The following is a 54008-nucleotide window of genomic DNA, read 5'->3' as shown; positions in this document are numbered from 1 at the left end:
GATGATGGGAAAACCGCTCTGGGCAATGGTGAGCGCGTTGCCAAATATTCCGGGCGTGTCGCGGCCTATGGCACTGTGGATGAGCTGAATTCCTTTGTCGGCGTGGCACGGACCGAAGCAGTCGGAGAAGTCGAAGCCGCCTTGTCCCGTATCCAGAATGACCTGTTTGATTTGGGTGCCGATTTCTGCCGCCCCGACATGGATAAGGATGCCGAGGCCGACTACCCGCCCCTGCGTATCGTTTCCGCTCAGATCGACCGGCTTGAAGCAGAGATCGACGCGATGAACGAAGCGCTCCAGCCCTTGCGCAGTTTCATCCTGCCCGGTGGCTCACGTTTGGCCGCGCATCTGCATGTGTGCAGAACAGTTTCGCGCAGGGCCGAGCGGTTGGCGGTTGAGCTGACAAACATGGAGCCGGTCAATGAGGTGGCTGTCAAATACCTCAACCGCCTGAGCGATTGGTTCTTTGTCGCCGCGCGCTGTGCCAACAACGGCGGGCACGATGATGTGCTCTGGATTCCCGGTGCAAACCGGTGATCGCGCCTGCCGTCGGGAAACTAAATTTCGTTTCTGGTCCAAAAAATGACAAAACGCGACGTCTCGAAACCATGAGTTGACGATTTTGCTCTGTCGCAGAACATCACGACCCGCTATCTAAGCCAGCGAGAGCATTGGTGGAGTCGCTGCGCGGCTTGCCGTTTTTGTAAGGAGCATACGCAAAAATGAAGGTACTCGTGCCTGTCAAGCGCGTGATTGACTACAACGTGAAAGTTCGTGTGAAAGCGGATGGCAGCGGCGTTGATCTCGCCAATGTAAAAATGTCGATGAACCCGTTCGACGAAATTGCCGTGGAAGAGGCGATCCGCCTGAAAGAGGCGGGCAAGGCCGATGAGGTTGTTGCCGTTTCGATCGGTGTGAAACAGTCGCAGGAAACCCTGCGGACCGCACTGGCCATGGGCGCCGACCGCGCCATTCTGGTTGTCGCGGCGGATGACGTGCATCAGGACATCGAACCGCTTGCCGTTGCCAAGATCCTCGCCAAAGTGGTCGAAGAAGAGCAGCCGGGCATCGTTCTGGCGGGCAAGCAGGCGATCGACAATGACATGAACGCCACCGGTCAGATGCTGTCGGCCCTGCTGGGCTGGAGCCAAGGCACTTTCGCATCCGAGCTGGACATCGAAGGCGACACTGCCAAGATCACCCGTGAGGTTGACGGCGGTCTGCAGACCATCTCCGTCAAAATGCCAACCATCGTGACCGTCGACCTGCGCCTGAACGAGCCGCGCTATGCGTCGCTGCCGAACATCATGAAGGCGAAGAAAAAGCCGCTGGATGAAAAAACCGCCGCCGATTATGGCGTCGACGTCACTCCGCGTCTGGAAATCGTCAAGACCGAAGAGCCGCCGGCACGCGCCGCAGGTATCATCGTGGGCTCGGTTGATGAGCTGGTCGAGAAACTCAAAGAAGCGGGGGCTGTGTAATGGCTGTTCTTCTTCTCGCAGAGGTTAACAATGGTGAGCTGTCGGTTGACGCCACCGCCAAGACCGTAGCGGCTGTCAAATCGCTGGGCGACATCACCGTTCTGGCCGCAGGTGGTTCTGCCGCTGCTGCTGGTGAGGCCGCTGCCAAGATCGATGGCGTATCCAAGGTTCTAGTGGCCGAAGACGCCTCGCTGGGTCATCGCCTGGCGGAATCGACCGCAGCCCTGATCGTGGGTCTGGCCGATGGGTACGAGCATATCGTTGCCCCTGCCACCACCGACGCCAAGAACGTGATGCCGCGCGTTGCAGCCCTGCTGGACGTGATGGTGATCTCGGACGCGTCCGGCGTGGTCGATGCCACCACTTTCGAGCGTCCGATCTATGCGGGTAACGCGATCCAGACCGTGAAATCGAACGACGCCAAGAAAGTCGTGACCATCCGGACCGCCAGCTTCGATGCGGCGGGCGAAGGTGGTTCGGCGGCGGTCGAGACCATCTCGGTCGGCGAAAACCCCGGCCTGTCGTCGTGGGTCGAGGACAAGGTTGCTGAAAGCGACCGTCCTGAACTGACTTCGGCTGGTGTTGTTGTTTCGGGTGGCCGTGGTGTTGGCTCGGAAGACGACTTCAAACTGATCGAAGGCCTGGCCGATAAGCTGGGAGCCGCCGTTGGTGCCTCACGCGCCGCAGTTGACTCGGGCTACGCCCCGAACGACTGGCAGGTGGGTCAGACCGGTAAAGTTGTTGCCCCTGACCTGTATGTTGCAGTCGGCATCTCGGGTGCGATCCAGCACCTGGCGGGCATGAAGGACTCCAAGGTCATCGTTGCGATCAACAAGGACGAAGAAGCGCCGATCTTCCAGGTCGCAGACTTCGGTCTGGTCGCAGACCTGTTCCAGGCCGTACCGGAACTCACCGAAAAACTCGGCTGATTTCAGACAAAGATTTTTCAACGAAAAATCTTAGAAGGTCCGCCACTGGCGGGCCTTTGCTGTTTATACGCCCAGGTCGTTGATCACTTGGGCAAGTGAGCCAGCGATATTGCGATGTGTGGCTGGGCCAATCATATGCTCGGCAATCGGTTGTTGCAGGGTGCCAAACAACATGTCTTCAAGCTCATTCGATACGCCGGATACCTGAACCTGCAAGGACAAAATATCCGTACAATGGGGTCCCAAAGGCTCAATCATCTCGGGGTTGATTGCAAAGCTGTCACCCGGTGTCGAATCCAAATCGCTTCTCTCCACTTGCAGATGCAAAAGCAGGACGGGCGGGCCTACTTTCGCAAGAAACTTGCCGAGCTTTTCGATCCAGACATTGCGCAACTCTTGTTCTACAAGTTCAATACGAGCATCCGAGCGTGCCGACAGGCGGGTCAGCAAGTGCTGTACAAAATGGACATCCGTAAAATCTTCTTCGGGATACAGCGCAACCAGATCGGCATTTGGCGCAACGAAACGGTCATTGCGTCGTGGGTGCACCCGGTAGAATCGGTTCGATAGCCCCAGCATGCCAGGTAACTGCAGGACGCATATGTCAGACCGGTTTGCGATCTCCAGTAGCCCTTTGTCCTGCGTCAACGCCTCGGCACCGCAGAACAGGCTGCCCAGATTGACACAGCGGCGATCCAGACGACGTTCCAACTCATTGGGAAAGGGGGTTTCTACGAAACGGCCAAAAGTCTCTTCGCCTCCCAAACATGCCACATAGGGGTTGTTCAACGCCCTTTGGGGGCCCCTGAAACGTAGTTTCGAACTTTCATATTCGCACGTCGTTTCCGCGGAATGGACCGCATTGATCGATTGATAGCTCATCACACTCACCCAAATATTCACCCAACCGCCATTTTGCCGCCGCAAGTCTTGAGAAAGTCCTAATGCGCGCATTTGAAGCGAAATTGACTGTCCCCGTCCCCTTGCCGCCCATAGGGAACTGCCGATAATGTCGCCATATTCTGCGAACAAGGGCATCGAACAAATGGACGTAAAATCAGTCGGAGTGATCGGCGCTGGACAGATGGGCAACGGGATTGCTCATGTTATGGCGTTGGCAGAGTATGATGTTCTACTGAACGATGTCAGCCAGGACGCGCTAAACAGCGCGATGGCAACCATTGAAACCAACCTGGCGCGTCAAGCGTCGCGCGGCAAAATCTCGGATGATGCAGTGAAATCCGCGTTGGGTCGGATCACGACGACGCTGAATCTGCCGGATTTGGGGCAGACCGATCTTGTAATCGAAGCCGCGACCGAGCGGGAAACGGTGAAACAGGCAATCTTTGAAGACCTGTTGCCGCACCTACAGCCACATACGATCCTGACATCGAACACTTCGTCGATCTCAATTACCCGGCTGGCCAGCCGCACCGACCGGCCCGAACGTTTCATGGGATTCCACTTCATGAACCCGGTCCCTGTGATGCAGCTCGTCGAGTTGATCCGGGGCATCGCCACCGATGAAGCAACCTTTAACTCCTGTAAAGCCGTAGTGGACCGGCTTGGCAAAACCTCAGCCAGCGCCGAAGATTTTCCGGCCTTTATCGTGAATCGCATTCTGATGCCCATGATCAATGAGGCGGTTTACACATTGTATGAAGGTGTCGGGAATGTGCAGTCCATTGACCAATCGATGAAACTGGGCGCAAACCACCCTATGGGCCCATTGGAACTGGCGGACTTCATCGGCTTGGATACCTGTCTGGCGATCATGAACGTGTTACATGACGGACTGGCAGACACCAAGTATCGTCCCTGCCCGCTGTTGACGAAATATGTCGAAGCCGGATGGCTGGGACGCAAAACCGAACGCGGGTTTTATGATTATCGAGGCGAGGTTCCGGTACCCACACGGTAGAATCTGAGAGGGCCAGCCCTCTCTTGAGCCTATGGCTCAATTCACTCCCGAGATATTTTTGGCCAGATGAAGGGGCGGATCAGGATTTGAGCGTCTTGCCCAGCGCCATGGTGTGATCACGGAGCCATGCCATGAAACCGCGGGGGTCGCGTTCCAGCAGGTCCATGTCTTTATCCGAAATCGGGTCACCGATCACCGGCGACTGGGGCCTGTTGCAGGATCGGACGATTTCGTGCAGCAGTAGGCCCTGGCGCAGGATGGGCGATATCCGGTTGGCAATTTGATACCAGCGCGAGTTGCTGCCAGGGAAGAAGATCGGCACGACCTTGGCACCCGACCTACGGATCATCTTCGCGGTGAAGACATTCCACTCCCGCTCGATGGCTGGTCCGAACCAATCATCCGAAGACATCACAACACCTGACGGGAATAATGCGACAACGCCCCCATCTGCCAGATGTTTCATCGTCTTGCTGCGCATCTCGAGCATCTTGGCCTGCGCTTCAGGATCATGCGGGAACGGCACCGGGATCATGAATGAGGTCGCAGCTTCATCCAACCCGGTCAGGACTGAGCGGGTCAGGATGCGATAGTCACTGCGGACCCGGCCGATGAGTTCAGCGAAGATCATGCCATCAACCATGCCGTGCGGATGGTTCGCGACGACCACTACGGGGCCTTCTTTTGGGATGCGGGCGATCTGTTCGGCTGGGGTTGTCAGCTCGATACCCATGGTCTTGAGCGCACCGCCCCAGAACTTCTGACCTCGATAGCGTTCGTTCTGCTTCTCGAACTTGTTGACCATGCGCAAGATGGTCAGCTTGCCTGTGCACCATTCGATGGCGCGAATGGCCGTAGACGTCCAGGCATCGTCAAACGAGTTGGCGTAGGTCAGGGTTCTGCGGTCGTAGATTTCACCCTGATCGGTGTCGTGATCCACTACAGGACCTGTCTTGGTATCGTGCGTGGTTTCCGCCAATTGCCTTGTCTTTCCGTCCTTGGTGTCGTGGCTGTCAGAACCCTTCGCCGAACTTATCGTTCACCAATGTTTCCAAAGCCTCTGCCAACGCCTCAGCATCCGGGCCGGACGTCTCGACGTCAATAGTGCTTCCGCGCGACGCTGCCAACATCAAAAGGCCCATGATACTGTCGCCCGAGGCAGAAAGCCCGTCTCGTGACACCTCGGCGCGCGCATCAAAGCCTTCGACCACCTCGACCAGCTTGGCAGAAGCGCGGGCGTGAAGGCCCTTTTCATTGATAATTTTCAAACTCTTGGTCGTCATATGAATCTATCCGGTGTCAATCCAATGTCACATTTTGCGCATTGATGTACTTTCGTCCAGCTTCCAAAGCCAAACGCACGGCCTCGGCCAGTGGCAAGTGGCGACTTTTGGCCAGTTTGATCAGCATGGGAAGGTTGGCCCCGTAAAGGATTCGCCGGTCTTGTGGCGCACATGCGCGCAGGCTCAGATTCGAGGGGCTGCCGCCAAACAGATCGGTCACCACAACGACGCCATCGCCCATATCGACCTCGTCCGCCGCGCGGCAGATTTCAACTTGTTTCGCTTCGCGATCATGGTCGGCTTCTATCGGGATGGCCACCAGTCCGGGTTGCTTTCCAACCACATGCTGCGTGGCCGAAAGATACTCCTGAGCCAACCCACCATGTGCAACAATAACGATCCCGATCACTCCGGCCTCACATTCAACGCGCGTCGTTCCATTTCGCGATGCCTAATTGCCACCTGCTGCCCCCCTTCTGCAAGGGCCTTTGCAACTGCTTCAGCCACCGCGACCGAGCGGTGCTGCCCTCCGGTGCACCCAAATGCAACTGAAAGGTGCGCTTTGCCTTCCTCACGGAAGGCCGGAAGCAGTTCGATCAGCAGGTCGACCACCCGGTCAAAGAAGACGCCATAGTTTGCATCTGATTGAACATAGGCCGCCACATCCGAGTTTCGACCATCCGCATCCCGCAGTTCAGGCCGCCAGTATGGATTGGCCAGAAACCGGCAATCGAACACCATGTCCAAACCGCGCGGCAAGCCCCGCTTGTACGAGAAGGATTCGATCGACACCGCCAGATGCCGCCCGCCCTTTGGGGCGAACCAGCGTTCGACCTCTTCCCGCAACTGATGCACATTCAACGCGCTGGTGTCGATCAGCGTGTCGGCAAACTCGCGAATTGGGGCTAACAGTTCCTTTTCCTGACAAATGCCGGTTTCCGGGCTGGCATCAGTCGCAACCGGGTGACGGCGGCGGGTCTCCGAGAAGCGACGCAGCAGCACCTCGTCCCGGCAATCCAGATAGAGGATCGTCAGGTCGACATTCTCCATCCGGCCCAGTTTGGCGGCAAGTTCGATAAACCCGGTGGTTGAAAAATCGCGGTTGCGCGCGTCTATACCCAAAGCCATAGGGCGCGCAGGCTCCGAATTGTCGACGAGGCGAGCCAGCAACCCCATCGGCAGGTTGTCAATCGCCTCGAACCCCAGATCTTCAAGCACATGAATTGCGGTCGATCGCCCTGCACCGGAAGGACCTGTTATCAGAACGACGCGCTGTTGTGCTGTCATGTATTCGGCCATTCCGGGGCTACGCGCCCCATTTTCACAAGTTGAATAAGTCCTGCAGCCAAATTGGGCACGCCAGCCCCGCGAAGCAAGGGAACAGTTTGCTTCAACACAAGAATTTCAGCGGGTTCAGGTAATCGCGCGGGCTCGGGTTGGTCCATATCCACAACAAATGCCAATCGGACCGGCCTCGCGGCTTCAGCTCGCAGTAACCCGATGCCGCGCGCTTCAATCAGGCCGCGGATCTGCGGAAGTCCAGCTGCCATCACGTGATCGGCCTTTCCGGTCAATTCGACCCGGTCATCCGCGACAAGCTGCGCCCCAAGCGCCATCATCTGTAGCGCCAAAGAAGATTTGCCCGTACCCGAGGCGCCAATGATCAATAAGCCTTTTTCCTGAACCACAACACAGGTCCCATGAATGCAGGCCGACCCTTGACCCGCTATCTCAGAAAGTGGGGTGGTGCTCATAACCTAGACGGGAAGCCCGACAACAAACCGCGCACCTAGCGGGTCCGAGGTGATATCGGCTTCGGTCGGACGGATGTTTTCTGCCCAGATCACACCACCATGCGCCTCGACGATTTGTTTCGAAATCGCCAATCCAAGGCCCGAATTGTTGCCGAAATGCTCTTCGGGGCGTTCGGAGTAGAAACGCTTGAAGATCTTGGTCAGCGCCTGATCAGGAATGCCGGGACCGGTGTCTTCAACCACCACGAGCACGCGGTTGTCACGACGGCGGACCCAGACCCGGATGGCGTCTTTGTCCTCGCAGAACGAAATCGCATTGGTGATCAGGTTGACAAAGACCTGCGCCAGACGCGCCTCGAGCCCGTTGACCACGATGGGGTCCGAGGGAAGGTCAGTGATATATTCGATGCCTTTCGAACGGGCATCTTCACCCAGAAACTGACTGATATTGCCAAGCAGATTGAGCAGGTCAAAGGGCTGCTCTTCTTCTTTCACCAGTTCCGCGTCCAGCCGCGATGCGTTCGAGATATCGCTGACCAGTCGATCCAATCGCCGCACATCATGCTCAATCACGCCCAATAGCTTTTCGCGCTGATCATCGCGTTTGACCATGCGCATGGTGCCCACGGCGGATTGCAGGCTGGCCAACGGGTTCTTGATCTCATGCGCGACATCGGCCGCAAATTGTTCGTTCGCGTCAATGCGGTTATAAAGCGCCGTGACCATCCCGCGCAAAGCCTGGCTCAGACGGCCGATTTCATCCGGGCGCGCACTGAGATCCGGGATGCGGATACGTCCGGGGTTCACTCCGGCTCCGCGGTCCTTGCCCATCTCGGCAGCGGCGGCCAGATCAGCAAGAGGATTGGCAATCGTTGAGGCCAAAACGAGGCTCAGACCGATCGAGACCAGCAGTGCCACCACAAACATCTGCAGGATCCGCTCTTGCTCCTTGCGGGCCAGCGCATCGATCTCGCCCGCCGGGCCCGCCATAGCAACGGCACCCACAGGCGTATCGTCCAATAGGATCGGGGCCACGGCGACAATCACCGTCTTGCCTTTATCGTCGTGCACGGCCTGTACTTGCAATCCGCCGTTCAGCGCTTGCGGGATCATTTCCTGCACCCGTTGCGCCAGCGTCGGAGCCTCGCTTTCGGAAGAACCGCTAAAGATCGCAGAAACACCATTCCAAACCGCGTTCAATGCGTCGCTGATCAAAGTGCTTCCAGCGGCGCTGTCGGCGTCCAGATGCAAAAGGCTGGGCAATTTGTCAGCCATGGGCGCTCCGCGTGTCCAACCAATCAGAGTGCCAGTGCCGTCATATACAAAGACCTCACCGCCTTCGGGCAAGCTGAGGCCTGCCAGCGTGTCGCGGACATCTAATGTCCTTGCACCATTGGCAGAGGGTTGACGCAGCTGGGTTTCAAAAACGTTGCTTACAAGTTGCGCATCACCGACCAGGTTCTGCGCGGTCTGTTGAACCCGTTCTTTTCGCGTGTCGTCCAGATACAGCAGCCCTGCCACCAAAATGACAAGGGCAATGAGGTTGAAGGTGATGATCCTGCGCGCCAGGGGCGAATAGCGCAGCGAAAACAGGTTTCGTCGCGAACGCTTGGCCTGTAGCTCGGCAGCATCAGGGTCTTGGGGGATGACCCAGTCATCCCCAAGAACGACGCCTGCGTCGTGCTCTTGGTTGGCTTGTTCAGTATCGCGCACGAGACCCCTTCGGCTTAATAAAACGGCCGCGCCTATTCTTCGTTATAACGATACCCGATACCGTACAGCGTTTCTATCGCCGAAAACTCGGGATCGGCGGCGCGCATCTTCTTACGCAGACGCTTGATATGGCTGTCAATGGTGCGGTCATCCACGTAGACCTGATCATCATAAGCCACATCCATCAGCTGATCGCGGCTTTTGACAAAGCCCGGACGTTGCGCCAAGGCCTGCAGCAGCAGAAACTCGGTAACTGTCAGCGAGACATCATTGCCCTTCCAGCTGACTGCGTGGCGCAGCGGGTCCATCCGCAGCTCGCCCCGCTCCATCACTTTTGTATCGCCCGAGGCCGCGTTGGTCACATCACCATCGACCGCTTCCTGACGGCGCAACAAGGCGCGAATCCGTTCGACCAGCAGCCGCTGAGAGAATGGTTTTTTGACGTAGTCATCTGCACCCATGCGCAGACCCAGAACCTCGTCAATCTCGTCATCTTTGGAGGTCAGAAAGATCACGGGCATCTGGGTTTTCTGCCGCAGCCTTTGCAGCAGATCCATGCCGTCCATCCGCGGCATCTTGATATCCAGTACGGCCATGTCTGGCAGCTTTTTGTTGAAAGCGTCCAGCGCAGCCTGACCATCGTTGTATGTTTCGACCTCAAACCCTTCGGCTTCGAGTGTCATGGACACGGACGTCAGGATATTTCTGTCGTCGTCCACCAGTGCAATCTTTGACATCGGGTTCACCCCTATTCCTGCTCACTCGCGCAATAATACGCTTTTTTGTAAGGCATTGTTGGCGGTTTTGAGCCACCGAATCAACTCGTAACCTCGAATCGTGCCATTCTTGCGGCAGGTATGCGGCAAATTTGCCTTGCTGCGCCCAAATAGCTGCCTTGATTTACGGCAGACAAATCGTGATGGCGCTAAACCTCAACTTGGTTGCGCTAACTACCCCCAACCCTCCTGTTCATGTCCCAAAATACCGTGATAAGAGGCGCTTGACCGCCGGCTCTTTCCGGTATCCGCCCCAATGGTGCACCCGGCCCAAGGCCCTCGCGCCGCCACAGGAGAAGACACACATGACATCTGGACGGGTTAACCCGCAATTCCGCCTCGAAGATCAGGGCATCGAGGGTCTGGGCAATGTCTATTACAACTTCATGGAACCGGCGCTGATCGAAGAAGCGCTGAAGCGCGGCGAAGGCACCCTTGGCAATGGCGGCGCCTTTCTGGTCACCACCGGCAAATTCACTGGCCGCTCGCCCAAGGACAAGCATGTCGTCAAGACAGACAGTGTTGCCGACAGCATCTGGTGGGAAAACAACGCCGCCATGAGCCCTGAAGGTTTTGACGCGCTCTATGAAGATATGCTGACCCATATGAAAGGCCGCGACTACTTCGTGCAGGACCTCGTGGGCGGGGCTGATCCCAGCTACTCGATCAATGTGCGCATGGTAACCGAGCTGGCGTGGCACAACCTGTTCATCCGCCACCTGCTGCGCCGCCCGGATCGTGAGGATCTGGATGATTTCACGGCTGACTTTACCATCATCAACTGTCCCAGCTTCCATGCGGACCCCAAAAAGCATGGCTGCCGCAGCGAAACGGTGATTGCACTGAACTTTGATCGCAAGCTGATCCTGATCGGCGGCACCGAATACGCCGGCGAGAACAAGAAGTCCGTCTTCACCCTGCTGAACTATATGCTGCCCGAAAAAGGCGTGATGCCGATGCACTGCTCGGCTAACCACGCGGTTGGCAACCCGGTCGACACCGCCGTGTTCTTCGGCCTGTCCGGCACCGGCAAGACCACCCTGTCTGCCGACCCGTCGCGCACCTTGATCGGTGATGACGAACACGGTTGGTCAGATCGAGGCACCTTCAACTTTGAAGGTGGTTGCTATGCCAAGACCATCAACCTGAACGCCGAGGCCGAACCAGAAATCTACGCCACCACCTCGAAATTTGGCACCGTGATCGAGAACATGGTTTTTGATCCCGAGACCAAAGAGCTGGATTTCAACGACGACTCTCTGACTGCGAATATGCGCTGCGCCTACCCGTTGGAATACATCTCCAACGCGTCGAAAACTGCATTGGGTGGGCACCCTAAGAACATCATCATGTTGACCTGCGATGCGTTCGGCGTTTTGCCTCCGATCGCGCGGTTGACGCCTGCGCAGGCGATGTATCACTTCCTTTCCGGCTTTACCTCGAAGGTCGCCGGGACCGAACGTGGCGTGACCGAACCGCAGCCCACCTTCTCGACCTGCTTTGGCGCGCCCTTTATGCCACGCCGCCCAGAGGCTTATGGCAACCTTCTACGCGATAAGATTGCTCAGCATGGCGCGACCTGCTGGTTGGTCAACACTGGCTGGACTGGAGGTGCCTACGGCGTGGGCAGCCGCATGCCAATCAAGGCCACCCGCGCGCTGCTGACGGCTGCGCTGGAAGGATCACTGACCGATGCGGAATTCCGCAAGGACGCCAATTTCGGCTTCGATGTGCCGGTCTCTGTCCCTGGTGTGCCCGAGGTCTTGCTGGATCCGCGCCGAACCTGGGACGATCAGGAAGCGTTCGACAAACAGGCGGAAAAGCTGGTGCACATGTTCGCGGAAAACTTCGAGCAGTACCTGCCCTTCATCGACGAAGACATCAAAGCTGTCGCGATCGGTTGATCGAATTCAGGGGCCATCATGGCCCCTGACCCACCAAAGCTTACGCTTCGGCACCTTGTGTGCACACAGACAAGTTCATTGCGATAACGTGCAACATGCGCTATCGCAATTTACCCAAGACGCTTCGAAGCCCGGCGTCCTTTGGCAGCGGCTTCTGTTAAATTTGAACATCGGGCGATCCGGGCTAGCTTACTCACATCATGTCTCGGGCCGTTCAACAAGGTAATGATTATTTCTACACGGGGATGGGTGTCGGCGTGATGTGTTCCAAAGGTCAGCCTTTCGAACTGCCTCGGTCCGTCACGGAAACTATAGGCAAGTAATGACTGAAATCTCAAAACTCACCGAACTGCGCAAATTGATGCAAAGCATGGAGCGCACTCTTGGGCTGGAAGAACTCTCACCGGTCGAGCGCGACATCTACTATGCCGCCGAAGAACTGTCGAAAGATGATCGCGAAGTACGCACCTTTGGTCTGATCGAACACACGCTGGTCAAAAGCGTATCTCGCCCGACATTTTTCCGCGCGCTGAAATCTCTGGTTCAAAAGGGTTATCTGTCGCAAAGCGGTAGCGCCAATCGCGGACGGTATCTGGTTCATGCGCCCAGGTGATCGCCACCCCAGATCTGTAATCGGCTGACCTCGTGCGCAGATGGGCCTCTGAAACATTCTATGCCTCTTTGGCCTATGTCGCTGCATCGTTCCTAACATTCCAGGTGCTGATGCCGCTTCAGAACGTGTTTTTTCCCGCATACCCCAGCTATGCCAGCTTATTGTTCCTGCCGCACGGCGTGCGGGTTCTGTCGGCTTGGTTATTGGGATGGAGGGCGATATTCGCACTGTTGCCCGGCGTTGCCATCGTCTTTGCCCTTGTGGGCGGTTGGGATGTTCTTCTGCCCAGCAGATTGCTGGCGATCACTATCGCGGTCACCACAGTTCCAGCGGTTTTTTATGTCTGCAAGGCGTTGGGCTGGGATTTGTTTCCGCGCGTCGATCGGAAGCCATGCTGGCTGTGCGTGATGGGCGTTGGAATCATCACATCGGTATTGGTGTCCGTTCTCACCAACATGGCCTTCGGCAGCGCAACGGCCGAGTATATCGCCTATCTGATCGGTGATATCTCAGGTCTTTTTTCCTAATGTTGGGCCTCTATTTCGCCTTTCGATTTGCTGAAAGACGCAATTAACCCAAAAGACCCCTGCGCAGCAGGTTCAGCCCTGCAATCAGCAGTACAAGCAGAGTGAGTTTGCGGAACTGTGCCTGATCGATACGATCCTGCAGAAACTGACCCCCGCGCATTCCCACCAAGGCAGGGATAATCAGCAGCGCTGAGAACACCGCTGTGTCAGTCCTTAGAATACCCGAACCCAGATGCGCCACAATAAGCGCCACGGCGCCCAGACCGTATATCACGCCCTGTACCCGCATCTGATCCTTCTTCGGTGTATTCAAGGCTGTCAGATAGGCCACGGTTGGTGGTCCCCACACGCCCGAGATGCCGCCGACAGCACCGGCCACCGCACCCACCATAGCCTCAACCCGCATTGAGGGCGCTTGCAGCGTCAGTTTCAGCCCCAGTAGTTGCATCAGAGCGAAGAACGAAACTGGTGCGCCTAAGATCAGCAGAAATGCCTTGGGCGACAAGATGTTGATCAGCTGCGCGCTGGCCAATAGACAGACCAGTCCAACGCTCAGAAATACCTTGAACTTTCGAACTGACGCCGCCGCCGCAGGTAAACCTTCCCGCAAGGCCTGCACCCCATTGGTCACCAGCGTGGGCAAGATTAGACCTGCCAGCGCCAGCTCAGGCGGCAGCATCATGCTAAGACCAGAAACAAGCACCATTGGCATGGCAAAACCGACCATGCCTTTGACCCAGCCCGCGACGAAGGCAACGACCAAAGCCAGACAGAAATCCTGCGGCGACATAAGTGAAAACAGTCCCATCGACCCTTCATACCAGCCCAAAAAATTTCTGCACTGCAAAAGTCACTAAGCAATTTTTGAACTTTTTATGGATGATTTGCGTATTTTTGTTGCGCTGCATGTGCAGCATGATATGACCAGACAACCCAGCAGAGGACGTGATTCATGGCCCATGACGGACAGGATGTGACGAACATGACGCAGCCAGCGGTTTTGCCCGATCTTCTAACACTCAGCGCAGCCGCCCTGCCCGGCGTTCAAGCGGTGTTCGATAAGGCGGTCGAATCGGTTCGCGCGCAGGTGACTAGCGAAGGGCGCATATCGGGCGCACTGATCGAGGCCAATCAGACAGCCGCCCATGGGCTGGCTTGGCTGGCCACATACCACCAGTCGCTGCAGCAGATGCAGCGCTGGGCCGAGGCGCTTCAGGCCGAGGGAAAATTCGGCGAGATGGAGCAGCTGTTGCATCAGATCGCCTTTGGGGAATACTTGCATCAGATCGCCGGTGGTATTCCGATGAACCAGGGCGAGGTTGTACGTTTGCAGGATCTTGGCCTTGGCTGGGATGCTCTGTCGGGATTCCAATGCAGCGAAGTGCAGACACTGATGGCGCAAGCCAACTCTCAGGCCGCGCGCACGCGTCTGGTTGAGTTGATGCAGGACCAGTCCGGTGCCACCATGTTTGGTGCCTCTGGTCTGGACGAAGAACTGGAGATGATCCGAGACCAGTTTCGCCGATATGCCGTTGAAAAGGTTGAGCCAAATGCCCATGAATGGCACCTGAAGGACGAACTGATCCCAATCGAGATTATCGAGGAACTGGCCGAGATGGGCGTGTTCGGTCTGACCATCCCCGAAGAATTCGGCGGGTTCGGCCTATCCAAAGCCTCAATGTGTGTGGTCTCGGAAGAGCTTTCGCGCGGGTACATCGGTGTGGGTTCTCTGGGCACACGGTCCGAAATCGCCGCAGAACTGATCATCGCGGGCGGTACGGATGAACAAAAGGCCAACTGGCTGCCAAAACTGGCCAGCGCCGAGATCCTGCCAACCGCTGTTTTCACTGAACCCAATACCGGATCGGATTTGGGCAGCCTGCGCACGCGGGCCGTCAAGAGTGAAGATGGTAACTATAAAATAACAGGAAATAAAACATGGATCACACACGCGGCGCGCACCCATGTGATGACCTTGTTGGCGCGGACTAATCCCGACAGTACCGATCACCGTGGGCTGTCCATGTTCCTGGCTGAGAAGACACCTGGAACCGACGAGAACCCTTTCCCCACGCCCGGCATGACTGGTGGTGAGATTGAGGTGTTGGGTTATCGTGGCATGAAGGAATACGAGCTGGGATTTGACGGCTTCGAAGTGAAGGGCGAAAACCTGCTGGGCGGCGAAGAAGGCAAAGGTTTCAAGCAGTTAATGGAAACCTTCGAGTCTGCCCGCATCCAAACGGCTGCCCGCGCCATCGGCGTAGCGCAGAGTGCTTTGGACATTGCCATGCAATATGCACAAGACCGCAAGCAGTTCGGCAAATCTCTGATCAATTTCCCTCGCGTCTCGGGCAAGCTGGCGATGATGGCGGTCGAGATCATGATCGCGCGACAGCTAACTTATTATTCTGCTTGGGAAAAAGATCACGGTCAACGTTGCGACCTTGAGGCCGGGATGGCCAAGCTGCTGGGCGCACGGGTTGCTTGGGCGGCGGCGGATAACGGCTTGCAAATTCATGGCGGTAACGGCTTCGCTCTGGAATACAAAATTAGCCGCGTGCTTTGTGACGCGCGCATCCTAAATATCTTTGAAGGCGCCGCAGAAATACAGGCGCAAGTCATCGCGCGTCGATTGCTGGGCTGACGCCCGAAGCGACGCGGTTTCCCCAACTGAACCCGGCCTTGCGCCGGGTTTTCTTTTTCTTCCGTGTTGTACGGACCTTCAGGCCTATTTCTTCCGAGTTGTACAACTCGGTTTCAGGGCTTAATGGGCGAAACTTCCCCCTCGGATCGAGCGCAGAAATCGGGTAAAGGGCGTCAACCAAACCCAGCGCCCAAGCTGGCCAGAGGAGAATCGAGCGTGAAGATCATCATCGCAGTTTTGGCCACCTGCATGGCCCTTGCCGGATGCGCCATGGCACCAAACACCGGGCCCGATGATGTGGACCAGTTGGCACAAGCGATCCAGCAGCTTGACCCCAAGGTTGACCCTGCCGAGGCGCGGCGTGCAGCCGAGATATCTTATGCCTATTCCAATCAACTGAAACAGGACTGGAACGTCACCGATCCAGCCATCATCCACAACGCAAAGGTCATCAACGGATTTCGCGAAAAAGGTCTGTGCAATGATTGGGCGCAGGCCATGACCACGCGTTTGAAGCAAGAGAACTTTCGCACGCTGGACCTGCACTGGGCCACGTCGCCTCCAACTGCGTTCCGGATCATCCACCATTCGGCTCTGATCAGCGCTAAGGGAGATTCAATGTATGAAGGCATCATCCTTGACCCGTGGCGCAACAGTGGGGTGCTTTATTGGGATCAGGTGCGCGAGGACACCAAATACAACTGGCGCCCCCGCCTTGAAGTGCGCGAAGAGTTAATCAGCGGTGTGAACCCCTACTGACAGGATATTGCGATGTTACGTCTGGCCTTGTTCCTGCCCCTTTTGACCCTGTTCCAATGCGACAAGGATGAGACTGTCGCCGCCTATGGCGCAGCGGATCAGACATGGGCTTTGCAAGAGATCGACGGGCAGCCTTTTGAGGCCAGCGCCCTTTTGCGATTCCCCGAAGAGGGTCGGATTGAGGGCAATGCCCCGTGCAACACCTATTCAGGTACACTGAATGCACCCTACCCATGGTTTGAGATCACCGATCTTGTCGCCACCCGCGCGGCTTGCGCAGGGCTTGAAGCCGAGGGGTTTTATTTCGCCGCACTGATGGCGATGACCCAGTCCGAGGTGTCCGGCGATGTGCTGATCCTGCGCAATGAGGACGGGCACGAGATGGTGTTCAAAGCCGCCGAGTAAACTGCGCCACAAATCGCGCGCGTGCGTCCGGCAAAGGCGTATGACCCAGCGACGGAGCCAGATGGTTTTCCAGAAAATACCCGGTCGTGCGCAAGGCTTCAGCAATCTCGGTATCCGGAGCCGCGCCTTCGCCGCGCAGGCAGGGGGGCAAAGGCAGCAGCTTATCGGCCCAGTCCCCTGCCCCCGCCGCACTGACCGCGCGGCCGGTTTTCGGAGAGACATAGACCAACCCCTCGGTCGCCCCTGTCACTGCGCAGGCCGAAAGATCCAAGCCAAAGCCCAGCTCTTCCAGCAGCGCCAGTTCCCAGCGCAGATAGGCCAGTGGCCAGACGTCATCCTGCCCTAGCAGGTCCATCAACTGTTCTGTTTGCTGATAGATCGCCGGATGAGGCTCGCGTTCGGGCAGGCAAAAGGACAGCAGCGCCACCACCGCATTTAATCCGGCCAGCGCCAGCCGCCCTGAAAACGCCGCTGCAGCACGCGAACGCAGGGGTTCGACCTGAAAGGTACCAAGATGTTCTTCGAGCCGCGCGCGCCAAAGCACGTCCAGTTGCGCGCCGGGTTGCAGGATCGGGGCGATCTTGCGGCTGGTGCCACCGCGCACAATTCCGGCGTGACGACCATGGGCTTCGGTAAAGACCTCGATGATCGCCGCTGTCTCACCATGACGGCGAGAAGTCAGAAGAATGCCGTGATCACGCCAGTCCAAGTTTGGCCTCGTCAGGTCACCAGATATATACGCAGGAAATCTTATGGCCGTTGCAGGTTCAAGATGGAAACGCGTTAGGTTGACCCTGTGGAACACCAAAAACACGTTGCGTGACATCTGTTCACGCAATAGTGTTCACTTTATGTTCTGCACGGAGGAATTTAAGAAATGTCACTTAACTATGTCATGATCGGTTCAAATGATGTCGTCAAAGCGCGAAGCTTTTACGATGCGGTTGTGCCCAAAATCGGCGGCAAGGTTATTGCTGAATATATGCCCCACGCTGTTTGTTACGAGCTGCGGGGCGGTGGGTCCATGTGGGTCGCGACGCCCTTTGACAAAGAGGCCGCGACGGTTGGAAACGGCAACATGGTTGGCTTGCTTTGCGAAAGTGAAGCGGAAGTTCGCGAGGTGCATGCCGAGGCTCTTGCCAATGGCGGAACAAATGAAGGTGACCCCGGAGATCGACCTCAATATGGCCCGAACTTCTATGGCGCTTATGCGCGCGATCCTGATGGCAACAAGATGAGCTTTGTCTATTTTAGCGATGCAGGCTGATCGCGCGCCCTAGAACGTCATACCTGCGTGAATCAGAATGCCGATAACCATCAGCAGGTTCAGCACCATTGAGATACCGTTGCCCACATAGATGGGCAACTTACCCACCACCAGCCCATAGGCGAACCACAAAAACGACAGCCCAGCATACAGAGACCAGGACAGCAGCGACTGTCCGGTCGCGTGTTCGGAGTGGGTGAAATAAAGCTTAATCAGTTGTGGAAGCGTGGCGAAGGGGCCAACGACGCCGATGAAGACCATGAACCCCTCGAACCGCTGCATCCAGTGACCGAGATTTGAGTTTTCCAGTTTCTGGGCAAGCGTTTCAGCCACTCAACCCCCTCCTGTTCCTGCGGCCCCCGGAAGATTGGGCCGTTTCATTCAGCCGGTTGCAAAGCAAAATAGTCGCTTTGCGCCGCACGTCCAAGATCATTTGGCGCGGGTTAGTCCAGACCTTCTTCACCCAGCAGGTGCCTGCCTTGGCGGTCTTCCACCTCGATCACCCAAAGGTCGGGGTCAAAACTGCGTTGGCGGGTGATGGCGGCATCTACGTCTGCCTCTTCTCCGGATGAGAGCTCCACCCATTTGCGCTCGCCGCTCATCAGATCAAAACTGCGCTGATAGGCTACGGCCCGCCCGTTGAGTGTGTTGAGTTTGATAAGCACCGCCCCTGCGGTGTCATCCCCATGCGCCACAACAAAAGCCGGTATTTCCTGAAACCGCAGCCGCGCCAGATAGGCATGCACCCAGAATTCAGCCGTCAGCCGGGTCATGGTTCTGACCTTTCCGTAGGGGTTGAGAATTTTCGACGAAAATTCTTGGCCCGGGTCATGCGTTGCCGTCTTTGAAATCCAGACCCATTTCCGAGTAGCGCTCGGATTCCTCCAGCCAGTTTGGCCGGACTTTCACCTGCAAGAACAGGTGAATCTTGCGGTCCAAAAACTCTTCCAGCTCGGCACGCGCCGCCTGACTGACGGCCTTTATGGTCTCACCACGTTTGCCCAGCACAATCCCTTTGTGGCCATCACGCATGACATAGATGACCTGATCGATCTTGGCCGAGCCGTCCTTGCGCTCTTCCCAGTTCTCGGTTTCGACGGTCAGCTGGTAAGGCAATTCCTGATGCAGGCGCAGGGTCAGTTTCTCGCGCGTCATCTCAGCCGCGATCATGCGCAGAGGCAGATCCGCAATCTGGTCTTCTGGATAGAGCCACGGGCCTTCGGGCAGTTCCGAGGCCAGCCATTTGCGCAAATCGTCGACACCGTGGCCTTTTTCGGCCGAGATCATGAAGGTCTCGGCAAAGGGATAACGCGCATTCAGGTCACTGGTCAGCGCCAGCAGCTTTTCCGAGGGCACCTTGTCGATCTTGTTGATCGCAAGTGCGATGGTGCGGCCCTGCCCGATCTCTTCCAGGCCTTCGAGGATGCGCTCGACACCTTCGGTGATACCGCGATGCGCCTCGATCATCAGCACGACCACATCCGCATCTGCAGCCCCGCCCCAAGCGGCGGCGACCATGGCACGGTCCAGACGGCGGCGTGGTTTGAAGAGGCCCGGCGTATCCACAAAGACCAGTTGCGCATCGCCCTCCATCGCCACGCCACGGATGCGAGCACGGGTGGTTTGCACCTTATGCGTCACGATCGAGACCTTGGCTCCGACCATGCGGTTCAGAAGGGTGGATTTGCCTGCGTTGGGCTCTCCGATCAGGGCGATAAATCCGGCGCGTGTGCTCATGTGTCCTGCGATCCTGTTTGCAAGTGCGCACCCCTATAGCAGAATGCGCGGACGGGCCAGAGGGATTTGTCGCATCGCGGATATCTGTGAGCGAAGGCCAGTCTGCGGCCCTTAAGGCGACGCTGCCCGGTCGGCCGGTGCCGGCATTGGCCGGGCTTGATCGCGCGATCAGGTTGTAGTGTTCAACGCCAGAACTTGGTTCGGATAGGCTTGGTCCCCGATCCGAAAATCTGTGACTCCGACCTGCCGGAACCCTTTGGCTAGATAGAAGTCGATTGCGGGCGTGTTCTCGGAATTGGTTGTCAGCCAAATCGACGGGCGCCCTTTTTCACGCATGTAGTCAATCGCGATATCAAGCAGCGCTGAGCCGATGCCTTTACCTTGATGGCGGTGCTGGACGTAGAACGTCACGATTTCTAGGTCAGAAAGCCCGTCCACAGGTGCGGCGCGACTTTCCGCAAGCCGAATATAGCCGTCGATCCCGTCTTCGTTTTCAGAAACCATCAAGAGATCTTGGCCGTCGTCCAATATGGCTTCGAACCGGGCGGTTGTGAATTCGGACAGTGCGAATTCGGCAAAGAAGGAATTCACACCACGCTTTAGGTAGGTTCCGATCCAGACCTCAATCGACAGGGCCGCAAGGCTGGCGGCGTCGGCTTTCTGGGCGGGTCTGATTTTCATGATCTGGCTGCGCAGAGGATCAAGACAACTGTTCCAACAACGCCTTTGCCGCTGCCTGTTCGGCCTGTCGCTTGGAGCCTGCGGTGGCCTGAGCTTCGGTACCATTCTGCAGACGAGCGGCGATCGTGAAGATCGGGGCATGGTCAGGGCCGGTGCGTTTGACCTCGACATAGCTGGGTGGTTTCTGGCCGCGGGCCTGTGCCCATTCCTGCAGGGCGGTTTTTGCATCGCGGGCGTCGGCCTCGACCTTGTGGATGCGATCGCCCCAGAGGGCGAGGATCACGTCTCGGGCAGCCTCGAACCCTGCGTCGCGGTAGATGGCCGCGATGACCGCCTCCATCGCGTCGCCCAGCAAGGCCTGCTTGCGACGACCTCCGGACAGCATCTCGGACCGGCCCAGTTTCAGCACCGCACCCAGATCAATCTGGCGGGCCACATCGGCGCAGGCTTCCTTGCGCACCAGCGCGTTGAAACGGGGGGCCAGTTGGCCTTCGGAAGCTTTCTTGTCGGCCTCAAGCAAAGCAGTGGCCATGACGAGGCCCAGGACGCGGTCGCCCAAAAATTCAAGACGCTGATTGTCGGGGCGCGTGGCAGAAGACACCGAGCCGTGGGTCAGCGCGCGCACCAGCAGTTCAGGGTCGGAAAACTCATACCCCAAGCGCTGCTGGAACGCCTTTATCTCAGCCGATAGCTTCAATTGACCGCCTTGAAGAAGCGGTCACCGCGCCATGTCCAGAAGAACAGCATCGAGCGACCTGCGGAGGAGAACATGATCCGGTCGGCGCGACCGATCAGGTTTTCGTAAGGTACATAGCCCACGCCACCAGCGGATTGCGGTAAGCGGCTGTCGGCCGAGTTGTCGCGGTTGTCGCCCATGAAGAAATAGTGGCCCTCGGGTACGGTATAGACCCCGGTATTGTCGGAGCCCTGATTGCCGATGTTCAGCACGTCGTAGGACACGCCATTTGGCAGGGTCTCGATCAGGCGGTTCTTTTCGCAAACACCGCCGATCCCGACGGGACCGTTGGAACAGCGCGGGCGCAGGCCTTGTGGGCCCTGCGGTTCTGCAACTTCGGTGAACACACCATCGGGTTGCTGCGGCACAGGAGTGTCGTTGAGGATGATTTGGCCTCCACGAATCTGGATACGATCACCCGGCAGGCCGATCAGTCGCTTGATATAGTCGCGCCCTGTCACCGGATGGCGGAAGACGATGACATCGCCCCGCTCGGGATCGCCACCCAGCAGACGGGAGTTGTCATCACCCTGCATCCAACCGCACACATCCTCGGCATCGATGTTCAGGCCGACGCTGGGGATGATCAGGCTAGGGCAGGACGCGTAGGAATAGCCATAGGCCATCTTATTGACGAAGAGGAAATCACCGATCAGCAGCGTCTGCTTCATCGAACCGGAGGGAATCCAGAACGGCTGAAAGAAAAGCGTGCGGAAAACGCCCGCGATCAGCAGGGCGTAGACGATAGTTTTGATCGTCTCCCAAACGGCGTTTCCGGATTTGGCTTCCTCGGCCATACTGCTCTCTCCAGTCTATGCGTGGTTGGGGTGCTACATGCGTGTCAGGTGGTGGCAAGTCAAGGCTGCGCGGGCGCTTCTTGAAGCGGACGGGCCTCGATCACCACAAAGGCCTGTGCCCAGGGGTGATCATCGGTCAGGGTGACGTGGATGATCGCCTGGTGGCCTTCTGGGGTCATTTCTTTCAGACGCTCGGCGGCCCAGCCGGTGACATGCATGACGGGTTGGCCTGTGCGCAGGTTGGTCACCGCCATATCCTTCCACGCAATGCCCATCCGCAGACCGGTGCCAAGCGCCTTGGAACAGGCCTCTTTCGCGGCCCAGCGCTTGGCATAGGTGCCAGCGGTGTCATGGCGGCGTTCGGCTTTGCGCTGCTCGGTCTCGGTAAAGACACGATTGCGGAATCGGTCGCCGAAGCGGTCGAGCGTGCCCTGAATGCGGTCAATATTGGCGAGGTCGGTTCCGATGCCGAGGATCATATGTTTCCCAAGTCTGATGCGAAGCCAATCAACTTTAAATGAAGGCCAATGGCAAGCAGATCGCAGGCCATGTGTTACACTCCGATAATTTCGAGTATTCTGGCGGAGCCAATCATGTTGCGAATAGCGCTCATTTCCGTTTTGGGATTTGTATTGATCCCGGCCTTTCCTGTTCTGGCCGATCCGCAGATCTGTGGTTCAGAGGCAGAGCCCTGCCAGATCAATGATTTGACCTATCGGGTCGTTTTGCCCGATGAGCCTGAAAACGCACCGAGTGTTATCTTCTTGCATGGCTACGCCTCTACAGCGAATGCAGCGGCCAATCGCACCGAGTTGGTCGATGCGTTTACCCGCCGAGGTATCGTGTTCATTGCGCCCAACGGGCAGGTCGATTTCGGGAATCCGAAAGTCTTGGACTGGGGCGTCCACGACGGGCATCGGTGGCCTCGCGACGATCTGACCGCGCTGCAGAAGATCAAAGAGGACGCAATTGTGCGATTCAACCTTGATCCGGACCGGATTTTGCTGGCCGGATACTCGCGCGGAGGTTCTCTGGTATGGGACAAGGCCTGTACCGATCACAGCTTTGCAATGGCTTATGCCTCGGCGTCCGGTGCATTTTGGGAACCGATGTGGCGGCGCTGCGATGGCCCCGTGCATATGCACCACAGCCATGGCTATGCTGATCGCACCGTTCCGTTCGAAGGGCGCGAAGTTGTCTTTGGTGGCTACCAGTTCGAACAGGGAAGCGTCATGAAATCTGTCGGTATACTGACCCGCGCAAATGGCTGCGGCCAGATGGCAAATGCCGCCCAAACCAATGACAAAAATTGGGAGAAACGCTGGTCCAACTGTGCGGCGGGATCAATTGTTCTATCGCTTGGGCCACATGGTCATGGCCGACAGAGCGATTGGCCAGACCTGGTGGCAGATTGGTTCCTTGCTCTGCCAACCGGTCAGTAGGTTCAAACCTCCAACACCACGGTGCCGAGCTTCTGCCCGGCCTCGACCATCTGGTGGGCGGTCGCTGCGTCGCTGAGGCCTCCGCCGGGAACAACGGCGTGGGACAGTGCGCCTTGTTCCAGCCACTGGCCCAACTGCGCCTCGCCACGACGGCGGGCCGCGGCGTCGAGTTGGTAGACGATCAGCATATGCAGGCGGATGTTCTTGAACATGAAGCCATAGAAATCCAGTACGGGCTTCATTTGCGAAGCCGAGGCATAGCTGGCGATGGTGCCACCGGGGCGGATCATAGAAAGGGAAGCGGGTTGGTTGGCGGCGAAATCAACCTCGACAATGCGGTCTATGCCTGCGCCGTTGGTCATGTCCATCGCCGCCTCGGCCACGTCTTGCGTGCGGTAGTTGATCCATTCGGACGCGCCGGAATGGGCGGCTTTTTCATCTGAACTGACCGTTGTGATAACGCGTGCGCCGCCCAGTGCGGCCATCTGGCAGGCGTAGCGTCCGACCGTGCCTGCGCCGCCGGTCACAAGCACGGTCTGGTCAGTGATCGGTCCGTCACAATAGAGCGCGTACCATGCAGTCAAGGCTGGGATACCAAAACACGCGCCCTCGGCGAAGCCGGTCGTATCTGGAAGGAATACGGCCTGTTCGGAGGGTAGCGCAATGTATTCGGCCCCAGTGCCAAAAGCGCGTTGCCATTGGCCGTTCCAGATCCAGACACGTTCGCCGACGCGCGCGGGATCGACCCCTTCGCCTACGGCCTCAATCACTCCTGCCCCGTCCGAGTGGGGAACAACCATCGGGTATTGCATCACGGCACCAGGGCGCGCGCCGCCGCGCAGCTTGACGTCTGAGGGGTTGATGCCGCTGGCATGGACCCGGACAAGAACGTCGCCTGGGCCGGGGTTGGGCGTGGGCAGGTCGACCAACTCAAGGACATCCGCCGCCGCACCAAATCCGCGATAGGTGATTGCTTTCATGACAGTCCCTCGTCTCCTATTGGTCAGCTATTGGTCAGCCGCGTCGGGCGTTTCCAGATCGAACACCAAGACGCCCTCGGCCCCATCCACGCACAGCGCGACAAGCCGTGCGCCAAGTTGCTGGTGGGTTTCGTCACTGGCATAGCGCTGTAGGTCGGCCTGAGCCGCGAAATCCAGTGTGAAGCCGTAGGGATAGCTTGGGGATTTTGCCTCAAAATCGCGGTTGGGGCCGTGGATGAAGCCACCGCAGCCCGACAAACGGTCTGCGACCGCGCCCAGCCCATCCATCACAGCGGCAAGCTCTGCGGTGTCGTGATCAGGCTTGAGTCGCAGCATCACGCAATGGCGGATCATCCTTGCACCTCAGAGGTCATGACAGGCGCACCGTGAGAATCTTGTAGCTGGCCACGCCAAAGAAACCCGCGAAGGCAAAATCAAACCAGCGGCGGGCGCGGCGATAGGCGTTGACCATGCGCGCAGACGAAAACAGGAAGGCGTAGCCGATGAAGATCAGCAGTGAACCCGCATAGAGCATGGCGAAATAACCCAGCAGCATAGCAAGGCTGGCGTCATTTGGCGCAACGATGGCGTAGATCGAGCCCCAGCTGAGGATCGCCTTGGGGTTGGTCAGGTGGATCGCTGCACCCTTGGCAAATATCGTGCCCAATGAGCCGGTGACCGGATTGCCTAGCGCGACCTCATCCGAAGTCAGCGCGCGGCGCAGCGCCTTGAGCGCCAGCCAGCCCAGATAAGCGACGCCGATATAGCGGATCACCTCGAACACCCAGACATTGGCCAGCATGATCGCCGACAGCCCCAGTGCGGCGGCGATGCCCCACGCGGCGGACCCGGCGCAGATGCCCAGCGCAAAGGCCAGACCAGCAGTGCGGCCTTCGTTCATGGCGGTTCCTGCGATGCCCATGGTGGCAGGGCCCGGAGAGCCCCCGGCCATGAGCCATGCAAACCAGATCGCCACAAAGCCGGGTGTGATCATGCCCGCGCCTCGTCCATCAGGCGGCGCATTTCGTGAACTGCCGGGGTGAGGCCGCGGAAGATGGACTCGCCAATCAGGAAGTGGCCGATATTCAGCTCTCGCACTTCGGGGAAGGCGGCGACCGGTTGCACGGTGTCGTAAGTCAGGCCATGACCCGCGTGGACCTCAAGGCCCAGCGAATGGGCATAGGCGGACATCTCGCGCAGGGCTTCCAGCTCGCGCGCGGCTTCATCCGGTTTGCCCTCGGCATGGAAATCGCAATAGGCGCCGGTGTGCAATTCGATCACCTCGGCCCCGATGCGGTGGGCGGCGTCGATCTGGCGCTGGTCGGCGGCGATAAATATGGACACGCGGCAGCCCACATCGCGCAAGGGCGCAATGAAATGGGCCAGCTTATTTTCCTCGCGCGCGACTTCTAACCCGCCTTCGGTTGTGCGTTCCTCGCGCTTTTCGGGAACGATGCAGACGGCGTGCGGCTTGTGGCGCAGGGCGACTTTCTGCATCTCGTCCGTTGCGGCCATCTCGAAGTTCAGCGGCACCGACAGGATCTCCATCAACCCGTCGATATCGGCGTCCGAGATGTGGCGGCGATCTTCGCGCAGATGTGCTGTGATGCCGTCGGCCCCGGCCTCTTCCGCGATCCGGGCGGCGCGTAGTGGGTCCGGATAGGCCCCGCCGCGCGCATTCCGCACGGTGGCTACGTGGTCGATATTCACGCCCAGACGCAAACGGTTGTCAGACATCTTTCGAATCCTTCATTGTCCCTGAGGTCGAGCCTAGTGGTTTTGTCGGGGGAACGTCAGCCTCTGCCTGAGCAAGGCGTTTAATTTGTTCAAACTTCGCTTTGATTCTGGCGCGGCGGCGCTGCTGATAAGTACGGATGAGTGGCAGGCTGAGATAGGCGCAGATCACTCCGGCCACGATGCCTGGAATGACCCCGCCGATCATATAAGGAAAGAACACATCGTCATAGAACCGGCTAAGCCCGTGCCAGTCCGCCTCGCGATGGGTAAACATGGCGATGCAATTGTCCTTGAGATCGCCCATCGCATCCGCAAATTTCCCCATCAACCCATCGGTATCGTCTTTGCGGAACTTGGTCCCCAGCAGGAAATGCCCGGTTTGCAGGCTGATGACCGCGATCGGCACATAGGTCAGGGGATTGCCAAAGAACGTGCCGCTGAGCGCGGCAAGAATGTTGCCGTTCAGCAGGCGCGCCAGCACGGCGGCGACCAGGAAATGCAAGCCATAGAAAGGTGTAAACGAAGCGAAAACCCCTGCCCCGATGCCACGCGCGATGCGTTCCGGGCTGTCAGGCAGGCGCCGAACCCGATGTTTGACATAGTGAAAGGCACGGGTCCATCCGCCGCGCGGATAGACGAACTCTGACGCGACTTGGACAGGCGAGCGGCGATCTCGGCGCTTGAAAACCACTCGTGATCACCCCTTCTCAGCCAGCCGCAACGGCGGGTTTCGCACTTTCCCGGTACCGTTCGACCGCAGCAACGTCGCTTTCAGCCTCGAGCATCAGCATCAGCGAATGCAACTGTTCAAGATCGCGAAGTTCGACATTGATCATCAGCCGATAAAAATCCGGTTTGCGGTCGACAAATTCGAGGTTCGAGATATTGGCCTTTTTCTCGCCGATCAATGTGCAAATACGCCCCAGCACCCCGGCATCATTGCCGATGGTCAAATCCAGCGTCGCGCCATAGACGGCGGGGTGGGTGCCCGAATGCCAGTGCAGATCAACCCAGCGCTCGGGTTCATTTTCAAACTCGGTCAGGCGATCGCAGTCGATGGCGTGCACGACAACACCCTTGCCGCGATATGTAATTCCGACGATGCGCTCGCCTGGCAGTGGCTGGCAACAGGGGGCACGATCGAATTTCTGGCCCGGTTCAAGCCCGATCACAGCACGACGGGGCGAGATCGCGTCGCCATCATCCTTGGTGAGTTCGGGATATACCGCTTCGACCACCTCATGGGCGGTCAACTCGGCACTGCCCAGACGGGCCAGCAACTCGTCCCGATCTTTTAAACGCAGGTGTTTGGCAGCGGTTTCCAGCGCCTTGTCGGTGGCTTTGCGGCCCAGGTTTTCGAACCCGGCGCGGGCCAGTTCCTTACCCAGCTTGATGAAGCGTTCCCGGTCGACCTCGCGCAAGGCGCGGCGGATCGAGGTGCGGGCTTTGCCGGTGACTGCGATCTCAAGCCACGTGACCTGCGGGCTCTGGCCATCGGCGGTGATGATGTCCACCGACTGCCCGTTCTTGAGCCGGGTCCAAAGCGGCACACGAATGCCATCAACCTTGGCCCCCACGCAGGCATGACCAATGCGGGTGTGGATTGCGTAAGCAAAATCAATCGGCGTCGCCCCACGCGGCAGTTTCACCACATCGCCCTTGGGGGTGAAGCAGAACACCTGGTCCGAATACATCTCGAGCTTCACAGCTTCGAGGAAATCCTCATGATCATCCTCACTGTCGAATTGCTCGGTCAGGTTTGCGATCCACTTTGCCGGGTCAACCGCAAAGGGGTTTTCGGACCGCACACCGTCGCGATAGGACCAGTGCGCTGCAACGCCGGTTTCGGCCACATCGTGCATCTGACGGGTGCGGATCTGGACCTCGACCCGTTTGCCGTCGCGCCCCGAAACCGTTGTGTGGATCGAGCGATAACCGTTCGATTTCGGCTGGCTGATATAGTCCTTGAATCGCCCTGGCACCGCGCGCCAGCGCTGGTGGATGGCACCGAGTGTGCGATAGCAGTCTTCTTCGGTCTGGGTGATGATGCGGAACCCGTAGATGTCGGACAGACGTGAGAAACCCTGATCCTTTTCCTGCATCTTGCGCCAGATCGAATAGGGTTTCTTGGCGCGACCAAAGACTTCGGCTTCAATGCCCGCCTTTTCCAATTCGTGCCGCATGTCGCCGGTAATGCGATGGATCACGTCGCCGGTTTCGCGTTGCAGAGTGATAAAGCGGCGGATGATCGACTGGCGGCCTTCGGGGTTTAGGACGCGGAAGGCAAGGTCTTCAAGTTCCTCGCGCATCCATTGCATCCCCATCCGGCCCGCAAGCGGCGCGTAAATATCCATTGTCTCACGCGCTTTTTGCACCTGCTTTTCAGGGCGCATCGCCTTGATCGTGCGCATGTTGTGCAGGCGGTCGGCGAGTTTGACCAGAATAACCCGAAGGTCCTTGGACATGGCCATGAACAGCTTGCGGAAATTCTCGGCCTGTTTGGTCTCACGGCTGGACAGCTGCAGGTTGGTCAGCTTGGTGACGCCATCGACCAACTTGGCGACCTCATCCCCGAACAGTTCGGTAACCTTGCCATAACTGGCTTTGGTGTCTTCGATCGTGTCGTGCAACAGGGCCGTTATAATGGTTGCATCATCCAGACGCTGTTCAGTCAGGATGGCGGCAACTGCAACGGGATGAGAAAAATAGGGCTCGCCGGAATGGCGGAACTGGCCTTCATGCATCTGTTGGCCAAATTCATAGGCCCTTTCGATGCGGTCGGCATTTGTCTTGGGATTGTAATTGCGGACCAGCGCAATCAGGTCTTCTTCTGAAATCATCCGGTCCGCACCTTTGTCGCTTGGGTTACCCCTGGCCCTGGGCCTCCATCAGAGCGCGCAGGAGCTTTTCTTCCGACATGTCGTCATCCGCAGGCTTGTCAGATTCCGCACCCATCAGCAGGGCCATCTGATCTTCTTCGGGCTCATCAACCTCGATCTGGGTCTGGTTGGCTTCGATCAGACGTTCGCGCAGCTCATCAGCGCTTTGGGTTTCGTCGGCGATTTCGCGTAGCGAGACGACAGGGTTCTTGTCGTTATCGCGGTCAACGGTGATCGGGCCACCAGCAGAAATCTCGCGCGCCCGGTGGGCTGCAAGCATCACCAGTTCGAACCGGTTCGGGACCTTGTCTACACAATCTTCGACCGTAACGCGGGCCATGGGGCGCTCTCCGTAAATGAATCCGTGGCAGGAAGGGGTTTATCTAAGCGCGAATCCCCGCCTTGACAAGCAAGAAATGCCGCAAATGCGAGGATCACAGAGGCTTGACCTCTGCCACCTCATCGGGCGGCAAGGCTGCAACCATCTGCGTCACTGTCCGGTCCAGAACGGGATGGCGCCAATCGGGGGCGACATCCATCATGGGAACAAGCACAAAAGCGCGGTCCTGCAAGCGCGGATGGGGCAGGATAAGGTGTTCCGGCGCAGATTTGGTCTGATCTTCGGGGGGAAGGGTCAGCCAGCGCTGAAATTCGGCGTCATCCGGCAGCACAAGTTCATCCCAACAGACCAGATCGAGGTCCAAAGTGCGCATGCCCCAACGCTGTTCACGGGCGCGCTCAAAATCATGTTCGATGCGGTGCAGCAGGTCCAGGACACCATGCGGCGTGAGGTTCGATTCGATCAAAACCGCTGCGTTGACATAGTCCGGCCCTGCCCCTGCCGGAAAGCATGGGGTGGCAAAAAACCGGCTTGTCTTGCGAATCACCAAGCCCGCCTCGGCCATCGCGATCAGCGACCGCTCAAGTGTCACCTTGGGCCCACAACCTCTCAGACTGAGATTTGCCCCTAGGGCAATGACCGCTTTTGACAAGGTTTTGTCCACTTCAGACCCCATATTCGGACCAGAGAATACTTGCGATAAAGCCTAAAACACCTATTTTAAGGACACCATTGCACTGACCTATTACTTTATCACTCACGGAGCTCACGGTGCGGTGGCTTATACCGGAAGGACCATTTTATGTTTTACAAGGACGAACGGCTAGCGCTGTTCATCGACGGCTCGAATCTTTATGCAGCCGCCAAAGCACTGGGGTTTGACATCGACTACAAGTTGCTGCGTCAGGAATTTATGCGCAGAGGCAAACTGCTTAGAGCTTTCTACTACACAGCGCTACTGGAAAATGACGAGTATTCCCCGATCCGGCCTCTGGTGGACTGGCTGCACTATAATGGCTTCACCATGGTCACCAAACCGGCCAAGGAATACACCGACAGCATGGGGCGTCGGAAGGTCAAAGGAAACATGGATATCGAGCTTACCGTCGATGCCATGGAACTGGCACCACGCGTTGATCATATCGTACTGTTTTCGGGCGATGGGGATTTCCGCCCGCTGATCGCAAGCCTGCAACGGCAGGGCGTACGTGTTTCCGTTGTTTCGACCATCCGTAGCCAGCCGCCGATGATTTCGGACGAACTGCGACGCCAGGCCGATAACTTCATTGAGCTGGAAGACCTGCGCGACGTGATCGGCCGCCCTCCGCGCGAGATGCCGACTGAACCCCGCAGCGTCGCAGCTGCAGGCGGGCACTGACCCCACCAAACCCCATCACTCACCAATGGGGGTTGGCAAGAATATGCGCGGCCAGGGCCAGAAGCCCTGGCCGCGCGACTTTAAAGGTATAGGTGCTGAAAACACCCTTGTGCTAACAGCGATTCATGTCATTGAAATGACGCAGTGCTGTCTGGACCATGGCAATGAAAAGACCTAGGTGTTCGGTCCAGGAGATCGCCGAATGACAAAGCCGCCGCTGACATTATATCTGGCCGCCCCGCGCGGGTTCTGCGCCGGTGTGGACCGTGCCATCAAGATTGTGGAAATGGCCCTTCAAAAATGGGGGGCGCCTGTCTATGTGCGCCATGAGATCGTTCACAACAAATTCGTCGTCGACGGTCTGCGCGCCAAGGGTGCCGTGTTTGTCGAGGAGCTGGACGAATGCCCTGATGATCGCCCGGTGATCTTCTCGGCCCACGGTGTGCCAAAATCGGTGCCCGCCACAGCAGCCCAGCGCGAGATGATATATGTCGACGCCACCTGCCCGCTTGTATCCAAGGTACATGTCGAGGCGCAGCGCCATGCGGATGCCGGGCTGCAGATGATCATGATCGGCCACAAGGGCCACCCCGAAACCATCGGCACCATGGGACAGCTGCCCGATGGCGAGGTGCTGCTGGTTGAAACGGTAGAAGATGTGGCGCAGGTCGCTGTGCGTAACCCCGAAAAGCTGGCCTTTGTCACCCAGACAACCCTATCGGTGGATGACACCAAGGACATTATTGCCGCGCTTGAGGCCCGCTTCCCCGCCATCGTCGGGCCGCACAAGGAAGACATTTGTTATGCCACCACCAACCGGCAGGAAGCGGTGAAAGCCGTCGCTCCGAAAGCCGATGCCTTGCTGGTGGTGGGTGCGCCGAACTCATCGAATTCACGTCGTCTGGTCGAGGTCGCCTCGCGCGCCGGATGCAGTTATGCGCAGCTGGTGCAGCGCGCGACCGAGATCGACTGGCGTGCGCTGGAAGGAATTTCCAGCATTGCGGTTAGCGCCGGGGCATCCGCGCCCGAGGTGCTGGTGAACGAGGTGATCGATGCATTCCGCGACCACTACGATGTCACCGTCGAGCTGGTCGAAACCGCTGTCGAGAATGTCGAGTTCAAAGTTCCCCGCGTATTGCGGGAACCAGCATGAGCGGCATCCCCCGCGCGCCGTTATTCCTTGGTTTGGCTGGGCTGATCCCGTTTGTCTGGGGCGCGCTGACTTATCTGAACGGTGATTTGAACGATTGGGGTCGGCAGACGCTGGGGTCGCGCTTCGTGGGGCCGTATATTCAGCTATTTTATGGCTCGGTAATCCTGAGTTTCATGTCGGGCGTGTTGTGGGGCTTCGCCACCAAAACCTCAGGCAGCAAAGCTGCGGCCTGTTACACCTTGTCGGTGTTGCCTGCACTTTGGGCATTTTTCACGACCGGCGGCGGTCCGGTGAATGCGGGCACCAACCTGATGTATGGGTTTGCGGGCTTGCTTTTGCTGGACGCCATGTTCTCATATTGGCGGTTGACCCCGGTCTGGTGGATGCGGCTGCGCGTCCTGCTAACCGCTGTCGTGCTGACCTGTCTTGCTGTGGGAGTTTACCTGTGAGTGATGAACGGACCATCAAGGCCTACACGGATCGCGTTGCGGATTACCTAAGGATCCCCCTGCCCATCGAGCAGCTAGAGGCGCGTCAGGCTTTTGTAGATGCGGTCCGCGAGGGTGGATATGTGCTGGATCTGGGCTCGGGTCCCGGATCAGACAGCGCGTTTCTTATGCGGCAAGGGCTGAAGGTACGGGCGCTGGATGCAACCCCTGCCTTTGTTGAACATGCGCGGAGCAACGGTGTTGACGCCCACCTTGGCACCTTCGATGACGTCACCGAGGTGGCAGAGTATGACGGCGTCTATGCCAGTTTCTGCCTGCTGCACGCCCCGCGCGCCGATTTCCCGCGTCATCTGAACGCGATCCACACCGCACTGAAGCCGGGCGGGAAGCTGTTTCTGGGAATGAAGCTGGGCACGGGCGAGCATCGCGATGATTTGGACCGTTACTATACCTATTATTCAGAGACCCAGATCAAGGACGCCCTGACCTCGGCAGGTTTCACCATTGATCGTACCGTGCAAGGAATGGGGAAGGGTTTGGCCGGGTCTTACGACGGGTTCATTCTGGTATTCGCTCATGCCTGATCTCTTTGCCTATACCGATGGTGCCTGTTCCGGAAATCCCGGCCCCGGCGGCTGGGGCGTACTGCTGCGCGCGATGGATGGCGAGACCATCCTGAAAGAACGCGAGCTGAGCGGAGGCGAAGCCGAGACAACCAACAACCGGATGGAACTGCTGGCTGCAATCAGTGCTTTGGAGACGCTGGAGCGGCCCTCGAAGCTGACTATCGTCACCGACAGCGCTTATGTGAAGAACGGCGTTACGGGATGGATTTTCGGGTGGAAGCGGAACGGCTGGAAGACGTCGAACAAGAAGCCGGTCAAAAATGTCGATCTGTGGCAGCGGCTGGATGAGGCGCAAGAGCGGCATCAGGTGACATGGGAATGGGTCAAGGGTCATGCAGGCCATCCCGAAAATGAACGCGCGGATGAGTTGGCACGAGCCGGCATGGCCCCGTTCAAACCTAAGAAGGCGCAGGCGTGAGCGGGCTTGCCCTGCTGGATTACGCCTCGGTTTTGGTCTTTGCGCTGACCGGTGCGCTGGTGGCCAGCCGAGCGCAGCTTGATCTGGTCGGGTTTGCCTTCATCGCATGTCTGACGGCAGTGGGCGGTGGTACCGTACGCGACTTGCTGCTGGACCGACATCCGATCTTCTGGGTCGGTCAGCCCGCTTATATCCTGATCGCTTGCGGCGCTGCGGTGCTGGTGTTTTTTACCGCTCATCTGGTCGAAAGCCGTTATAATTGGCTGGTCTGGCTGGACAGTTTTGCCCTGTCCATCGCGGTCGCTGCTGGCACGGGTGCGGCGTTGTCACTGGATCAATCCGGTATAATCGTAGTGCTGATGGGGGTGACCACGGGCTGTTTGGGCGGCTTGATGCGTGACGTGGTGTGCAACGAGGTGCCGCTGGTACTGAAACAGGGTGAGCTTTACGTATCCTGCGCCTTTATCGGAGCTTTGACCGCTGTGTTTGCCACTCGCCTCGGGCTGGAGGGCCTGCTGGCATTGGGCTTATGTGCATTGATTTGCTGGGCGTTGCGCGCCGGATCTCTGTTGTTCGGTTGGCAGTTGCCGGTTTACAAGGCCCGACCGCCTCGGCAATAGGATATAAACGGACAAGAGATCGCGATGACCTACAGACTTTCGTTTCTGGCCACGGCACTGCTGCTAACGGCATGTGCAGAGCAATACGCCCCGGTCAGTTTCACGGTAGTGGGCAATCAGATCGTCGCATCTGGAACGATCGACCACACAACGCTCAGCGCGTTTGAAGAAGTGATGGACGAGAACCCCGAGATCAAGACGCTGGTGCTGCAAAATATCGAAGGTTCGGTCGATGATGACTCGAATGTGGTCTTCAGTCGCGTAGTGCGTGAGGAAGGGTTCGACACAGTGGTTCTGTCAAACGGGCTGGTGGCCTCGGGCGGCACCGATTTGTTTCTAGCCGGTAACCGACGCGTGCTGGAACCCGGCGCCTGCGTGGGGGTCCACAGCTGGGGCGGCGGCGGCTATGTCGCTGCGGAGTTACCCGAAGATCACCCCGAGCATGATCGGTATTTGAACTATTTCGAAGATATCGGCGTCGATCCCGACTTCTACTGGTTCACGCTGGATGCAGCATCCGAGGAAGAGATGCATTGGATGACGGCGTCCGAGGCGAACCGGTTCGACATGACTACACGGTCCGCCCCTCGCCTTGGCACTGCCGCAATCTGCGACGAACGTTAGCGCGTCAGCAGTCGCGCGCCGATTTCCTTGACGAATTTCGCCGCCACCATGGCGGTCATGCCATAGGGGTCGCGGTGCGGGTTCAACTCGACAATATCCGCGCCGATCAACTGGCCTTTGAACCGATGGATCAGGTCGATCACCTCACGCGTGCTGAGACCGCCGGGTTCGTGATGTGAAACGCCGGGGGCAAAGGCCGGATCCAGCGCATCGAGGTCCAGTGACAGATAGACCGGGCCGTCAAAGCTGATCTCCAGATGGGGGCGCCAGTTGCGCATGTCGATCACCTCGACCCCGAACTTGTCGGCCTGTTCCTGTTGGTGCTTGTTCATGGTGCGGATCCCGACCTGAACGAGGCGACTGATCTTGCCGGTTTCCATCACGCGGGCAAACGGGCAGCCATGGCCCAGCGGGCCGATCTGCTGACTGTCATAGAGGTCGGGATGTGAGTCGATATGCAGGATATTCAGCCCATCATACCGGTCCGCATGCGCCTTGATCAGCGGAAAGGCCACCGAGTGATCACCGCCCAATGACAGCAGCCGTGCGCCGGTTTCAATCCGGGCGGCGGCCCCTGCCTCGATCCGGTCGATGGGTTTCTGCCCCATCATCTCGAACACATCCAGATCGCCGGTATCCTTGAAACGGTCGGTTGCGCCCAGATCAGTGCCATCCTCGGCGGTCAGGTTGGCCGCGCCGGAATGCAACGCCTCGCGGATGCGACCCGGGGCAAAGGCGGGGCCTTGCAGGAACGAGGAATGCAGGTCCAACGGCACACCCATCAGGGCGACGTCTCCGGCGGTCAGATCATGCGACATGAGAGGCCTTTCAACAAAGAATTGACGGGACATTGGTCGCAGATCACGGTCGGGTCAAGCGATCAGCGGCGGATATATGTCTGCCAGATCCAGATCACCAAGAGCGCCCCCAGAACGGCGCCGATAAACCCTGAGAGCCAGCCCATCACAGTGATGAGCGTGCGCAGTACCAAACCGCCCACCAAAGCGCCGACAATGCCGATCAGCATGGTGGTTGGAATATCGGCCTCGATCCGCATTAGGCGGGTGGCGAGGAAACCTGCAGCGGCTCCGACGATGATCAGGGCGATGATCGGCATATCATTTCCTCCAATGCGTGGGCACGATGATCAGCGCACCGATCGAGGACAGCACCGCGTCCAACCCCGGCGGGCCAAAGCTGATGCCGAACATGATGCGCACGAAATAGAACAGGAAAGCACCACCCACGCAGATGATGATCGACTGCAGATAGCCGTTATGGGTAAAGCCAGTCTGTTCAGACAGATAGCCTACGATCCCGGCAATCACGACCGTGCCCATCATGATCATGATCATGTACGCCTACTCCGATGACAGGCGGGTCCCGGCCGGCATGGGCCATCCCCGCAGAAAAGTTTCCCTATCCTGCGCGCCCTTGCCTGCCCGTTGCAAGCGCAGCAGCTCAACCGCGCCTTCGCCACAGGCCACGCGCAGGTGGTCATCCAGTACCTCGCCGGGCGTGCCCTGCCCTTCGGCCAGCCGCGAGGCGAGCAGCTTGATCCGGTGACCCTCGACCTCGGTCCATGCGCCGGGGAACGGGGAGAGACCGCGGATTTTTCTGTCGACTTCGGACGCGAGGGCCGACCAGTCGATCCGCGCCTCGGATTTGTCGATCTTGGCGGCGTAGGTTACGCCGACCTCGGGCTGCGGTTCGGGGGTCAGGCTCGGCAGCGTGTTCAGCGCCTCAACGATCAGCGCCGCACCCATGCCCGACAGGCGGTCATGGAGTTGCGCCGTGGTTTCCTCAATCCCGATCTCGGTGGCCTCGCGCAGCAGAACGGGGCCTGTATCCAACCCGGCCTCCATCTGCATGATACAAACACCGGTTTGCACATCGCCTGCCATGATCGCGCGGTGGATCGGGGCGGCCCCGCGCCAGCGGGGCAGCAGGCTGGCGTGGATGTTCAGGCAGCCATGGGTCGGCGCGTCCAGAATGGGTTGTGGCAGGATCAGGCCATAAGCGACGACGACCGCGATATCGGCGTTCAGCGCGGCAAAGCTGGCCTGTTCTTCGGGCGATTTCAGCGAGGTGGGGTGGCGAACGTCTAAGCCCAGCGCCAAGGCACGCGCGTGCACCGGGGTTGGACGGTCTTTTTTACCGCGACCGGCGGGGCGTGGCGGTTGGCAATAGACGGCGGCGATTTCGTGCCCGGCACGGACCAGCGCATCCAGCACCGGCACCGAGAAATCTGGCGTTCCCATGAAGATGATACGCATCCGTCCCTCCGTAGGATGGGGTTTCACCCCATCTTTTGTGCTTTGCGCAGCAGCATGTCGCGTTTGACCTTGCTGAGCCGGTCGAAATACATCCGCCCGTTCAGGTGGTCGATCTGATGCTGCACGCTGGTGGCCTCGATGCCGACAAAATCGCGGCGGTCGATCTGGCCCTGTTCGTTGAGAAATTTCACAGTCACTGCGCGCGGTCGCTTTACCTTGGCAGACACGCCGGGCAAGTTCGGGCTGGCCTCGTCATGTTCACGCAGCTCAACCGAGCTGTGCAGAATCTCGGGGTTGGCCAGTCGCACAGCTTTGCCTCGCTGGGTCGAGCCATCCACGACAGCCAGCCGCAGCATCACTCCTATCTGCGGCGCAGCGAGGCCAACACCGGGCATCGCCTCCATCGTATCGATCATGTCATCCCAGATGGTGCGGATGTCGTCGGTGATTTCAGTGACATCCTCGGCCTTGGTGCGCAAGCGCTTGTCGGGCCACGGCAGGCAGGTCCGCACCGTCATGTGCGGGCCTTTTCGCGCTTGAGCTTCTGCATTTTGCGCGTGATCATCTGACGCTTGAGCGGTTTGAGATAGTCGATGAAGAGCTTACCGTTCAGATGGTCGATCTCATGCTGCACACAAGTCGCCCAGAGATCATCAAAGGTTTCCTGCTGCAGATTACCGTCACGGTCCAGCCAGGTGACATCAACCGTCTTCGGGCGCGTGACTTCGGCATATTGCTCAGGGATCGACAGGCAGCCTTCTTCGTAAACGTTGGTCTCATCCGAGGAGGCGATGACCTCGGGGTTGAACATCACCAGTGGGCGTGGGGCCTCACCTTCTTCTTTGACGCAGTCCACCACGATCAGCCGGTCGAGCACACCGATCTGCGGCGCAGCAAGGCCAATGCCGGGCGCGTCATACATCGTCTCCAGCATGTCATCGGCCAGTTTGCGCAGATCGTCGGTGATGTCGGCCACCGGCGCGCAGACCTTTTTCAGGCGGGGATCGGGATGGATCAGGATATTGCGTTTCATGGGGCTGATTTAGGCCATCGCGCCCGCCTCCGCAACGGCCCCCTTGCACCTTATGGATTTGTGGTTAGCTTTCGCCTCGACAGATGGAGATGACATGACTTTCAACGACCTGATCGACCGCCGGGGCACCAACTCTTCAAAATGGGACAAGATGGAGCAGCTTTACGGTGTCGCCCCCGAGGATGGGCTGGCCATGTGGACGGCTGACTCCGACTATGCCACGGCCCCTTGCGTGATCGAGGCGGTGCGGGAAGCGGCCGATCATGGCGCGTTTGGATATTCATGGATGCACCCGGATTATCTGAATGCAATCCAGTGGTGGATGAAGACACGCCACAACTGGGAGATCGACACCGATTGGATTCTGACCTCGCAAGGGTTGGGCAATGCGATTGCCCTGTGTCTGGATGTTTGGAGTGAACCGGGAGATGGCGTCGTGATCTTCACGCCCGTCTACCATGAGTTTGCCCATAAGGTGAACAAATCCGGCCGCCGCGTGGTGGAATGCCCGCTGGTACGCGATGGCGACAGCTATGGGCTTGATCTGGACGATGCGCAGTCGCAGTTGGACGGATCAGAAAAGCTGCTGCTGTGGTGCTCGCCGCAGAACCCGTCAGGTCGGGTCTGGACGCCGGATGAACTGCGCGCTGTAGCGGCGTTTGCGGAGCGCAACGGGCTGATCCTTGTGTCGGACGAGATTCACCATGATCTGGTTTATCCGGGCAATACCTTCGTACCGATGGATACGGCCGCCCCCGACGCGCGCCCGTGGACGGTGACACTGACCGCAGCGTCGAAAACATTCAACATCGCCGGTCAGCGTACCGGCAACATGATCATTCCCGACGCCAAGCTGCGGGCCGAGATGCGGCACCGGATCACCACGCTGGACTATGACCCCAGTGCGTTGGGTGTGGCGATGATCACTGCCGCCTATTCGCCGGAAGGTGCAAAATGGGTCGATGAACAAATTGCCCACCTGGACGCGAACCGGAAGCTGTTTGATGCTGCCATCGCCGAGATACCGGGCCTGTGGTCGATGCCTCTGCAGGCGACCTATCTGGCATGGGTCAATTTTTCGGGCACGGGTATGAGCCACGATGAGTTTGTCCGCCGCCTACGCGAAGATGCGCGGATCGCAACATCCTCAGGCCCCGGTTTCGGCACCGGTGGAGAAACCTTCGAGCGCTTCAATCTGGCCACCCAACGCGAGCGGGTTGAAGAGGCCTGTGCGCGATTGAAGGCAGCCTTTGGCGATTTACAATGAACCCCGTTCAAAAATAAACGGAGGCACGTCATGCCCAACCACCTTTTTACGCTTCCGGACATCCCAAGCATCCCGGTGCAGGGGCAACAGGCGACCTATCCGATCGGGCGGATTTTTTGCGTCGGCCGCAACTATGCCGCCCACGCTGCCGAGATGGGGCATGAGGTGGATCGTCAGGCGCCGTTTTACTTCACCAAATCCGCGCCCAACGCGGTTTTGACCAGAGCGCATGTGCCGTATCCGGCAGGGACCGAGGATTATCATCATGAAATGGAACTGGCCGTTGCCATCGGCAAGCCGGTTTTTCAGGCCACAGCCACTGAGGCCCGCAACGCGATTTTTGGCTATGGCTGTGCGCTGGACATGACGCGCCGCGACCTGCAGATCCGCGAGCGCAACAAACAGCGCCCCTGGGATCTGGGCAAGGATGTAGAAAACGGCGCGGTCTTCGCTCCGCTGACCCGCGCCGATGACTGGAGCCTATCTGATGACAAGCGCATCTATCTGAGCGTCAATGAGCGGGTCGTACAAGACGCCACATTGTCAGAGCTGGTCTGGAAGATCGATGAACTGATCTCCCATCTATCGGGTTTCTACCATTTGCGCCCCGGCGATCTGATCCTGACCGGCACACCCGCCGGGGTCGGGCCTGTGGTCGCCGGAGACCGGATTGAAGGCGGCATCGATGGTTTGGCTCCTGTGCACCTGACCCTGACGGCCTCCGACTAAACCGTCCGGCCTGATACCGAGAATCTCGTGGCACCATTGCCGCCCGAGCGCCGGTGGCGCGTCGGTGCCAAAGGTCAAACGGTGCGCGCGTCAGTCGCGGTTTTCGAGCAATGCGATCGGTGCATCCGGGGCGCGGTAGAAATCCAGCGGGGCCTTGTCGGCTGCCACGGTGCTGCGCTTGAACTCATAGCGCATCTCACCCACCGCTTCTTCATCTGCGATGATCAGGCACTGATACATGTGATTGGCACCGTCATAGATATCGACGAGCCCACGCAGGCGCGGCGTGGTTTCGGCCTCGACGGTGAAACCATCCTTCCACAATGTCAAAATTTTGAAGCTATTGTCGCCAACCTCCACCCGCAAACGGCTGGATTTCTTGAGGGTAGCGATTCGGGCCGCATCCAATTCGGCGCGAATTTCCTTGGAAACATAGGTACTCATAATAAACTTCCCCCCTTAACACTCATTAGTCTGACGCGATTCCTGTAAAAATCCAGTGAACGGCGTCACATAAGTTTTGGCATTGCGGTTCTGGTGCCCAGACACCGCACCCCACCTGTGCGCGCATGCAGGCCTGATGCGCGCCCGGTGAAATAGGATCGTGGCGCAAGACGGCCTATCTTTGACCCAATCGCAATGCGAAAGGAATAACGATGGGCCTGCTTGTCGACGGCGAATGGCATGACACCTGGTATGACACCAAATCCACAGGCGGGGCGTTCAAACGCTCGGCCGCACAGTTTCGCAACTGGATCACCGCCGATGGCGCGCCCGGCCCTTCGGGGCGCGGCGGGTTCGAGGCGGAATCGGGGCGCTATCACCTTTATGTCTCGCACGCCTGCCCTTGGGCGCACCGCACACTGATCTTTCGTGAGTTGAAAGGGCTGAGCGACCACATCTCGGTCTCGGTGGTGCATCCGGATATGCTGGACAAAGGCTGGACCTTTGAGACGGACGCGCATGGAGCGACGGGCGACAAACTGTTCGGGCATGATTTTGCCCATCAGATCTATACCCGTGCCGACCCCAACTATTCGGGCCGCGTTACGGTTCCGATCCTGTGGGACAAAGTTGAGAAAACGATCGTGTCGAACGAAAGCTCGGAAATCATCCGCATGTTCAACTCGGCTTTCAACGGGATCACCGGCAACACCGACGACTACTGGCCCGAGGCAATGCGGGACGAGATCGAAGAGGTCAACGCGCGCATCTATTCCGATGTCAATAACGGGGTCTACAAATCCGGCTTTGCCACCTCGCAAGAAGCTTATGACGCCGCGGTTGGCCCTCTGTTCGACACGCTGGACTGGCTTGAGGATCGTCTGGCCCGGAACCGCTATCTTATGGGTGACCGCGTGACCGAGGCCGACTGGCGCCTGTTCACCACATTGATCCGGTTCGACCCGGTTTATCATTTACATTTCAAGTGCAACAAGCGTCGGTTGGTGGACTACCCGAACCTCTGGGCCTTTACGCGGGAGCTATATCAATGGCCCGGAGTGGCGCAGACAGTGAACATGAACCACATCGTGCGCCACTATCACTACAGCCATGACAGCATCAATCCGCACCGAATTATTCCGGTGAATCCAACGTTGGACTATTCAGAACCCCATGGGCGGGATCAGCGACCCGCCGCGTAATGTTCGACCATGGCCGCTAGATCCTCGGGCGGGGTCGAGCTTTGGACATAGGCGCAGGCATTGGCGCTATGGGCAAAGATTGATCCGTCCGAGAAGAATGTGGTGTTGGTGACGAAGATCACTCGCGCCTCGGGCCTGCGATAGCTTGCGAAATCGGCAACCGCCAAGGCGCTGCCGGTTTCCAGAACCAGATCCAGCACGATGATATCGAATGCGGTACCATACAGTGCCAGGATCGCGGCCTCTTGCGTTTCGACCAGCGTGACTTCGGCCTCCTGCCTTTGCAGATGCCGCTGCCAGACCCGACCTAGATCGGGATTACTCTCAACAATCAGTACTTTCATTTGCAACAACCTCGGCACGTGATATGGGTGAGTGGTGCCGACCCCTGATGTCCGTGATCACGCGATTTCCTTAACAAAGTGTTAACAAGGCCCGCACAGCGCCGTGATCGGGCGGATTCGCTTGTAAGAACGGCAAAAATCCGCTTGAAGCATGAGAAATAGGCGATTCCGGCTGGGGCAGATGGTTGGACAGGATGACAGATTGAACCCTCGGGCTGCGCGCGATCATGGCGGTGGGCTGGATGGCGCGATGACGCGGTTTGGGGGCACGCGCGCAGACTGGATCGATCTGTCCACGGGGATCAATCCGCATGCTTATGAGGTCTCGGGCCTGCAGCCTCCGGACTGGATGGAACTGCCGGATCATGGCGCGTTCGAACGCCTCTCGGACGCGGCGCGGGTGTTTTGGAACGTGCCTGATGGGGCCGAGATTCTGCCATCGCCTGGTGCCTCTGCGGTGATTGCCCGCGTGCCCGCGCTGACCAAAGCCGGCCGCGTGCAGATCACGATGCCCACTTATAACGAACATGCCGCTGCATTCACCGCTCAGGGTTGGACGGTGCACGAGAGCGGCCCGGCTCAGGCACGTGTCATCGTAAACCCCAACAATCCTGATGGGCGCATCTGGCAGGACGCGGATGTCGACGCGCCGCTGACGGTGATCGATGAAAGCTTCTGCGACGTAACGCCCGAAGCCTCGCTGATTCATCTGGCCCAGCGGCCCGGCATCGTGATGCTGAAGAGCTTTGGCAAATTTTGGGGGTTGGCCGGGTTGCGACTGGGTTTTGCAATCGGCCATCCCGATCTTATTGCACGGTTGAATGACCTGACGGGACCATGGGCCGTATCCGGCCCGGCACTGCGGATCGGCGCGCAAGCGTTGCACGATGTAAAATGGGCTACTGAAACACGCATGCGTCTGGCAAATGAAGCAACACGGTTGGATCAGCTTTTAACGTCCAAAGGTGCGCGGCTGATTGGCGGCACCAGCCTGTTCCGCCTCTACGACGTTGATGACGCGACCGCCTGGCAAGACCGATTGGCGCGGGCACATATCTGGAGCCGTATTTTCCCCTATTCCCGGACCTACCTGCGCCTTGGATTACCGCCAGCAGATGGTTGGGCCCGGTTGGAAGCAGCGCTGTGAGCACCGCGTTCCTATTGGTCTGCGCCATGTGTCTGGACGCAGCATTGGGTGAGCCGGATTGGCTGTGGTCGCGGATTCGCCACCCTGCCGTACTGATGGGCAACGCGATTGGCTGGCTGGACAACCGGCTGAACCATGGGGCGTATCGCCGCCTCAAAGGGGTTGCGACGGTACTCATCCTGATTGCGGTGGCACTCATCCTTGGCCGGTTGCTGGCGCTGCTTGGTCCGATCGTCGAGATCGTGGTCTGCGCCATCCTTCTGGCCCAGAAATCCCTGATCACCCATGTTCGCGCAGTTGGCGAAGGCCTGTTGACCACGCTTGCCGAAGGGCGCGCGCAAGTCGCCATGATTGTCTCGCGCGATACGCGGGACATGACCGAGGCGCAGGTGGCGCGCTCGGCCATCGAAAGCGCCGCCGAAAACCTGAGCGACGGGGTGATTGCCCCAGCCTTCTGGTTTCTGGTCGCAGGTCTGCCGGGGCTGCTGGTTTACAAGGTCGTCAACACCGCCGACAGTATGATCGGTTATCGCAACGACAAATACCGCGCCTTCGGCTGGGCAGCAGCGCGGCTGGATGATGTGTTGAACCTTGTCCCGGCACGCCTGACCTTTGTAATGATCGTCGCGCTGTCCAGCCAATGGTCGCGCTGGCGAGAGATGGTTGAGGATGCACGCCGCCATATCTCACCTAACGCAGGCTGGCCCGAGGCCGCGATGGCACGTGCGCTTGATATCGCACTGGCCGGACCGCGCAGCTATGATGGCCAGATGCGGGATCTTGCTTGGGTGAACGGGAATGCGCGGCAGAATATCGACGCGGCGGAGGTTTTTCGCGCATCAGACATGCTCTGGCAGGTATGGGGGCTTGCGCTTGGGCTCGTGTCGGTGTGGGTTGGGTTCAACTTCATATTCTGACGGATCAGCCTTATGCGTTTCCTTTCCGGCCTTATTGCCGCCGCCCTCTTCGCCTCGCCTGCACTCGCCCAATGCGGCGGTGGGTTCAATGCCTTCGTCAAAGGGCTGAAAGCCGAAGCCATTCAGCAGGGTTACGACAAATCCACCGTCAACAGCTTTTTCAAGGGCGTTCAGCAGGACGGAGCCGTTCTGAAAGCCGACCGCGCGCAGGGCGTATTCCAGAAACCATTCATCGACTTCTCGCGGCGCCTGATTTCACAGAACCGGATCGACCGGGGCAAGGCCATGTCGGGCAAATACGACGCGGTGTTTGACCGGATTGAGCAGGAATACGGCATTTCGCGCGGTGTGCTACTGGCATTTTGGGCGTTCGAGACCGACTACGGGTCCTTTCAGGGCGATTTCAACACCCGCAACGCGCTGGTGACGCTGGCCCACGACTGCCGCCGCCCCGAGTTGTTCCGCCCGCAGATTTTCGCCGCGATCGAGCTGTACAGCCAGGGAAATTTTGACCCCGCCCGCACCACCGGGGCTTGGGCCGGTGAAATCGGCATGGTCCAGATGCTGCCCCGCGACATTCTGGAAAACGGCGTGGATGGGGACGGAGACGGCAAGGTTTCGCTAAAAACCTCGGCGCCGGATGCACTGATGTCCGGGGCCAAGATGCTGTCGCATCTGGGTTGGCAACCGGGTCAGCCATGGCTGCAGGAGGTCACCGTGCCCGCGCAGATGGACTGGTCACTATCAGGCCCCGGCAAGCCCCGCCCGGTGTCCGAATGGCAGGCGATGGGCGTACAGGCGCGCAGTGGGTCTTTGAGCGACCTGCCCGCCTCGCTGATCCTGCCACAAGGGCACAAGGGCCCCGCCTTTCTGGCTTACCCGAATTTCGACGTATATTTCGAATGGAACCAGAGCTTCGTTTACGTCCTGACCGCCGCTTATTTCGGCACACGGCTGGAAGGCGCGCAGATTTACGATGCAGGTAATCCAGCGCCGGGGCTGACGGGCGCGCAAATGAGACAGTTGCAGAGCAAACTGCAGGCGCGCGGGCACGACGTAGGCAAGATCGACGGCATCCTTGGGGCCGGAACGCGTGCGGCTGTGCAGGCTGAACAACTGCGTCTGGGTTTGCCAGCCGATGCGTGGCCAACGACACAGCTGCTGAACCAGCTATAAGGGTCGGCGCCTAAGCGACCTTTGCTGGTTCATGTTTCACTGACGGATCAAACGCATGGATAGATACCAGCGAGCCTTCTGTGACGATGGCGGTATTGGGCTGTATTTCAACCCAGCCGTCACTGTCTGCATCAAGCGGTTCGGACGATATCACTATCCCGTCTTCTGAGGTTCGGTAATGCAGACTGGGTGCATAACGATCAGACGCATAGCGCGCCGCAAATACACGCTTGCCGTCTGACCAGCACGCAGCAAACCGCATATAAGGCGACGATCCGCATTGTCGGGACAGCGCTTCCACCCGCCCCACGGCCCGTGCCATTGCGTCGATCGGATTTGAATCCAGACCTTCGCCATGAGCAATCAAAAAGATCGCTTCACTTTCTGTCGCACCCATTCGGTGCCCGTATAAATGTGCCGGGATCATAGCATCGAGCTGCTGCCGGATTTGGTCATGCCCTCCAGCCTGGCCATTGTGCATGAAGCTCCATTTGCCAAATCCAAATGGGTGACAGTTGTTGCGCGAGGTCGCAGTGCCTGTCGACGCTCTTACATGGGCCAAAAACAGTCGTGATCGTGTGTGATGAGCCAGTTGTTTGAGATTTGCATCGGACCATGCGGGATGAGTGTCCTTGTAGAAACAGGGCGTTTCGCGATCAGAATACCAAGACAGTCCAAACCCGTCGGCATTGATTGGTGTCTTCCCGATCAACGCGTTGCGGCTTTGAATGACAAGCGATTGCTCTTGCTCCTGAATCAATTCATCCAGATATCGCTGCTCCCCAACCCAAGCCAAAAATCGGCACATTTGGCATCCCCATCAGTTTTTCGATCCAGGGCATTCTACAACTTGATTTGACGATGATTATCCCGTTTTCTTCCGTTTTTACTCAAAGCCTCTATCAAATTTACCAATAGATCGGGAATAACAGATCAATTACTCGCTCGGACCGGATAGCGATCGCCTTTCTCGTCGATCAGGATCAACCGCTCACCACTGCGGACATATAGGTCGCATCGGCTGAACCCATTGCGATACGCTATGCAAACACTGCCGTCCCCGGCGATGGAATAGGTGCCAAAGGCGGATTCTCCGCTGGCATAGGTATAAGAATAGGCCCCTCCAGCCGAGTATTTGGACTGGCCGTCGTCGTAGAAAGTGAGAGTGCGGCCGGCCAAAGCCTCCAATTCTTCTGGCGTCAAGGGGACGTCACCGGGTTTCGTGGGCCATTCGGCAGCCCAGAGGGGGTTGGCCGCGAGCAATGCGAGGGTGAAATATCGGATCATGATGCTAGCCTACCCTCATACACGGGCGATGGCTCATAACGTTGCAGTGATCGATCAAGCGACCATCTGCTCGGCCTTTTTCAGATCGACCGAAACCAGTTGGCTGACACCCTGTTCCTGCATCGTCACACCGAACAGCCGATCCATCCGCGCCATGGTCACCGCGTGGTGGGTGATGATCAGGAAACGCGTATCGGTCTGGCGGCACATCTCGTCCAGCAAGTCGCAGAAGCGGGTGACGTTGGCATCGTCCAGCGGGGCGTCGACCTCATCCAGCACACAGATCGGGGCGGGGTTGGCAAGGAACACGCCAAAGATCAACGCCGTCGCGGTCAGGGTCTGTTCGCCGCCCGAAAGCAGGCTGAGAGTCGAAAGTTTCTTGCCCGGCGGCTGGCACATGATCTCAAGGCCCGCATCCAGCGGATCGTCGCTTTCGACCATGACCAGATTGGCCTCGCCGCCGCCAAACAGATGCTTGAACAGCATGGCGAAGTTGGAATTCACCTGTTCGAACGCGGTCAGCAGGCGTTCGCGACCCTCGCGGTTGAGGCTGGCGATGCCGCCGCGCAGGGCCTTGATCGCCTCTTCCAGATCGGCCTTTTCGCCGTTCAGCGTGTCGAATTCTTCCTGGACTTCTTTGCTGTCCTCTTCAGCCCGTAGGTTCACTGCGCCCATGGCATCGCGCTGGCGCTTGTGGCGGTTCACTTCGGCTTCAAGTGCGTCGGCGGCGGGCATCTGGTCAGGGTTCACGTCCAGTTGGTTCAGCAGCTGGTTCGGCGTCAGTTGCTGATCCTCGGCAATGCGTTCTGCTGCGGCGACTACGCTTTCCTTGGCGGCGTCGCAACGCGCCTCAGCCGCCGCGCGGCTTTCACGCGCCTCCGAGGCCAGACGTTCGGCTTCGCGCTCGGCAAGAACCACCTCGCGCTGCTGGGTCTCGGCCTCGGCCAACTTATCGGCGGCTTCGGCGCGCCGAGACTCAGCGGTTTCGATCAGCTCGTTCAGTTCTTCCCGTGCCTCGGCGATTTCGCTGGGGGCCGCCATCGCCTCGGTCAGTTCTTCTTCCGAGCTTTCCTTGCGTTCGGCCAGTTCCGATATCCGCTTTTCCGCCGTTTCCAGACGATGCCGCCAACCGCTGAGGTCCTTAGTCACCTCCTGCGTGCGCCGGGTGCGCGCCTCGCCCTCGCGGCGCAATTCATCATGCGTCGAGCGGTGGGTCAGCATGGTGATCCGCGCCGCCTCGACAGTCTGCTTGATGTCCTCGACCTGCGCGCGGGCGCTGTCGAGATCGCCCAGGCCAGTCAACGCGCCTTGAGCCTCACGCAGTTGTGCGCGGGCGGACATGGCGTCTTCCTTGTGACGGTCGACCGCGAGGGTCAGTGTTTCCAGCTTGCCCTGCGCCAGATTTCGATCCGCCTCAGCCCGGCTGAGCATCCGCGCGGTTTCCGCCATGCGCTGATCCGCGGCACGGCGGGCCTCGCGGGCGCGGCGGTCAGCCTCGGTTACATTGGCCAGTTGCTGTGACAGCGCTTCATGCGCGGCGCGGGCACCTTCGGCCTGCGCCTCGGTGCGGGTCAGTTCCTGTTTCAGCGCCTCAAGCTTGTTGAGCTGCTCCAAACGCAGGGCGGCAGCGCTTGGTGCATCCTCGGCCCAGGCGCGGAATCCGTCCCAGCGCCACAGATCACCCGAGCGCGACACCAGTCGTTGACCCGGTTTCAACGACGCCTGCAGGCGCGCGCCCTGATCCGCATCGACCAGACCGATCTGCGCAATACGGCGACTCAGGCGGTCGGGACCGGACACATGCAACGCCAGCGGCTCGGCCCCATCGGGCAAGGGCTGGTCGCTGTCATAGCCCGCTACCTGCACCCAACCTGAAGGTCCGTCGCCCTCGACCAACGGTGCACGCAGGTCATCCGCCAGCGCAGCCCCCAATGCCTTTTCAAAGCCCGTTGCCACCCGCAGCATGTCGAGCACTTGCCCACCCTCAGCCGTGTCGCGTTCGACCAGCTTGGCCAGCGCGGTGGTCTCGGCCCTTATCGCGCCCAGTTCACCCTCGGCCTCGGAGCGTTTGGCGCGGGCCTCGGCCTCACGCGCCTGTGTATCGTTGCGCAGCTCGTCGGCGGCGGCCAGTGCTTCTTCCGCTGCCTCAGCAGCTTCGCGGGCTTCTTCCTCACCCTCCTGCGCGGTCTCGAACGCCTCGCTGGCGCGGGAAAAGGCATTGCGCGCCTCGTCCACGGCGGCGCGGGCCTTTTCTTCCTCGCCCTCGGAACGAGCCAGTGTCTTGCGGCTGTCTTCAACCAGTCGTTGCGCCGATTGGTGGCGGGCCACCAGACGGGCCATGTCTTCGGTTTCCTGCGACAGGTGATCTTCGCGATCCTGCAACACCGACGCGGCCTCGCGCGCAACTTCTGCAGCTTCAGCGACCTTTTCGTCATAGCCATCGGCGGCTTTTGCAAGCTCGCGGGCCTCCCATTCGAGCCGTTCGATCATCTCACCCGCGTCCCGGTTCAGACCGGATTCGCGTTCGATATCGTTGCCCAATTGCTGGATACGGTTGGTCAGAGTCTCGATCGTCTGGCGTGCGCGGGTTTCCTGATCCGACAGCTGATCGCGCTGCACCTGCTGGCGCTGCAGGACGGCTGCGGCGATGGCCTCTTCCTCACGCAGGGGCGGCAGGGTTTCCTCGATCTCAGCGCGTTTGGCGGCGGATTCGCGGGCGGATGCCTCGGCGCGAGAGGCTTCGGTGATCCGGTCGCGTAGCTTTTCCTCGGCCGCCTGACGGGCCATGTCGGCCTCTTTCCAACGGCGATATAGCAGCATCCCTTCGGCCTGACGCAACAGCTCGCCGATCTCGCGATACCGCGCCGCCTGCCGGGCCTGACGGGCGAGTTGCGCCAACTGCCCGCCCAACTGTTCCAAAACGTCATCCACGCGGGTCAGGTTGGCCTCGGTGCCTTTCAGTTTCAGTTCTGCCTCGTGGCGGCGTTGATAAAGCCCGGAGATGCCGGCGGCCTCTTCCAGAATGCGGCGGCGGGCGCGAGGTTTGGCGTTGATCAGCTCGGCAATGCGGTTTTGCCCCACCAGTGCTGGCGAATGCGCGCCGGTTGAGGCGTCCGCGAACAGCATCTGAACGTCGCGGGCGCGCACATCCTTGCCGTTGGTCTTGTAGGCACTGCCCACATCGCGGGTGATGCGGCGGACGATCTCCAACTGGTCGCTGTCGTTGAAGCCGGATGGCGCCAAACGTTCCGAGTTGTCCATCGTCAGGACCACCTCGGCAAAGTTGCGCGCAGGCCGAGTGGCAGCGCCCGCAAAGATCACATCTTCCATCGCGCCACCGCGCATGGATTTGGGACGGTTTTCACCCATCACCCAGCGCAACGCTTCCAGCAGATTGGACTTGCCGCAGCCATTCGGACCAACCACTCCGGTCAGCCCGTCCGCGATGATCAGATCGGTCGGGTCCACGAAGCTTTTGAAGCCGGTCAGTTTGAGTTTGCTAAAGCGCAATGGCTGCTCTTGGTATGATTCCTATGGGTAAGAAGTCTGCGCAACGGATGGGGGAGGTGTCAACGTGATTGCGCAGGATATGGGAGATTGGACCAAGTTATCCACAACATCTTGGCAAAACTACGCGGAGTCCCGCGTATCTCAGTAAGGCGAGCATTCAAAGACCTGATATCCGTAGTCTTCGTAATATCCGTAATCAACGCATTCATAGGGACGGCGAAGGAGTGCGCCGAAAATCAGTTTTTCCCCCAGTTCCTGGTCGCAGCCCAGCACGCCCACAGTGACGGCCGCATCGCCAAGAACGTCCAGAAGCGGACAGCCCGAGACCTGCGCCATCGCCAACGCAGCCCGATCGCGGATCGGACCCAGACGCGGCGCGTATTGCGGGTTCACGCGGACGGCCTCGGCCAGTTCATTACGGACGCGGACGTCAAAGATACTGCCATTCACCGCGACGCGCGTTGCGGGCAAGTCGCGAAAATAGGGTGTACCACCCGAGCAGGCGGCGAGGCACAGGAAAGCGAGCACGCGGATCATACTGCTTTATTAGCGACAATATGGTTAATGAAACCTTTCCCCGGTTCAGGCGCGCAACACTTCTCCTAACCGGCGTATACCCTCGCGGATCGTGTTCTCATCCGAGTTGGAAAAGCTCAGTCGAATGGTATTGGACCCGGTGTCGTCGGGATAGAAAGCCTGACCGGGGACAAAGGCCAGCTTGACCGTTTCCAGCGCCCTCGCCAGCAGGTCGGCGCCGTTCATTCCCTTGGGCAGAGTGACCCAAATGAACATGCCGCCCTCGGGTCGGGTCCAGTCGACGCCATTGGGCATGTGCTCGTTGAGCGCCTCAAGCATCGCATCGCGGCGCGCGGCATAGGTCTGGCGCAGCATGGGGACATGAGTGTCAAAGCGATCCCGTGCCACCTGATACACCGCCATCTGGTTGATCGTAGAAGAATGCAGATCAGCCGCCTGTTTCAGCAGCACCAATTGCAAGATCACCGGTTTTGCTGCAACCACCCAACCCAGCCGCAACCCCGGTGAAAGAGTTTTCGAGAAGCTGCCGCAATAGATCGTCCGGCAGTTCTCGATCGATCCCTTGCGCGCCTGTTCTAACGCGAGGATCGGAGGGATCGGATCGCCGTCATAGCGCAGCGCCTGATAGGCTCCGTCCTCGATCACTGCGCAATCCAATTCATCTGCCAGATCGAGCAGCGCCTCCCTGCCCCGCAGATCGACCGTCTCACCAGTCGGATTTGCAAAATCGGCGGAGAGATAAGCGAATTTGATCGGGCTGTTGCCGGCGGCGGCCTGGTATTCGGCAGCCCCACGATTGCCATTGATGCTAAGCTGGTCAAAGCGCGGCTCATAAGCGTCAAACGCATTGAGCGCGCCCAGATATGTGGGCCACCCAACCAACGCTGTATCACCCGGTGACAAGAACAACTTACCCAAGTAATCCAGCGCTTGCTGCGAGCCTGAGGTGATCAGGATGTTGTCGATGCCGCACGTAACGCCGATCCCACGCATATGGTCGGCCAGCCATTCACGCAGCGGGGCATAGCCCTCGCTGACCGAATATTGCAGCGCCTGCGCCTGTTGATCTGGGCTAAGCGCATTTTGAAACGCTTCGGCGAAAGCCTCTGCTGGAAACAAAGCGGGGTCGGGAATACCGCCTGCGAAGGAAATGATACCGGGCTCGCCCAGCAGTTTCAGCAATTCGCGGATTTCGGAAGCCTTCATCCGAGCGGTTCGGGTGGCGTAGAGCTGATCCATCGTAGGGGGCCTCCTCCGCCCTTGGGTCGCAGATTAGGCAATGCGCCTCTTATGTCAATAATTCTGACCTAATGTTTCAACCTCTGTGAGCGACTTGAACGCCCCTTACAAACGTGGTCAAGTGATTTGACCAATTCCAAGTGGTAGCCAGATGCCTTTTCAAAAAGTTCAAACCGAAAAACTATCACTGGCTGTTGTGCGCCAGATCGAACTGCTGATCCTGCGCGGCATTCTGCGCCCCGGAGAACGCCTGCCCTCGGAACGGGAGCTGGCCGAGCGGATGGGCGTGTCGCGCCCGTCGCTGCGCGAGGCAATCTCGGACCTCCAGGAGCAGGGGTTGCTGACTGCCAAGGCCGGATCGGGCATCTATGTGGCCGAGGTGCTGGGCTCGGCCTTCGCGCCGGCTTTGATCCGGTTGTTCGGCAATCACGACGAGGCAGTGTTCGACTATCTCTCATTCCGGCGTGACATGGAAGGTCTAGCGGCTGAGCGTGCCGCCCGCATGGGCTCGGGCAGCGATCTGAAGGTGGTACAGACCATACTGGACAAGATGGAAGACGCCCACGCGCGCAATGCAGCCGAAGAAGAGGCGCATCTGGACGCCCAGTTCCATATGGCGATCATCGAGGCCAGTCATAACGTGGTGATGCTGCATATGATGCGGTCGATGTTCGATTTGCTGCGGCAGGGCGTATTCTACAACCGACAGATCATGTTCCAGCAACGCACCACCCGCGACGCAATTCTGGACCAGCACCGAGCCATCAACACAGCCCTGCAGGACCGCGACCCGAAAGGGGCACGGAAGGCGGTCGAAGATCATCTGAACTTTGTCAAAAGCTGCATGGCCGATCAGCAGAAGGCCCTGCGCAATGAAGAGATAGCGCAACAGCGTTTGAAGCACGAGACTGGAGAGGTCTGATCCTTCAAACTGGAAGCCACAAAAAGAAAAAACCCGAGAGCCTGAAGCCCTCGGGTTTTTCAAATCATATGATCCAGGCGATCAGTGTAGCTTTTCACCCACATCCGCGATGGATGCATCGATCAGCTTGTTCGCCTGCGTTGCGGTCATCTGTTTGGCCAGCACGGCGTTGGCTGCCGAAACCGCTACGGTGATGGCCTGATCGCGGACTTCCTTGACGGCAGATGCCTCAGCCGATGCGATCTGATCCTGCGCTGCCGCGAGACGGCGCGCGATGGATTTTTCCAGATCCACCTTAGCTTGTTCAGCCGCCAGAACCGCGTCTTCCTTGGCCGCGGCAACGATAGCTTCGGCCTGACCCTGAACTTCGCGCTGCTTGCGCTCGTACGAGGCCAGCAGACTGCGTGCTTCTTCATGCAGGGCGCGGGCTTCGTCCAGCTCGGCTTGAATACCTTCGGCGCGATTGTCCAGCGCACCACCGATCATACCGGGGACCTTGAAGTAGAACAGGACCGCGATAAAGACGATGAAGCCCAGAGTGACGACAAAGTCAGTGTTGGCAAGCGAGAAGAACGGGCCGCTTGCGGCCAGCGCGGGGCTGGCGGCACCAACGGTCAGGATAAGGGCAAGAGTGTTCCGCATGTCACTTATCCTTTCGTCTGCGCATCTACTGCACTGTTGATGGCTTTGGCATCCGCCTCGCCGCCCAGTGCTGTGACCAGTTCAGCCGCCGTATCCTTGGCAACCACTTGAATGCTTTCCAGCGCACCTGCACGGATTTCGGCAATTGCCTTTTCCGATTCAGTCGCCTTTGCAGCGATTTCCGCATCCGCCTTGGCAATCGCGTCATCCAGACCGGCCTGGATTTCAGCGCGGGCTTCCGCTGCGATACGCTGAGCCTCAGAACGGGCATCGGCCAGCGCTTTGTTATAGGCCTCTTCGGCCTCGACCGCTTTGGCCTTCAGATCTTCGGCCGCAGCCAGGTCATTTGTAATGGTCCCCTGGCGTTCAGCCAGGATTGCCGCGATGCGGGGCAGAGCCACGCGGGACAGGACCAGAAAGATGACGACCAGCGTGATGACCAGCCAGAAAATCTGGTTGGGGAACCAATCGAAGCAGAGCTGCGGCATCCCGACGGCGTAGCCGCTGGAATCAACGCATGTGCCTACTACTTCTTCAGCAATGGGTTCAGTCGCCATGATGTCCTCCGTCGGAACGTTGTCTTTACAACAGATGGGCCGCTATGGCTTGGGCCCACCTGCGCGTAAGGATCAGGTTCCGCAGATTATACGGCGAACATCAGCAGCAGCGAGACCAGGAATGCGAAGATGCCCAGCGCTTCTGCGAACGCGATACCGATGAACAGGGTTGCGGTCTGCGAAGCAGCCGCCGAAGGGTTGCGCAG

67 protein-coding genes (2 of these 67 cut by a window edge) are annotated in these 54008 nt (G+C 58.8%); 26 read left to right on the top strand and 41 right to left on the bottom strand.

The window, feature by feature from the left end; translation table 11 throughout:
- From AC1DFB_RS00675 to AC1DFB_RS00665, 3 genes are all read left to right on the top strand, one after another.
- Positions 1-537 carry the 3' portion of a cob(I)yrinic acid a,c-diamide adenosyltransferase gene (locus tag AC1DFB_RS00675; protein WP_170736993.1) on the top strand. The gene continues 36 nt to the left of window position 1, outside the view, so 537 of the gene's 573 nt are visible here — the last part of the coding sequence; its start codon lies off the left edge, out of view; it ends in the stop codon at positions 535-537.
- 185 nt (positions 538-722) lie between these two features.
- Positions 723-1481: an electron transfer flavoprotein subunit beta/FixA family protein gene (locus AC1DFB_RS00670; protein WP_170425241.1), complete on the top strand. Its 759-nt coding sequence runs from the start codon at positions 723-725 to the stop codon at positions 1479-1481.
- A complete protein-coding gene (locus tag AC1DFB_RS00665) occupies positions 1481-2410 on the top strand; it encodes an electron transfer flavoprotein subunit alpha/FixB family protein (RefSeq protein ID WP_170402252.1) in 930 nt (309 codons plus the stop codon). The genes AC1DFB_RS00670 and AC1DFB_RS00665 overlap by 1 nt, the downstream gene beginning before the upstream one ends.
- 63 nt (positions 2411-2473) lie before the next feature.
- Here the strand turns inward: AC1DFB_RS00665 and AC1DFB_RS00660 are convergent, their stop codons facing one another.
- Positions 2474-3292, bottom strand: coding sequence for a DUF6473 family protein (locus tag AC1DFB_RS00660; RefSeq protein WP_480921897.1), 819 nt, complete (start codon positions 3290-3292; stop codon positions 2474-2476).
- A 163-nt stretch (positions 3293-3455) separates the two neighbouring features.
- Here AC1DFB_RS00660 and AC1DFB_RS00655 point away from each other — a divergent pair, with 163 nt between their 5' ends.
- Positions 3456-4331 carry a 3-hydroxybutyryl-CoA dehydrogenase gene (locus tag AC1DFB_RS00655; RefSeq protein WP_170392931.1) on the top strand — a complete coding sequence of 292 codons (876 nt, stop codon included), beginning with the start codon at positions 3456-3458 and terminating at the stop codon, positions 4329-4331.
- Between the two features lie 79 nt (positions 4332-4410).
- Here AC1DFB_RS00655 and AC1DFB_RS00650 read toward each other — a convergent pair whose 3' ends face one another.
- The 7 genes from AC1DFB_RS00650 to AC1DFB_RS00620 form a co-directional block, all read right to left on the bottom strand.
- Positions 4411-5310, bottom strand: a complete 900-nt coding sequence (locus tag AC1DFB_RS00650) for a lysophospholipid acyltransferase family protein (protein ID WP_170392592.1) — start codon at positions 5308-5310, stop codon at positions 4411-4413.
- 34 nt (positions 5311-5344) lie between these two features.
- Positions 5345-5614: an HPr family phosphocarrier protein gene (locus tag AC1DFB_RS00645; RefSeq protein WP_170392593.1), complete on the bottom strand. Its 270-nt coding sequence runs from the start codon at positions 5612-5614 to the stop codon at positions 5345-5347.
- Positions 5615-5630: 16 nt separating this feature from the next.
- Positions 5631-6023 (bottom strand): PTS sugar transporter subunit IIA domain-containing protein, encoded by a 393-nt coding sequence (locus tag AC1DFB_RS00640; RefSeq protein ID WP_170625113.1) that lies wholly within the window; start codon positions 6021-6023, stop codon positions 5631-5633.
- Positions 6020-6901 (bottom strand): RNase adapter RapZ, encoded by an 882-nt coding sequence (rapZ, locus tag AC1DFB_RS00635; protein ID WP_255611801.1) that lies wholly within the window; start codon positions 6899-6901, stop codon positions 6020-6022. The genes AC1DFB_RS00640 and rapZ overlap by 4 nt, the downstream gene beginning before the upstream one ends.
- Positions 6898-7302, bottom strand: coding sequence for an HPr kinase/phosphorylase (locus AC1DFB_RS00630; RefSeq protein ID WP_480921896.1), 405 nt, complete (start codon positions 7300-7302; stop codon positions 6898-6900). Before AC1DFB_RS00630 ends, rapZ begins: the two co-directional genes overlap by 4 nt.
- 69 nt (positions 7303-7371) lie before the next feature.
- Complete coding sequence (locus AC1DFB_RS00625; RefSeq protein WP_170402267.1) at positions 7372-9081, bottom strand: sensor histidine kinase; 1710 nt, start codon at positions 9079-9081, stop codon at positions 7372-7374.
- A 32-nt stretch (positions 9082-9113) separates the two neighbouring features.
- Positions 9114-9818, bottom strand: coding sequence for a response regulator transcription factor (locus AC1DFB_RS00620; protein WP_170392598.1), 705 nt, complete (start codon positions 9816-9818; stop codon positions 9114-9116).
- 344 nt (positions 9819-10162) lie between these two features.
- Between AC1DFB_RS00620 and AC1DFB_RS00615 the strand changes: the two genes are divergently transcribed.
- The 3 genes from AC1DFB_RS00615 (at position 10163) to AC1DFB_RS00605 (ending at position 12901) form a co-directional block, all read left to right on the top strand.
- On the top strand, positions 10163-11761 hold the full coding sequence (locus tag AC1DFB_RS00615; RefSeq protein ID WP_170402270.1) for a phosphoenolpyruvate carboxykinase: 1599 nt from the start codon (positions 10163-10165) through the stop codon (positions 11759-11761).
- 322 nt (positions 11762-12083) lie between these two features.
- Positions 12084-12374, top strand: a complete 291-nt coding sequence (locus AC1DFB_RS00610) for a hypothetical protein (protein ID WP_170392600.1) — start codon at positions 12084-12086, stop codon at positions 12372-12374.
- A gap of 32 nt (positions 12375-12406) precedes the next feature.
- The gene (locus AC1DFB_RS00605) at positions 12407-12901 is read left to right on the top strand and encodes a hypothetical protein (RefSeq protein ID WP_480921895.1); all 495 of its coding nucleotides are present in this window, start codon (positions 12407-12409) and stop codon (positions 12899-12901) included.
- 43 nt (positions 12902-12944) lie between these two features.
- On the opposite strand, the gene AC1DFB_RS00600 is transcribed toward AC1DFB_RS00605, so the two are convergent.
- Positions 12945-13709: a sulfite exporter TauE/SafE family protein gene (locus AC1DFB_RS00600; RefSeq protein WP_170392601.1), complete on the bottom strand. Its 765-nt coding sequence runs from the start codon at positions 13707-13709 to the stop codon at positions 12945-12947.
- A gap of 144 nt (positions 13710-13853) precedes the next feature.
- Here AC1DFB_RS00600 and AC1DFB_RS00595 point away from each other — a divergent pair, with 144 nt between their 5' ends.
- The 3 genes from AC1DFB_RS00595 (at position 13854) to AC1DFB_RS00585 (ending at position 16709) form a co-directional block, all read left to right on the top strand.
- A complete protein-coding gene (locus AC1DFB_RS00595) occupies positions 13854-15545 on the top strand; it encodes an acyl-CoA dehydrogenase family protein (RefSeq protein ID WP_480921894.1) in 1692 nt (563 codons plus the stop codon).
- A 216-nt stretch (positions 15546-15761) separates the two neighbouring features.
- Complete coding sequence (locus tag AC1DFB_RS00590) at positions 15762-16304, top strand: hypothetical protein (protein ID WP_170402284.1); 543 nt, start codon at positions 15762-15764, stop codon at positions 16302-16304.
- Positions 16305-16316: 12 nt separating this feature from the next.
- Positions 16317-16709 carry an META domain-containing protein gene (locus AC1DFB_RS00585; protein WP_170402286.1) on the top strand — a complete coding sequence of 131 codons (393 nt, stop codon included), beginning with the start codon at positions 16317-16319 and terminating at the stop codon, positions 16707-16709.
- Here the strand turns inward: AC1DFB_RS00585 and recO are convergent.
- Positions 16693-17418 carry a DNA repair protein RecO gene (gene recO / locus AC1DFB_RS00580; RefSeq protein ID WP_170513454.1) on the bottom strand — a complete coding sequence of 242 codons (726 nt, stop codon included), beginning with the start codon at positions 17416-17418 and terminating at the stop codon, positions 16693-16695. The two genes, AC1DFB_RS00585 and recO, sit on opposite strands and share 17 nt — an antisense overlap.
- A 168-nt stretch (positions 17419-17586) precedes the next feature.
- On the opposite strand from recO, the gene AC1DFB_RS00575 reads away from it, so the two are divergent.
- Entirely contained in the window at positions 17587-17976 is a 390-nt protein-coding gene (locus tag AC1DFB_RS00575) for a VOC family protein (RefSeq protein ID WP_170402289.1), read from the top strand.
- Positions 17977-17985: 9 nt separating this feature from the next.
- On the opposite strand, the gene AC1DFB_RS00570 is transcribed toward AC1DFB_RS00575, so the two are convergent.
- The 7 genes from AC1DFB_RS00570 to acpS all read right to left on the bottom strand — a co-directional run bounded on the left by AC1DFB_RS00570 (position 17986) and on the right by acpS (position 22406).
- Positions 17986-18309: a SemiSWEET transporter gene (locus tag AC1DFB_RS00570; protein ID WP_170392607.1), complete on the bottom strand. Its 324-nt coding sequence runs from the start codon at positions 18307-18309 to the stop codon at positions 17986-17988.
- Positions 18310-18419: 110 nt separating this feature from the next.
- Complete coding sequence (locus AC1DFB_RS00565; RefSeq protein ID WP_480921893.1) at positions 18420-18749, bottom strand: DUF1491 family protein; 330 nt, start codon at positions 18747-18749, stop codon at positions 18420-18422.
- 55 nt (positions 18750-18804) lie between these two features.
- Positions 18805-19713, bottom strand: a complete 909-nt coding sequence (gene era / locus AC1DFB_RS00560; RefSeq protein WP_170392609.1) for a GTPase Era — start codon at positions 19711-19713, stop codon at positions 18805-18807.
- 168 nt (positions 19714-19881) lie between these two features.
- Positions 19882-20394, bottom strand: coding sequence for a GNAT family N-acetyltransferase (locus tag AC1DFB_RS00555; protein ID WP_480921892.1), 513 nt, complete (start codon positions 20392-20394; stop codon positions 19882-19884).
- Positions 20395-20413: 19 nt separating this feature from the next.
- Positions 20414-21091, bottom strand: a complete 678-nt coding sequence (rnc, locus tag AC1DFB_RS00550; protein WP_170392611.1) for a ribonuclease III — start codon at positions 21089-21091, stop codon at positions 20414-20416.
- Positions 21088-21927, bottom strand: coding sequence for a signal peptidase I (gene lepB / locus AC1DFB_RS00545; RefSeq protein ID WP_170636241.1), 840 nt, complete (start codon positions 21925-21927; stop codon positions 21088-21090). Before lepB ends, rnc begins: the two co-directional genes overlap by 4 nt.
- A gap of 59 nt (positions 21928-21986) precedes the next feature.
- Positions 21987-22406 (bottom strand): holo-ACP synthase, encoded by a 420-nt coding sequence (gene acpS, locus AC1DFB_RS00540; protein ID WP_170694671.1) that lies wholly within the window; start codon positions 22404-22406, stop codon positions 21987-21989.
- A 114-nt stretch (positions 22407-22520) separates the two neighbouring features.
- On the opposite strand from acpS, the gene AC1DFB_RS00535 reads away from it, so the two are divergent.
- Positions 22521-23369, top strand: a complete 849-nt coding sequence (locus tag AC1DFB_RS00535; RefSeq protein ID WP_480921891.1) for a CE1 family esterase — start codon at positions 22521-22523, stop codon at positions 23367-23369.
- 2 nt (positions 23370-23371) lie between these two features.
- Here AC1DFB_RS00535 and AC1DFB_RS00530 read toward each other — a convergent pair whose 3' ends face one another.
- The 8 genes from AC1DFB_RS00530 to folK all read right to left on the bottom strand — a co-directional run bounded on the left by AC1DFB_RS00530 (position 23372) and on the right by folK (position 29981).
- Complete coding sequence (locus AC1DFB_RS00530; protein WP_480921890.1) at positions 23372-24349, bottom strand: NADPH:quinone reductase; 978 nt, start codon at positions 24347-24349, stop codon at positions 23372-23374.
- Positions 24350-24376: 27 nt separating this feature from the next.
- Complete coding sequence (locus AC1DFB_RS00525) at positions 24377-24703, bottom strand: Dabb family protein (protein ID WP_170636242.1); 327 nt, start codon at positions 24701-24703, stop codon at positions 24377-24379.
- 16 nt (positions 24704-24719) lie between these two features.
- Positions 24720-25343, bottom strand: coding sequence for a LysE family translocator (locus tag AC1DFB_RS00520; protein WP_170425202.1), 624 nt, complete (start codon positions 25341-25343; stop codon positions 24720-24722).
- The gene (locus AC1DFB_RS00515) at positions 25340-26086 is read right to left on the bottom strand and encodes a pyridoxine 5'-phosphate synthase (protein WP_480921889.1); all 747 of its coding nucleotides are present in this window, start codon (positions 26084-26086) and stop codon (positions 25340-25342) included. Before AC1DFB_RS00515 ends, AC1DFB_RS00520 begins: the two co-directional genes overlap by 4 nt.
- Positions 26079-26777, bottom strand: a complete 699-nt coding sequence (locus tag AC1DFB_RS00510; protein WP_170392618.1) for a DUF2062 domain-containing protein — start codon at positions 26775-26777, stop codon at positions 26079-26081. The genes AC1DFB_RS00515 and AC1DFB_RS00510 overlap by 8 nt, the downstream gene beginning before the upstream one ends.
- A 16-nt stretch (positions 26778-26793) precedes the next feature.
- On the bottom strand, positions 26794-28926 hold the full coding sequence (locus AC1DFB_RS00505) for a RelA/SpoT family protein (protein WP_170392619.1): 2133 nt from the start codon (positions 28924-28926) through the stop codon (positions 26794-26796).
- Positions 28927-28951: 25 nt separating this feature from the next.
- Positions 28952-29305, bottom strand: a complete 354-nt coding sequence (rpoZ, locus tag AC1DFB_RS00500; RefSeq protein ID WP_010437681.1) for a DNA-directed RNA polymerase subunit omega — start codon at positions 29303-29305, stop codon at positions 28952-28954.
- Positions 29306-29399: 94 nt separating this feature from the next.
- Positions 29400-29981 carry a 2-amino-4-hydroxy-6-hydroxymethyldihydropteridine diphosphokinase gene (gene folK / locus AC1DFB_RS00495; protein WP_480921888.1) on the bottom strand — a complete coding sequence of 194 codons (582 nt, stop codon included), beginning with the start codon at positions 29979-29981 and terminating at the stop codon, positions 29400-29402.
- A 126-nt stretch (positions 29982-30107) separates the two neighbouring features.
- Between folK and AC1DFB_RS00490 the strand changes: the two genes are divergently transcribed.
- From AC1DFB_RS00490 to AC1DFB_RS00460, 7 genes are all read left to right on the top strand, one after another.
- Positions 30108-30683: a LabA-like NYN domain-containing protein gene (locus AC1DFB_RS00490; protein WP_039541714.1), complete on the top strand. Its 576-nt coding sequence runs from the start codon at positions 30108-30110 to the stop codon at positions 30681-30683.
- Positions 30684-30885: 202 nt separating this feature from the next.
- Positions 30886-31836 carry a 4-hydroxy-3-methylbut-2-enyl diphosphate reductase gene (gene ispH, locus AC1DFB_RS00485; protein ID WP_170392621.1) on the top strand — a complete coding sequence of 317 codons (951 nt, stop codon included), beginning with the start codon at positions 30886-30888 and terminating at the stop codon, positions 31834-31836.
- A complete protein-coding gene (locus tag AC1DFB_RS00480) occupies positions 31833-32285 on the top strand; it encodes a DUF3429 domain-containing protein (RefSeq protein ID WP_170392622.1) in 453 nt (150 codons plus the stop codon). Before ispH ends, AC1DFB_RS00480 begins: the two co-directional genes overlap by 4 nt.
- Positions 32282-32869 (top strand): class I SAM-dependent methyltransferase, encoded by a 588-nt coding sequence (locus AC1DFB_RS00475; RefSeq protein ID WP_480921887.1) that lies wholly within the window; start codon positions 32282-32284, stop codon positions 32867-32869. Before AC1DFB_RS00480 ends, AC1DFB_RS00475 begins: the two co-directional genes overlap by 4 nt.
- On the top strand, positions 32862-33329 hold the full coding sequence (gene rnhA, locus AC1DFB_RS00470) for a ribonuclease HI (protein WP_170402325.1): 468 nt from the start codon (positions 32862-32864) through the stop codon (positions 33327-33329). Before AC1DFB_RS00475 ends, rnhA begins: the two co-directional genes overlap by 8 nt.
- Positions 33326-33949, top strand: coding sequence for a trimeric intracellular cation channel family protein (locus AC1DFB_RS00465; protein WP_170392625.1), 624 nt, complete (start codon positions 33326-33328; stop codon positions 33947-33949). The genes rnhA and AC1DFB_RS00465 overlap by 4 nt, the downstream gene beginning before the upstream one ends.
- 24 nt (positions 33950-33973) lie before the next feature.
- Positions 33974-34573 (top strand): COG3904 family protein, encoded by a 600-nt coding sequence (locus tag AC1DFB_RS00460; RefSeq protein WP_480921886.1) that lies wholly within the window; start codon positions 33974-33976, stop codon positions 34571-34573.
- On the opposite strand, the gene speB is transcribed toward AC1DFB_RS00460, so the two are convergent.
- The 6 genes from speB to def (AC1DFB_RS00430) form a co-directional block, all read right to left on the bottom strand.
- Complete coding sequence (speB, locus tag AC1DFB_RS00455) at positions 34570-35391, bottom strand: agmatinase (RefSeq protein ID WP_480921885.1); 822 nt, start codon at positions 35389-35391, stop codon at positions 34570-34572. The genes AC1DFB_RS00460 and speB overlap by 4 nt on opposite strands.
- A gap of 62 nt (positions 35392-35453) precedes the next feature.
- Positions 35454-35690, bottom strand: coding sequence for a GlsB/YeaQ/YmgE family stress response membrane protein (locus AC1DFB_RS00450; protein ID WP_170392628.1), 237 nt, complete (start codon positions 35688-35690; stop codon positions 35454-35456).
- Between the two features lies 1 nt (position 35691).
- Entirely contained in the window at positions 35692-35928 is a 237-nt protein-coding gene (locus AC1DFB_RS00445) for a hypothetical protein (RefSeq protein ID WP_170392629.1), read from the bottom strand.
- Positions 35929-35934: 6 nt separating this feature from the next.
- Positions 35935-36849 carry a methionyl-tRNA formyltransferase gene (gene fmt / locus AC1DFB_RS00440; RefSeq protein ID WP_170402331.1) on the bottom strand — a complete coding sequence of 305 codons (915 nt, stop codon included), beginning with the start codon at positions 36847-36849 and terminating at the stop codon, positions 35935-35937.
- Positions 36850-36872: 23 nt separating this feature from the next.
- Positions 36873-37367 carry a peptide deformylase gene (gene def / locus AC1DFB_RS00435; protein WP_170402334.1) on the bottom strand — a complete coding sequence of 165 codons (495 nt, stop codon included), beginning with the start codon at positions 37365-37367 and terminating at the stop codon, positions 36873-36875.
- On the bottom strand, positions 37364-37882 hold the full coding sequence (def, locus tag AC1DFB_RS00430) for a peptide deformylase (protein WP_170392632.1): 519 nt from the start codon (positions 37880-37882) through the stop codon (positions 37364-37366). The genes def (AC1DFB_RS00435) and def (AC1DFB_RS00430) overlap by 4 nt, the downstream gene beginning before the upstream one ends.
- Positions 37883-37976: 94 nt before the next feature.
- Here def (AC1DFB_RS00430) and AC1DFB_RS00425 point away from each other — a divergent pair, with 94 nt between their 5' ends.
- Together AC1DFB_RS00425 and AC1DFB_RS00420 are read left to right on the top strand one after the other, a co-directional pair.
- Positions 37977-39149 carry a MalY/PatB family protein gene (locus AC1DFB_RS00425; protein ID WP_480921884.1) on the top strand — a complete coding sequence of 391 codons (1173 nt, stop codon included), beginning with the start codon at positions 37977-37979 and terminating at the stop codon, positions 39147-39149.
- Positions 39150-39179: 30 nt separating this feature from the next.
- A complete protein-coding gene (locus tag AC1DFB_RS00420; RefSeq protein WP_480921883.1) occupies positions 39180-39878 on the top strand; it encodes a fumarylacetoacetate hydrolase family protein in 699 nt (232 codons plus the stop codon).
- Positions 39879-39968: 90 nt separating this feature from the next.
- On the opposite strand, the gene AC1DFB_RS00415 is transcribed toward AC1DFB_RS00420, so the two are convergent.
- Positions 39969-40322 carry a hypothetical protein gene (locus AC1DFB_RS00415; protein WP_170513411.1) on the bottom strand — a complete coding sequence of 118 codons (354 nt, stop codon included), beginning with the start codon at positions 40320-40322 and terminating at the stop codon, positions 39969-39971.
- A gap of 212 nt (positions 40323-40534) precedes the next feature.
- Here AC1DFB_RS00415 and AC1DFB_RS00410 point away from each other — a divergent pair, with 212 nt between their 5' ends.
- Positions 40535-41524: a glutathione S-transferase family protein gene (locus tag AC1DFB_RS00410; protein ID WP_480921882.1), complete on the top strand. Its 990-nt coding sequence runs from the start codon at positions 40535-40537 to the stop codon at positions 41522-41524.
- Here the strand turns inward: AC1DFB_RS00410 and AC1DFB_RS00405 are convergent.
- Positions 41506-41868 (bottom strand): response regulator transcription factor, encoded by a 363-nt coding sequence (locus AC1DFB_RS00405; RefSeq protein ID WP_008756687.1) that lies wholly within the window; start codon positions 41866-41868, stop codon positions 41506-41508. The genes AC1DFB_RS00410 and AC1DFB_RS00405 overlap by 19 nt on opposite strands.
- A gap of 181 nt (positions 41869-42049) precedes the next feature.
- On the opposite strand from AC1DFB_RS00405, the gene AC1DFB_RS00400 reads away from it, so the two are divergent.
- The 3 genes from AC1DFB_RS00400 to AC1DFB_RS00390 are packed head-to-tail and all read left to right on the top strand — an operon-like array spanning position 42050 to position 45108.
- Positions 42050-43015 (top strand): threonine-phosphate decarboxylase, encoded by a 966-nt coding sequence (locus AC1DFB_RS00400; protein WP_480921881.1) that lies wholly within the window; start codon positions 42050-42052, stop codon positions 43013-43015.
- Positions 43012-43932 carry an adenosylcobinamide-phosphate synthase CbiB gene (gene cbiB / locus AC1DFB_RS00395; RefSeq protein WP_480921880.1) on the top strand — a complete coding sequence of 307 codons (921 nt, stop codon included), beginning with the start codon at positions 43012-43014 and terminating at the stop codon, positions 43930-43932. The genes AC1DFB_RS00400 and cbiB overlap by 4 nt, the downstream gene beginning before the upstream one ends.
- 12 nt (positions 43933-43944) lie before the next feature.
- On the top strand, positions 43945-45108 hold the full coding sequence (locus AC1DFB_RS00390; RefSeq protein ID WP_480921879.1) for a lytic murein transglycosylase: 1164 nt from the start codon (positions 43945-43947) through the stop codon (positions 45106-45108).
- Between the two features lie 10 nt (positions 45109-45118).
- On the opposite strand, the gene AC1DFB_RS00385 is transcribed toward AC1DFB_RS00390, so the two are convergent.
- From AC1DFB_RS00385 to AC1DFB_RS00365, 5 genes are all read right to left on the bottom strand, one after another.
- On the bottom strand, positions 45119-45916 hold the full coding sequence (locus AC1DFB_RS00385; RefSeq protein ID WP_480921878.1) for a class II glutamine amidotransferase: 798 nt from the start codon (positions 45914-45916) through the stop codon (positions 45119-45121).
- A gap of 125 nt (positions 45917-46041) precedes the next feature.
- Positions 46042-46395 carry a hypothetical protein gene (locus AC1DFB_RS00380; protein ID WP_170392640.1) on the bottom strand — a complete coding sequence of 118 codons (354 nt, stop codon included), beginning with the start codon at positions 46393-46395 and terminating at the stop codon, positions 46042-46044.
- 54 nt (positions 46396-46449) lie between these two features.
- The gene (locus tag AC1DFB_RS00375; protein ID WP_480921877.1) at positions 46450-49905 is read right to left on the bottom strand and encodes a chromosome segregation SMC family protein; all 3456 of its coding nucleotides are present in this window, start codon (positions 49903-49905) and stop codon (positions 46450-46452) included.
- 141 nt (positions 49906-50046) lie between these two features.
- Entirely contained in the window at positions 50047-50442 is a 396-nt protein-coding gene (locus AC1DFB_RS00370; protein WP_170392642.1) for a hypothetical protein, read from the bottom strand.
- Positions 50443-50487: 45 nt separating this feature from the next.
- Complete coding sequence (locus AC1DFB_RS00365; RefSeq protein WP_480921876.1) at positions 50488-51681, bottom strand: aminotransferase-like domain-containing protein; 1194 nt, start codon at positions 51679-51681, stop codon at positions 50488-50490.
- 151 nt (positions 51682-51832) lie between these two features.
- Here AC1DFB_RS00365 and AC1DFB_RS00360 point away from each other — a divergent pair, with 151 nt between their 5' ends.
- Positions 51833-52603 carry a FadR/GntR family transcriptional regulator gene (locus AC1DFB_RS00360; protein WP_170392644.1) on the top strand — a complete coding sequence of 257 codons (771 nt, stop codon included), beginning with the start codon at positions 51833-51835 and terminating at the stop codon, positions 52601-52603.
- Positions 52604-52684: 81 nt separating this feature from the next.
- Here the strand turns inward: AC1DFB_RS00360 and AC1DFB_RS00355 are convergent, their stop codons facing one another.
- The 3 genes from AC1DFB_RS00355 to AC1DFB_RS00345 form a co-directional block, all read right to left on the bottom strand.
- Positions 52685-53245 (bottom strand): F0F1 ATP synthase subunit B, encoded by a 561-nt coding sequence (locus tag AC1DFB_RS00355; RefSeq protein ID WP_170392645.1) that lies wholly within the window; start codon positions 53243-53245, stop codon positions 52685-52687.
- Positions 53246-53250: 5 nt separating this feature from the next.
- The gene (locus AC1DFB_RS00350; protein ID WP_170513389.1) at positions 53251-53802 is read right to left on the bottom strand and encodes a F0F1 ATP synthase subunit B'; all 552 of its coding nucleotides are present in this window, start codon (positions 53800-53802) and stop codon (positions 53251-53253) included.
- A gap of 86 nt (positions 53803-53888) precedes the next feature.
- On the bottom strand, positions 53889-54008 hold the 3' portion of the coding sequence (locus AC1DFB_RS00345; protein ID WP_005981269.1) for a F0F1 ATP synthase subunit C. The gene runs 105 nt beyond the window's last position; the window shows 120 of its 225 coding nt (coding positions 106-225); its start codon lies off the right edge, out of view; it ends in the stop codon at positions 53889-53891.

It is taken from the genome of Ruegeria sp. S84 (assembly GCF_056583445.1).
Note: the sequence above shows the minus strand (reverse complement) of the source record. Positions and strands in the feature narration are given on the sequence as shown.

Coding starts and splice junctions, on each gene's coding strand:
- AC1DFB_RS00670 (WP_170425241.1), top strand. CDS start 723: ATGAAGGTACTCGTGCCTGTCAAGCGCGTGATTGACTACAACGTGAAA.
- AC1DFB_RS00665 (WP_170402252.1), top strand. CDS start 1,481: ATGGCTGTTCTTCTTCTCGCAGAGGTTAACAATGGTGAGCTGTCGGTT.
- AC1DFB_RS00660 (WP_480921897.1), bottom strand. CDS start 3,292: ATGAGCTATCAATCGATCAATGCGGTCCATTCCGCGGAAACGACGTGC.
- AC1DFB_RS00655 (WP_170392931.1), top strand. CDS start 3,456: ATGGACGTAAAATCAGTCGGAGTGATCGGCGCTGGACAGATGGGCAAC.
- AC1DFB_RS00645 (WP_170392593.1), bottom strand. CDS start 5,614: ATGACGACCAAGAGTTTGAAAATTATCAATGAAAAGGGCCTTCACGCC.
- rapZ (WP_255611801.1), bottom strand. CDS start 6,901: ATGACAGCACAACAGCGCGTCGTTCTGATAACAGGTCCTTCCGGTGCA.
- AC1DFB_RS00620 (WP_170392598.1), bottom strand. CDS start 9,818: ATGTCAAAGATTGCACTGGTGGACGACGACAGAAATATCCTGACGTCC.
- AC1DFB_RS00615 (WP_170402270.1), top strand. CDS start 10,163: ATGACATCTGGACGGGTTAACCCGCAATTCCGCCTCGAAGATCAGGGC.
- AC1DFB_RS00610 (WP_170392600.1), top strand. CDS start 12,084: ATGACTGAAATCTCAAAACTCACCGAACTGCGCAAATTGATGCAAAGC.
- AC1DFB_RS00600 (WP_170392601.1), bottom strand. CDS start 13,709: ATGGGACTGTTTTCACTTATGTCGCCGCAGGATTTCTGTCTGGCTTTG.
- AC1DFB_RS00595 (WP_480921894.1), top strand. CDS start 13,854: ATGGCCCATGACGGACAGGATGTGACGAACATGACGCAGCCAGCGGTT.
- AC1DFB_RS00585 (WP_170402286.1), top strand. CDS start 16,317: ATGTTACGTCTGGCCTTGTTCCTGCCCCTTTTGACCCTGTTCCAATGC.
- AC1DFB_RS00575 (WP_170402289.1), top strand. CDS start 17,587: ATGTCACTTAACTATGTCATGATCGGTTCAAATGATGTCGTCAAAGCG.
- AC1DFB_RS00565 (WP_480921893.1), bottom strand. CDS start 18,749: ATGACCCGGCTGACGGCTGAATTCTGGGTGCATGCCTATCTGGCGCGG.
- era (WP_170392609.1), bottom strand. CDS start 19,713: ATGAGCACACGCGCCGGATTTATCGCCCTGATCGGAGAGCCCAACGCA.
- AC1DFB_RS00555 (WP_480921892.1), bottom strand. CDS start 20,394: ATGAAAATCAGACCCGCCCAGAAAGCCGACGCCGCCAGCCTTGCGGCC.
- lepB (WP_170636241.1), bottom strand. CDS start 21,927: ATGGCCGAGGAAGCCAAATCCGGAAACGCCGTTTGGGAGACGATCAAA.
- acpS (WP_170694671.1), bottom strand. CDS start 22,406: ATGATCCTCGGCATCGGAACCGACCTCGCCAATATTGACCGCATTCAG.
- AC1DFB_RS00535 (WP_480921891.1), top strand. CDS start 22,521: ATGTTGCGAATAGCGCTCATTTCCGTTTTGGGATTTGTATTGATCCCG.
- AC1DFB_RS00530 (WP_480921890.1), bottom strand. CDS start 24,349: ATGAAAGCAATCACCTATCGCGGATTTGGTGCGGCGGCGGATGTCCTT.
- AC1DFB_RS00525 (WP_170636242.1), bottom strand. CDS start 24,703: ATGATCCGCCATTGCGTGATGCTGCGACTCAAGCCTGATCACGACACC.
- AC1DFB_RS00520 (WP_170425202.1), bottom strand. CDS start 25,343: ATGATCACACCCGGCTTTGTGGCGATCTGGTTTGCATGGCTCATGGCC.
- AC1DFB_RS00515 (WP_480921889.1), bottom strand. CDS start 26,086: ATGTCTGACAACCGTTTGCGTCTGGGCGTGAATATCGACCACGTAGCC.
- AC1DFB_RS00505 (WP_170392619.1), bottom strand. CDS start 28,926: ATGATTTCAGAAGAAGACCTGATTGCGCTGGTCCGCAATTACAATCCC.
- rpoZ (WP_010437681.1), bottom strand. CDS start 29,305: ATGGCCCGCGTTACGGTCGAAGATTGTGTAGACAAGGTCCCGAACCGG.
- folK (WP_480921888.1), bottom strand. CDS start 29,981: ATGGGGTCTGAAGTGGACAAAACCTTGTCAAAAGCGGTCATTGCCCTA.
- AC1DFB_RS00490 (WP_039541714.1), top strand. CDS start 30,108: ATGTTTTACAAGGACGAACGGCTAGCGCTGTTCATCGACGGCTCGAAT.
- ispH (WP_170392621.1), top strand. CDS start 30,886: ATGACAAAGCCGCCGCTGACATTATATCTGGCCGCCCCGCGCGGGTTC.
- AC1DFB_RS00480 (WP_170392622.1), top strand. CDS start 31,833: ATGAGCGGCATCCCCCGCGCGCCGTTATTCCTTGGTTTGGCTGGGCTG.
- rnhA (WP_170402325.1), top strand. CDS start 32,862: ATGCCTGATCTCTTTGCCTATACCGATGGTGCCTGTTCCGGAAATCCC.
- AC1DFB_RS00460 (WP_480921886.1), top strand. CDS start 33,974: ATGACCTACAGACTTTCGTTTCTGGCCACGGCACTGCTGCTAACGGCA.
- speB (WP_480921885.1), bottom strand. CDS start 35,391: ATGTCGCATGATCTGACCGCCGGAGACGTCGCCCTGATGGGTGTGCCG.
- AC1DFB_RS00450 (WP_170392628.1), bottom strand. CDS start 35,690: ATGCCGATCATCGCCCTGATCATCGTCGGAGCCGCTGCAGGTTTCCTC.
- AC1DFB_RS00445 (WP_170392629.1), bottom strand. CDS start 35,928: ATGATCATGATCATGATGGGCACGGTCGTGATTGCCGGGATCGTAGGC.
- fmt (WP_170402331.1), bottom strand. CDS start 36,849: ATGCGTATCATCTTCATGGGAACGCCAGATTTCTCGGTGCCGGTGCTG.
- def (WP_170402334.1), bottom strand. CDS start 37,367: ATGACGGTGCGGACCTGCCTGCCGTGGCCCGACAAGCGCTTGCGCACC.
- def (WP_170392632.1), bottom strand. CDS start 37,882: ATGAAACGCAATATCCTGATCCATCCCGATCCCCGCCTGAAAAAGGTC.
- AC1DFB_RS00425 (WP_480921884.1), top strand. CDS start 37,977: ATGACTTTCAACGACCTGATCGACCGCCGGGGCACCAACTCTTCAAAA.
- AC1DFB_RS00420 (WP_480921883.1), top strand. CDS start 39,180: ATGCCCAACCACCTTTTTACGCTTCCGGACATCCCAAGCATCCCGGTG.
- AC1DFB_RS00415 (WP_170513411.1), bottom strand. CDS start 40,322: ATGAGTACCTATGTTTCCAAGGAAATTCGCGCCGAATTGGATGCGGCC.
- AC1DFB_RS00410 (WP_480921882.1), top strand. CDS start 40,535: ATGGGCCTGCTTGTCGACGGCGAATGGCATGACACCTGGTATGACACC.
- AC1DFB_RS00405 (WP_008756687.1), bottom strand. CDS start 41,868: ATGAAAGTACTGATTGTTGAGAGTAATCCCGATCTAGGTCGGGTCTGG.
- AC1DFB_RS00400 (WP_480921881.1), top strand. CDS start 42,050: ATGGTTGGACAGGATGACAGATTGAACCCTCGGGCTGCGCGCGATCAT.
- AC1DFB_RS00390 (WP_480921879.1), top strand. CDS start 43,945: ATGCGTTTCCTTTCCGGCCTTATTGCCGCCGCCCTCTTCGCCTCGCCT.
- AC1DFB_RS00385 (WP_480921878.1), bottom strand. CDS start 45,916: ATGTGCCGATTTTTGGCTTGGGTTGGGGAGCAGCGATATCTGGATGAA.
- AC1DFB_RS00380 (WP_170392640.1), bottom strand. CDS start 46,395: ATGATCCGATATTTCACCCTCGCATTGCTCGCGGCCAACCCCCTCTGG.
- AC1DFB_RS00370 (WP_170392642.1), bottom strand. CDS start 50,442: ATGATCCGCGTGCTCGCTTTCCTGTGCCTCGCCGCCTGCTCGGGTGGT.
- AC1DFB_RS00365 (WP_480921876.1), bottom strand. CDS start 51,681: ATGGATCAGCTCTACGCCACCCGAACCGCTCGGATGAAGGCTTCCGAA.
- AC1DFB_RS00360 (WP_170392644.1), top strand. CDS start 51,833: ATGCCTTTTCAAAAAGTTCAAACCGAAAAACTATCACTGGCTGTTGTG.
- AC1DFB_RS00355 (WP_170392645.1), bottom strand. CDS start 53,245: ATGCGGAACACTCTTGCCCTTATCCTGACCGTTGGTGCCGCCAGCCCC.
- AC1DFB_RS00350 (WP_170513389.1), bottom strand. CDS start 53,802: ATGGCGACTGAACCCATTGCTGAAGAAGTAGTAGGCACATGCGTTGAT.